Origin of the sequence: Criblamydia sequanensis CRIB-18 (assembly GCF_000750955.1) — a bacterium.
GTDB lineage: Bacteria > Chlamydiota > Chlamydiia > Chlamydiales > Criblamydiaceae > Criblamydia > Criblamydia sequanensis.
This window is the reverse complement of the sequence record NZ_CCEJ010000005.1, coordinates 173,015-230,685: the sequence shown is the minus strand read 5'-3', so window position 1 is coordinate 230,685 and position 57,671 is coordinate 173,015. Positions and strand designations below refer to the sequence as shown.

42 protein-coding genes (2 of these 42 running past the window's edge) are annotated in these 57,671 nt (G+C 39.7%); 22 read left to right on the top strand and 20 right to left on the bottom strand.

Annotated features, from left to right (window positions below):
- Window positions 1-309, bottom strand: the 5' portion of a protein-coding gene (locus CSEC_RS06895; RefSeq protein ID WP_041017703.1) for a hypothetical protein. 72 nt of this gene lie to the left of the window's left edge; 309 of the gene's 381 nt are visible here — the first part of the coding sequence; it begins with the start codon at window positions 307-309; its stop codon lies beyond the left edge, outside the window.
- 275 nt (window positions 310-584) lie between these two features.
- On the opposite strand from CSEC_RS06895, the gene CSEC_RS06890 reads away from it, so the two are divergent.
- From CSEC_RS06890 to CSEC_RS06885, 3 genes are read left to right on the top strand one after another with little or no spacing between them, the layout of a single operon-like run.
- Window positions 585-1,091, top strand: a complete 507-nt coding sequence (locus tag CSEC_RS06890) for a YceD family protein (RefSeq protein ID WP_053331866.1) — start codon at window positions 585-587, stop codon at window positions 1,089-1,091.
- 5 nt (window positions 1,092-1,096) lie between these two features.
- Window positions 1,097-1,282 (top strand): 50S ribosomal protein L32, encoded by a 186-nt coding sequence (gene rpmF, locus CSEC_RS13010; RefSeq protein WP_079978002.1) that lies wholly within the window; start codon window positions 1,097-1,099, stop codon window positions 1,280-1,282.
- 10 nt (window positions 1,283-1,292) lie between these two features.
- Window positions 1,293-2,318 (top strand): hypothetical protein, encoded by a 1,026-nt coding sequence (locus tag CSEC_RS06885; protein WP_041017702.1) that lies wholly within the window; start codon window positions 1,293-1,295, stop codon window positions 2,316-2,318.
- On the opposite strand, the gene CSEC_RS06880 is transcribed toward CSEC_RS06885, so the two are convergent.
- Genes CSEC_RS06880 through pcnB form a run of 6 tightly spaced genes read right to left on the bottom strand, consistent with a single transcriptional unit; the run spans window position 2,302 to window position 7,597 of the window.
- The gene (locus CSEC_RS06880) at window positions 2,302-2,958 is read right to left on the bottom strand and encodes a lysophospholipid acyltransferase family protein (RefSeq protein ID WP_053331865.1); all 657 of its coding nucleotides are present in this window, start codon (window positions 2,956-2,958) and stop codon (window positions 2,302-2,304) included. The genes CSEC_RS06885 and CSEC_RS06880 overlap by 17 nt on opposite strands.
- On the bottom strand, window positions 2,959-4,122 hold the full coding sequence (gene lpxB, locus CSEC_RS06875) for a lipid-A-disaccharide synthase (protein ID WP_079978001.1): 1,164 nt from the start codon (window positions 4,120-4,122) through the stop codon (window positions 2,959-2,961). It abuts the gene before it with no gap.
- 1 nt (window position 4,123) lies between these two features.
- On the bottom strand, window positions 4,124-4,798 hold the full coding sequence (locus CSEC_RS06870; protein WP_041017701.1) for a lipid-A-disaccharide synthase N-terminal domain-containing protein: 675 nt from the start codon (window positions 4,796-4,798) through the stop codon (window positions 4,124-4,126).
- Window position 4,799: 1 nt separating this feature from the next.
- Window positions 4,800-5,519: a glycosyltransferase family 2 protein gene (locus CSEC_RS06865; RefSeq protein ID WP_041017700.1), complete on the bottom strand. Its 720-nt coding sequence runs from the start codon at window positions 5,517-5,519 to the stop codon at window positions 4,800-4,802.
- A gap of 52 nt (window positions 5,520-5,571) precedes the next feature.
- On the bottom strand, window positions 5,572-6,408 hold the full coding sequence (locus CSEC_RS06860) for an alpha/beta hydrolase (RefSeq protein ID WP_053331863.1): 837 nt from the start codon (window positions 6,406-6,408) through the stop codon (window positions 5,572-5,574).
- Window positions 6,302-7,597, bottom strand: coding sequence for a polynucleotide adenylyltransferase PcnB (gene pcnB, locus CSEC_RS06855; protein ID WP_053331862.1), 1,296 nt, complete (start codon window positions 7,595-7,597; stop codon window positions 6,302-6,304). The genes CSEC_RS06860 and pcnB overlap by 107 nt, the downstream gene beginning before the upstream one ends.
- A gap of 304 nt (window positions 7,598-7,901) precedes the next feature.
- Here pcnB and glmM point away from each other — a divergent pair, with 304 nt between their 5' ends.
- The 3 genes from glmM to CSEC_RS06840 all read left to right on the top strand — a co-directional run bounded on the left by glmM (window position 7,902) and on the right by CSEC_RS06840 (window position 12,659).
- Window positions 7,902-9,263 (top strand): phosphoglucosamine mutase, encoded by a 1,362-nt coding sequence (gene glmM / locus CSEC_RS06850; protein ID WP_041017699.1) that lies wholly within the window; start codon window positions 7,902-7,904, stop codon window positions 9,261-9,263.
- A 53-nt stretch (window positions 9,264-9,316) separates the two neighbouring features.
- Window positions 9,317-11,143: a glutamine--fructose-6-phosphate transaminase (isomerizing) gene (glmS, locus tag CSEC_RS06845; protein WP_041017698.1), complete on the top strand. Its 1,827-nt coding sequence runs from the start codon at window positions 9,317-9,319 to the stop codon at window positions 11,141-11,143.
- A gap of 304 nt (window positions 11,144-11,447) precedes the next feature.
- A complete protein-coding gene (locus tag CSEC_RS06840) occupies window positions 11,448-12,659 on the top strand; it encodes an amino acid permease (protein WP_041017697.1) in 1,212 nt (403 codons plus the stop codon).
- A 56-nt stretch (window positions 12,660-12,715) separates the two neighbouring features.
- On the opposite strand, the gene CSEC_RS06835 is transcribed toward CSEC_RS06840, so the two are convergent.
- Both CSEC_RS06835 and ftsY read right to left on the bottom strand, forming a co-directional pair.
- Window positions 12,716-13,138 (bottom strand): hypothetical protein, encoded by a 423-nt coding sequence (locus CSEC_RS06835; RefSeq protein ID WP_041017696.1) that lies wholly within the window; start codon window positions 13,136-13,138, stop codon window positions 12,716-12,718.
- A 416-nt stretch (window positions 13,139-13,554) separates the two neighbouring features.
- Window positions 13,555-14,481 (bottom strand): signal recognition particle-docking protein FtsY, encoded by a 927-nt coding sequence (ftsY, locus tag CSEC_RS06830; protein ID WP_041017695.1) that lies wholly within the window; start codon window positions 14,479-14,481, stop codon window positions 13,555-13,557.
- Between the two features lie 132 nt (window positions 14,482-14,613).
- On the opposite strand from ftsY, the gene sucC reads away from it, so the two are divergent.
- From sucC to CSEC_RS06815, 3 genes are read left to right on the top strand one after another with little or no spacing between them, the layout of a single operon-like run.
- The gene (gene sucC, locus CSEC_RS06825; protein ID WP_041017694.1) at window positions 14,614-15,777 is read left to right on the top strand and encodes an ADP-forming succinate--CoA ligase subunit beta; all 1,164 of its coding nucleotides are present in this window, start codon (window positions 14,614-14,616) and stop codon (window positions 15,775-15,777) included.
- Window positions 15,778-15,795: 18 nt separating this feature from the next.
- The gene (gene sucD, locus CSEC_RS06820; protein WP_041017693.1) at window positions 15,796-16,710 is read left to right on the top strand and encodes a succinate--CoA ligase subunit alpha; all 915 of its coding nucleotides are present in this window, start codon (window positions 15,796-15,798) and stop codon (window positions 16,708-16,710) included.
- Window positions 16,711-16,714: 4 nt separating this feature from the next.
- The gene (locus tag CSEC_RS06815; protein ID WP_053331861.1) at window positions 16,715-17,845 is read left to right on the top strand and encodes a site-2 protease family protein; all 1,131 of its coding nucleotides are present in this window, start codon (window positions 16,715-16,717) and stop codon (window positions 17,843-17,845) included.
- A 5-nt stretch (window positions 17,846-17,850) separates the two neighbouring features.
- Here the strand turns inward: CSEC_RS06815 and CSEC_RS06810 are convergent, their stop codons facing one another.
- The 6 genes from CSEC_RS06810 to CSEC_RS06785 all read right to left on the bottom strand — a co-directional run bounded on the left by CSEC_RS06810 (window position 17,851) and on the right by CSEC_RS06785 (window position 26,925).
- Window positions 17,851-18,585 (bottom strand): SAM-dependent methyltransferase, encoded by a 735-nt coding sequence (locus CSEC_RS06810; RefSeq protein WP_041017692.1) that lies wholly within the window; start codon window positions 18,583-18,585, stop codon window positions 17,851-17,853.
- A gap of 2 nt (window positions 18,586-18,587) precedes the next feature.
- Window positions 18,588-19,598 carry a DNA polymerase III subunit delta gene (holA, locus tag CSEC_RS06805; RefSeq protein ID WP_041017691.1) on the bottom strand — a complete coding sequence of 337 codons (1,011 nt, stop codon included), beginning with the start codon at window positions 19,596-19,598 and terminating at the stop codon, window positions 18,588-18,590.
- Window positions 19,599-19,741: 143 nt separating this feature from the next.
- Window positions 19,742-21,196: a Do family serine endopeptidase gene (locus CSEC_RS06800; protein ID WP_041017690.1), complete on the bottom strand. Its 1,455-nt coding sequence runs from the start codon at window positions 21,194-21,196 to the stop codon at window positions 19,742-19,744.
- A 240-nt stretch (window positions 21,197-21,436) separates the two neighbouring features.
- A complete protein-coding gene (locus CSEC_RS06795) occupies window positions 21,437-24,184 on the bottom strand; it encodes a hypothetical protein (protein WP_041017689.1) in 2,748 nt (915 codons plus the stop codon).
- A gap of 116 nt (window positions 24,185-24,300) precedes the next feature.
- Window positions 24,301-25,680, bottom strand: a complete 1,380-nt coding sequence (locus CSEC_RS06790; RefSeq protein WP_041017688.1) for a dipeptidase — start codon at window positions 25,678-25,680, stop codon at window positions 24,301-24,303.
- A 72-nt stretch (window positions 25,681-25,752) separates the two neighbouring features.
- Window positions 25,753-26,925: a M48 family metallopeptidase gene (locus CSEC_RS06785; RefSeq protein ID WP_161780972.1), complete on the bottom strand. Its 1,173-nt coding sequence runs from the start codon at window positions 26,923-26,925 to the stop codon at window positions 25,753-25,755.
- 277 nt (window positions 26,926-27,202) lie between these two features.
- Here CSEC_RS06785 and CSEC_RS06780 point away from each other — a divergent pair, with 277 nt between their 5' ends.
- From CSEC_RS06780 to CSEC_RS06755, 6 genes are all read left to right on the top strand, one after another.
- Window positions 27,203-28,207: a dipeptidase gene (locus CSEC_RS06780; RefSeq protein ID WP_041017686.1), complete on the top strand. Its 1,005-nt coding sequence runs from the start codon at window positions 27,203-27,205 to the stop codon at window positions 28,205-28,207.
- A gap of 3 nt (window positions 28,208-28,210) precedes the next feature.
- A complete protein-coding gene (locus CSEC_RS06775) occupies window positions 28,211-29,647 on the top strand; it encodes an FAD-binding protein (RefSeq protein ID WP_041017685.1) in 1,437 nt (478 codons plus the stop codon).
- Between the two features lie 122 nt (window positions 29,648-29,769).
- Complete coding sequence (locus tag CSEC_RS06770; protein ID WP_041017684.1) at window positions 29,770-31,029, top strand: dicarboxylate/amino acid:cation symporter; 1,260 nt, start codon at window positions 29,770-29,772, stop codon at window positions 31,027-31,029.
- Window positions 31,010-32,161, top strand: a complete 1,152-nt coding sequence (gene mnmA / locus CSEC_RS06765; RefSeq protein ID WP_041017683.1) for a tRNA 2-thiouridine(34) synthase MnmA — start codon at window positions 31,010-31,012, stop codon at window positions 32,159-32,161. The genes CSEC_RS06770 and mnmA overlap by 20 nt, the downstream gene beginning before the upstream one ends.
- Before the next feature lie 140 nt (window positions 32,162-32,301).
- Complete coding sequence (ald, locus tag CSEC_RS06760) at window positions 32,302-33,420, top strand: alanine dehydrogenase (protein WP_041017682.1); 1,119 nt, start codon at window positions 32,302-32,304, stop codon at window positions 33,418-33,420.
- Entirely contained in the window at window positions 33,417-36,077 is a 2,661-nt protein-coding gene (locus tag CSEC_RS06755; protein ID WP_041017681.1) for a hsp70 family protein, read from the top strand. Before ald ends, CSEC_RS06755 begins: the two co-directional genes overlap by 4 nt.
- A 189-nt stretch (window positions 36,078-36,266) precedes the next feature.
- Here CSEC_RS06755 and CSEC_RS06750 read toward each other — a convergent pair whose 3' ends face one another.
- The gene (locus CSEC_RS06750) at window positions 36,267-36,614 is read right to left on the bottom strand and encodes a hypothetical protein (protein ID WP_041017680.1); all 348 of its coding nucleotides are present in this window, start codon (window positions 36,612-36,614) and stop codon (window positions 36,267-36,269) included.
- 386 nt (window positions 36,615-37,000) lie between these two features.
- On the opposite strand from CSEC_RS06750, the gene CSEC_RS06745 reads away from it, so the two are divergent.
- Window positions 37,001-40,702 (top strand): DEAD/DEAH box helicase, encoded by a 3,702-nt coding sequence (locus CSEC_RS06745; RefSeq protein WP_053331860.1) that lies wholly within the window; start codon window positions 37,001-37,003, stop codon window positions 40,700-40,702.
- Here the strand turns inward: CSEC_RS06745 and CSEC_RS06740 are convergent.
- Together CSEC_RS06740 and der are read right to left on the bottom strand one after the other, a co-directional pair.
- The gene (locus CSEC_RS06740) at window positions 40,699-42,087 is read right to left on the bottom strand and encodes an MATE family efflux transporter (protein WP_041017678.1); all 1,389 of its coding nucleotides are present in this window, start codon (window positions 42,085-42,087) and stop codon (window positions 40,699-40,701) included. The genes CSEC_RS06745 and CSEC_RS06740 overlap by 4 nt on opposite strands.
- A gap of 535 nt (window positions 42,088-42,622) precedes the next feature.
- Window positions 42,623-44,074, bottom strand: coding sequence for a ribosome biogenesis GTPase Der (der, locus tag CSEC_RS06735; RefSeq protein ID WP_041017677.1), 1,452 nt, complete (start codon window positions 44,072-44,074; stop codon window positions 42,623-42,625).
- A gap of 320 nt (window positions 44,075-44,394) precedes the next feature.
- Here der and CSEC_RS06730 point away from each other — a divergent pair, with 320 nt between their 5' ends.
- Both CSEC_RS06730 and CSEC_RS06725 read left to right on the top strand, forming a co-directional pair.
- On the top strand, window positions 44,395-46,320 hold the full coding sequence (locus CSEC_RS06730) for a SulP family inorganic anion transporter (protein ID WP_053331859.1): 1,926 nt from the start codon (window positions 44,395-44,397) through the stop codon (window positions 46,318-46,320).
- Window positions 46,321-46,471: 151 nt separating this feature from the next.
- The gene (locus CSEC_RS06725) at window positions 46,472-46,756 is read left to right on the top strand and encodes a hypothetical protein (RefSeq protein WP_041017676.1); all 285 of its coding nucleotides are present in this window, start codon (window positions 46,472-46,474) and stop codon (window positions 46,754-46,756) included.
- 46 nt (window positions 46,757-46,802) lie between these two features.
- Here the strand turns inward: CSEC_RS06725 and CSEC_RS06720 are convergent, their stop codons facing one another.
- Window positions 46,803-48,038 carry an SH3 domain-containing protein gene (locus CSEC_RS06720; protein ID WP_053331858.1) on the bottom strand — a complete coding sequence of 412 codons (1,236 nt, stop codon included), beginning with the start codon at window positions 48,036-48,038 and terminating at the stop codon, window positions 46,803-46,805.
- A gap of 370 nt (window positions 48,039-48,408) precedes the next feature.
- Here CSEC_RS06720 and CSEC_RS06715 point away from each other — a divergent pair, with 370 nt between their 5' ends.
- From CSEC_RS06715 to CSEC_RS06705, 3 genes are all read left to right on the top strand, one after another.
- Window positions 48,409-50,484 carry a tetratricopeptide repeat protein gene (locus CSEC_RS06715; protein WP_041017675.1) on the top strand — a complete coding sequence of 692 codons (2,076 nt, stop codon included), beginning with the start codon at window positions 48,409-48,411 and terminating at the stop codon, window positions 50,482-50,484.
- A gap of 18 nt (window positions 50,485-50,502) precedes the next feature.
- Window positions 50,503-51,639, top strand: coding sequence for a glycosyltransferase (locus CSEC_RS06710; RefSeq protein WP_041017674.1), 1,137 nt, complete (start codon window positions 50,503-50,505; stop codon window positions 51,637-51,639).
- A gap of 61 nt (window positions 51,640-51,700) precedes the next feature.
- Window positions 51,701-52,747 carry a glycosyltransferase gene (locus CSEC_RS06705; RefSeq protein WP_041017673.1) on the top strand — a complete coding sequence of 349 codons (1,047 nt, stop codon included), beginning with the start codon at window positions 51,701-51,703 and terminating at the stop codon, window positions 52,745-52,747.
- Window positions 52,748-52,775: 28 nt separating this feature from the next.
- Here the strand turns inward: CSEC_RS06705 and typA are convergent, their stop codons facing one another.
- Entirely contained in the window at window positions 52,776-54,596 is a 1,821-nt protein-coding gene (gene typA / locus CSEC_RS06700; RefSeq protein WP_041017672.1) for a translational GTPase TypA, read from the bottom strand.
- Window positions 54,597-54,962: 366 nt separating this feature from the next.
- Between typA and CSEC_RS06695 the strand changes: the two genes are divergently transcribed.
- Window positions 54,963-57,671, top strand: partial view of a hypothetical protein gene (locus CSEC_RS06695; RefSeq protein ID WP_041017671.1) — the 5' portion only. It continues 1,305 nt past the right edge of the window; the window shows 2,709 of its 4,014 coding nt (coding positions 1-2,709); its start codon is at window positions 54,963-54,965; its stop codon lies beyond the right edge, outside the window.

Sequence of the window (57,671 nt, the reverse complement as noted above, 5' to 3'; positions counted from 1 at the left end):
ACTAAGACTTTCAGCCTGATCTTTGATGTCTTGGGAATAATCGCCTTCCTGAATGCTTTTTTTACAGGCCTCATCCAAGGAATTGCAAAGGTCGTTAATGACCCCTAAAAATTTATTGAATTTATTTTCGAAATTTTTAAGATCGCTTGTATCGAGCCACATATTATCCCTATTTTCGGGAGTATTGGGCGGGTAGGGAATTAAAAAATGCACCTTCGGCTTTTGTTCCGAAGAGGAGGGGGGCTCAAGAAATTCGATAATCCACTTTGTTTTGGCACCCGCAACATGATCGTTATAGCGGTGTTCCATAGAACCAAATCCTAGTATAATTCTATTTTTTTATTATAAAATTAATTGTTGATATTTAACAATCTTAAACATGTTTTAGATCTATTTTTTAATTAATTCTTAAAAATCGATCCGAAATTGTTTTTTAACATAAAAGGTTTGACCTCTTCTTTTGAAAAATTTCCGCGTCCTTCTACGAAAAATCCTTCAAATAAAACCCAATTTTTTGTAAATTAAAAGCTTGTTTAGTTGTTTTTTGCAATTCGACGTAAGTTTTTGATTTGAGCAGCGGATATATGGAAGAAGAGTTCAAAATTTTTGTGGATCGATTGAAGCATGGGGAAGTCGAGGAAATCGATGAATCCTACGATCCTTCCTTTCTTTCCATCCAGGAAAAAGAACTTGTTTTTCCGGAACCTATTAATGTTCAAGGAGAAGCTTATATTGCCGAAGAGGATCTTGTCTTAAGGCTTGATATTGATACTAAAGCTATCCTCCCCTGTAGAATTTGCAATAACCCGGTAAACGTAGACATTGTACTAGAAGGTCATTACCATATTGTTCCGCTTAGTGAAATCAAAAGCGGGGTATATTCGGTAAAAGATCATATTAGAGAAACTTTGCTTCTTGAAACTCCTCAATTTGCGGAATGCGACGATATGTGTCCCGAAAGAGAAAAGCTTAAGCATTTTTTCTCAAACTCAAAAAATGAAGATATAAACCACCCTACTTATCAGCCTTTTCAAAACTTGAAGTTGGGTGAAATTAACCAAATAGATGAAAAACCTCTTGAGGAGAAGTAAAGATCATGGCCGTACCACGCAACCGTCTTTCGACGTCTAGGAAGAATTCCAGAAGATCTCATCACGCTAAGAAACCAAAACAAACCCGTACTTGTTCAAACTGTGGAACACTAAAAATACCCCATACTGTTTGCAATTCATGCGGAGCTTATGGCAATGGCTTGATGATGGGATCAAAACAAGAAGAGTAATTAAGAATCAATGACCCCCATCAGCGCTTCTTTAAGCACTCCTTATTGGCGAATTGGTCTTGATTTAATGGGAAGTGACACTTCTCCAGATAGTCTTCTTAATGCTGTTCTTGATGGGAAAACAGCTTTTCTTCCTTTTCAAATTACATGCTTTGTTCAAAAAAAATTTTACCCTGCATGCCGTGCTCTTTTAAAAAAGAGCGCCTCTAAAAATATTTTTCTTAAGTCCTGTTCCCATTACATTTCTCAGGAAGACGACCCTTTAAAAGCGCTTGTTGAAAAAGAGGATTCTACGACAAGAGTTGGGGTTTTCATGCTGAAAAATCAAGAGCTGGATGCCTTTATATCGCTTGGCAGCACAGGAGCCTTAATTGGCGCTTCAACCCTATTTCTAAAAAAAATTCCCTTAATTAAAAGACCGATGCTCGTGGCCAAGCTTCCTAGTAAAAAAGGCTCTATTTACATTTCCGATGTTGGGGGTAACGCAAGCCCGCGAACTTCAAATATTGTCCAGTCGGCTTTTCTTGCAGCCGCTTACGCCTCCTACGATAACCCGGAAAAAAAGATACGCCTTGGGCTTCTAAATATCGGAAGCGAAGGGCATAAAGGGTCTCCTTTCCATCGTGATGCCTTTATAGAAATCAAGGCAATTTTTAAAGATAATGAAAAGGTGGAGTTTGTTGGGAATGTGGAACCGAACGTTGCCTTTTCCGGCAAGGTAGATGCCTTAGCCTCTGATGGGGTGACCGGCAATATCTTTTTGAAAACAGCGGAAGGGATGTCAGACTTTATTTTTGATGTGATAAGTGCTACAAAAGACGGAAAATCTAGATGCGTTTCATCTGAGTTGACCTCCATGTTTGACTATTCAGAGTACCCTGGGGCTATTGTCGGCGGAGTGGAAGAGCTTGTAATTAAGTGCCATGGCTATTCTACCTCTAAAAGTATTGGGCATACCCTATTTAAAGCAAAAGAGCTTCTTCAAGGCCAATTCATAAACAAATACAAAAAAATGATCCTTAACTGGAAAGTCTAGAAAGTTCATCTGCTAAAAGCAAACCTTCTTCAACTTTGAGATTATTTTCTTCAACGTCCGGAAAAATCGGATTCCCGAATACGACTTTTATTCTAGAGAAAGGCTTTGGAATTTGCATTCTATCCCAGGTGGAAAGAGTAAAGCAAGAACTTGCGCTCCAGCTTAAGGGGATGACAAGAGCCTCAGCCATCACTTGAGCTTTAGATAGGCCAAGTTTGACTTTTTTTGGAGGGCCTCTCGGTCCATCAGGGGTGATGACTAAAATACGCCCTTCTTTTTTTATTTCACATATTGCTTCTTTAAGCCCGGCAAATCGAGCGTTATGAGAAACCCGTACCGAGATGGCTTGAGGGTAGCTTTCAACCACGGTCGAAATAATTTCCCCATCCCGGCTTCGACTGATAAGCGCCGCATAACGAAACTCCTTCGCAAATTTTTTTAAAAGTTCGGGAGCTATCGCTAACCGGCTATGCCAGAGAGCTAAAATGCAAGCCTTATCTTTTTGACTCTTTTTAAAGGTTTCAAGCCCGGCCACTTCGACCCGGCAGGTTTTGATTAAAAGGTGAAGGACGGCTTTAAATAAGGAAGCAAAAAATTGGGGGAGTGTTTTTTGAATAATAAAATAATAAAGCTTTTTCATTTACGTGATAAAGGGGGTAATCGCTTTTAAAAGTCTTTCTTTTCCATTTTCTATCTTAAGCATTTCCTTGACTTTTTGACACTCTATCAAAATTTTTTGCCTTTCTAAAGTTTGCGTGAGATAAGGCCTAAGTGTGTTCGCGTAACAGACCGGGTTTTCCGGGTTTCTTATAAACTCAGGAAAAATAGTTTTTTCTGCGAGGATATTAGCAATTGAAAAATGGGGCAGTTTCAACCGAAAGAGGTATTTAGCTAAGAAGCGATTCAGAAAAGAGGTTTCGTACGTGACAAGAGTTGGACAGCCATGGAGAGCAAGCTCCAAGGTCACGGTCCCGCATTTGGCGATAGCAGCAGTTGTAGATCGCATAAGCTCATAGCTTAGTTCCTGAGGAATAAAAGCTATTTTTCTTCTTTTCTTGGATAATGGGCTTTTCTTTAAGATTTGCTTCATCTTCGTCAATAAATTGGGCCTTGCCACAGAAATTGCCAACTGAAGATCGGGAAAAGAATCTAAAAGAAGTTTTGCACTTTCAAGCTGTTTAATAAAATTTCTTTCGATTTCTTTAGTGCGGCTTCCCGGAAAAAGAGAGAGGAGCGGCTGGTTTAAATTAAGCTCGAAATTCAAATTCCAATGAGTGAGATAAGGGTGGTTGGCTATTTTTTCAGCGACGGGATTGCCAATGTACTCAACTTTTAAAGAGCTATTTTTAAATAGCTCTTTCTCAAAGGGGTAGATGGTTAAAAGAAGATCGAAGCATTTTTCTAATGTTTTGATCCTCGATTTTCGCCAGGCCCAGACAGTTGGGCAGATCATTTGAACGATTTTCCCCTTGAATCCTTTTTTTCTAAGGGATTTTGCGAGCAATAAATTAAATTCCGGGTAATCGATTAAAATTACAGCTTTTGGCGATTTCTTTAAGATGGCATTTCTTATTTTATAAAATTTTTTTATAAGGGAGGGCAGATTAAAAAGAACATCTTGGAAACCCATCACCATAAAACTTTCTGTCGGAAAAAGCGCTTTCAACCCGGCTTTTCTCATCCTTTTTCCGCCGACACCCCAAAGTTCATCGTCTTTGTTTTGAGAAGCTAAAAGGGAAACTAGAACTTCGCCATGAATATCGCCGCTATCTTCTCCGGCAAAAAGGAACACGTTCGGATTCACTTTAAGAGACCCTCTCTTCTTTTTTTATTAACATTAAGTTTCTTAGGATGGGAATTAAATTGCCGACCGGGCCGATGGCATTCACCACATCCAGCTGAGTTAAAAAATAAAAGAGACAAAAAAAACTCCCTATAAAACTAATTTGCCAAAACGTTTTATCAAGGGTGCTTATCCGATTTTTTTCTGAACGCCACCATTGATACCAAAATCGGCTGTTGAAGAGAAATAAACCTAAAACTCCAAATCCATGCCAGATATAAAATAAAAAACCATCATTAAAGTTAAGGGGTGAAAATGGGCTTCTAAACCATTTGGGGTCGCCTTCAAACCATAGAGTTTGAAAATTGAAATAGAGTGAAACTAATAGAAGATTTGCAAAACCTAAAAAAAGAGTGCTTTTTAACGATAGCCTTTGATGCGTCCCTTTTAAAAGATCAAGATTGCGGATTGAAATAATCGCATTAATGGCTTGAACGATAGAGACATGGTATTGCAATTGTATCAAGCTATGCAATAAAAGCGAAAGATTGCCGGCAAGCGAAAAATGCCAGAAAATTTTAGGAACAGAGCTTCTTTTTTTGACTTCGCTAACCCCCCATTGGCTTAAGGTGCGAAGACCAAAAAAAAAGGTGGAGATAAAACCCAAAGGATAGAGTAATTCTTGAAAAGAAGCCATCTTAGGGAAGCTCTTTTTCAATTTTGTAAACAAGCGTTCGCTTTAGCATCCAGCGGACTGCAAGCATATCATAAACTGTGTTGAGCGAGCGGTTAAAAAAGTGGTACTTGGTTTTTCCGGACGCTCTTTCCCTATGCGAAACTTTAATTTCTTTAATCTTTAAGCCTTCCATAAGAAATAAAGCGGGTAAAAAACGGTGCATTCCGTGAAAAAGCTTAATTTTATTTAAAGCTTCTTTTCGATAGGCTTTTAAAGAGCAGCCCGTATCGCTTACCCCATCTTTACAGACAAAGCTTCGGACCTTGTTCGCAATTTTTGAAATCCAACGTTTTGAAAAAGTATCTTTTCTTTTTTGCCTTACGCCTAAAACAAGATCAAAGCCTGAATTTATAGCTTCGATTAGCTTTGGAATATCTTTTGGGTCATTTTGCCTATCGCCATCAAGTGTGATCACGATCTGGCCTTGCGCTGCTTTAAAACCGGCATCAAAGGCGCTTGATTGGCCAAAGTTATTCGAAAAAACCAACACTTTTAAAAATTTTTTAGAAAGCACGAGATTTTTTAAAATCTGAAGGGTAGAATCAGTTGAGCCGTCATCAATGCAAATGACTTCGAAAGGCTCGTTAAGAGCCGGCATAACAGCTTCGATTTCTTCAATAAGTTTTTCTATGTTTCCTTCTTCATTTTTTAAAGGAATGACAAGCGAGTATTTAATTTTCATAAGTGCTTTCTTCAAGGTTTCTTAATTGTTTTTCGATTATATCAATAGGTTTTTATGACAACAAGGAAGAACCTGTTTCTGTTAAAATCATTCCCATCCAATGAGCGCCTGCATCAAAGACAAAAGGCGGTGTACCATGACCTTTATGCCCGATCGAAGGGCTTAAAATTAATTCAACTTTCGGAGATCGAATGGAGTCTTTATATTGCTCTTCAACAATCGATTCAATCCAATCAAAACAATTTCTTGTACCGACTCTTTGATCTCGGTTGCCAATGTAAGCTCGAACCTCTATTTCGCCAAGATCTTTGGAATAATTTTTTAAATGGGTTTTATTTTGGATTTCTTTTAGTTCCGATAAAAAAGTAAGTTCAGTCAAAGGGGCATAGACTAAAAGCGCTTTTGCTTTTATAAGGCTTGCAAGTCTGCCTGCTATGTAGCCGCCTCTTGAAAGGCCGCCAAAACCTAACCTTTCTTTTGATACAATCCCTTTAGCTATGAGAAATAGGACCGCTTCTTTTAAGTTTTCAATGAAGTGATTTAAGAAATCGGGGTCATCTTTAAAAGCTTGGCTCCATGAAGACATCGCATCCTCAATCGGGTATTTAGGGTTATGAAAGGGGAGCGAAACCGAGGCTAGACGAACGGTCTTATAGTTTTCTTTTAAAGTTGTAATCGGCCTGTTAAAAGGAGGTTCTTTCAGGCTCGCCTCTTTGGATAGAGCAAAGTATAAAAAAAGAGGTTTTATTCCAGCCTCAAGAGATGGGCCATCAAAAAGAAACTCAATGCCGTTCGGCGCTTGGAGCGTTTCTTTGTCGTCCTTCTGTATGTTTCCTTCTGGAAATATAGGGTCTTTCCTTATGGGAGTGGGATCCGTGCTGCTTTCCATGATGCATTTCTTGAAGATAAACTTTTTTCCATGATTCGAAAAGAGGCGATAATTCATTGTCCAGAATGGATCGAATTTTAAAAAATTGCAAGGCTAAAGGAAATTCTTTGTGATGCAAAATTTTAGGCTTATGATGCCTTTTTCCGGAAAAAGGAGTAAAACGATACTGGGTCGATAAAATGTAGCTTGCGAGAGCGTTCAATCTTCTTGGAAAATGTGAAAATGAATGAGTGACAAAAGCTTTAATAATGTTTGAGATGGTGATGATAATCTCGCCAAGATGGGGTTTTAACTCTTTTGAGAGAAATTCGTTTTTTAGCTCTTCTTCCAAGATCGGAAAGAGAAGACAAGCGGTTAAAACCGATCGATCAAAGGTTTTATCCGACTGCTGGTGAATCGCATCGACAGCTTTTAAAAACCTAAAAGTCTCAGATCCTTTAGCGCTTCTTAAAAATTGATTAAGGGAAGGAAAAAGCATATCCAGCATGCCGTACGAAATCATCAGTTTAAAGAAAGGGGCGGCAGCGCCGGATTCAAGCATTCTGAAGAACTCTTCCAAAATCCTTGACGGAGAGCTTTTTAAAATATCATTTTTACAGCTTTGAAGGGCAGCTTCGGCGTCAGGGTTAATTTTAAATTTTAATCTGGCGGCAAACTTTACTAAACGAATCATCCGCACGGGGTCTTGCTTAAAGCGAATAGCCGGATCGCCGATCGTTTTTAATACCCCTTCATGAATATCCTTCCAGCCGCCGACATAGTCGATGACAGAATGGCTCGAGGGGTCGTAAAATAGGCCGTTGATTGTGAAATCCCGCCTTAAAACATCTTCTTGCGGTGTGCCCCAGATGTTGTCATGAAGAATCAGGCTTTCAGAGTCATTGTCTCCGGCGCGGAAGGTAGAGACTTCAAAGACCTTGTGGCCAAAACGAATATGGGCGAGTCGAAATCTTCTTCCAATTAAAATACAGCGTCTTTGAAAAATGGCTTTGATTTCTTCCGGTTTGGCTGACGTTGAAATATCAAAATCTTTAGGTTTTTTTTTGGTTAGGAGATCGCGAACGCTACCGCCTACAAGATAAGCGTCATATCCGGAACTCTTAAGCTTTTCGATCACATAGATGGCATCCGGATCGATTAACTTAGAATTGATTTCATGTTCAGGTGCGAAATAAATTTTTTGCTGCAAGGAACGCCGAAATAATAATTTTTTGTTTTATAATAAAGAGGAAGACCTCACCTCTTCTCTCTTAATAGGATAAGATTCGTTTCTTTTGCCGTCAAGAAAGTATTAATGAATCTTTTCTAATGATTTTATCAAAATTTGACAATTTCGGAAGGATTTTAAGTGGATTTTTTAAGAAATTCCCTTATTTTACTTATTTTTCAAGGAGTCTTCTCTCGAGACGAAAGATAATGTCTTTAGCAAATGAGAAAAAAGAACTCCGGATAATTTATTTTTAAAATCATTATTTATAAGGCGCCCTTAAAAGATGAAGAATAAGATTTTTGGAACCGATGGCGTAAGAGGCCGGGCTAACCAATACCCTATGACTGTTGAAGTTGCATTAGCGTTAGGCCGGGCAGCGGGATTGTTTTTTAGAGAAAAAAATAAAAAAAGCCGAGTGGTGATTGGCAAAGATACGAGGCTTTCATGCTATATGTTTGAAAACGCTCTAATTTCAGGACTATGTTCTATGGGGGTGGATACTTTGATGGTGGGACCCTTGCCAACTCCGGGTGTCGCTTTTATCACGCGTGCTTATCGAGCGGACGCGGGTATTGTTATTTCTGCATCGCATAATCCCTTTTATGACAACGGTATAAAATTTTTCTCCTCAGAAGGGATTAAATTTTCCGATGAATGGGAAACCCAAATTGAAAACCTTGTGGCTAACAATGTTTTTAGTGAAGATTTGCCAAAAGATAATGAGATCGGTAAAAACGCTAAGGTAAACGACGCCGATGGAAGGTACATTGAATACGCGAAAGCCACCTTCCCGCGAAAAATGAATTTAAATGGTTTAAAGATAGCTCTTGATTGCGCTCATGGCGCAGCTCATAGAGTAGCTCCTTTTATTTTTAGAGAGTTGGATGCGGAAGTTTATTCCTACGGGGTGCAGCCAAATGGCCTTAACATTAATGATCATTGCGGAGCTCTTCATCCAGGATATGTTCAAGAAGCGGTTAAACGTCATCATGCCAATATAGGCATCGCGCTTGACGGAGATGCTGATAGGATTATGTTGGTTGATGAAAAGGGAACGATTCATGACGGAGATGTTATTTTAGGCATCTGCGCTAAAAACTATCTTGAAAAAAATAAGCTTAAGAATAAGAAAATTGTTTCCACAGTCATGGCAAACTACGGTTTTATCAAGGCCATGGAAGATCTTGGTTTAGAAGTTATTCAAGCGCCGGTTGGAGATCGTTATGTCATCCAAGAAATGCTTAGACATGATTTAAATCTTGGAGGCGAGCAAAGCGGCCATCTTATTTTTTCAGATTACAACACGACAGGCGACGGTCTTGTCTCTGCGCTGCAAGTTTTAAGCATCATGAAAGAAAAAAATGAACCCTTAAGTTCACTTGCTTCGTTTATAGAAAAGTACCCTCAGGTTTGCATAAACATCCCTGTGAAGGATAAACCTGACTTAAATAAGATTGAGCCTATACAAAAAAGCATTCATCAGGCTGAGGAAAAACTGAATAAATCAGGAAGGGTGCTCGTACGCTATTCTGGCACTGAAAAAATATGCCGCGTGATGGTCGAAGGAAAAAGTAAAGAAGCTGTCCAGGAACTTGCAGATAGCATTGCTTCGAGTGTAAAAAATGAAATTGGTTCGAATAAGTAGAAACTTATTAATCCTTAGGCTAAAAAAAGTTAAAATATTGTTTTAGGTAGAGTATGTGTGGTATTTATGGTTATGTAGGCTCTAATAATCCTGTTAAGAAAGCCATTGAAGGGTTAAAGAAATTAGAGTATCGCGGGTATGATTCAGCAGGCATAGCCGGTGTAAAAGATGGCAAAATTTTAAGTTGCAAGGAAGTTGGCAAAGTATCTCGGCTTGAAGAAGAGATTGAAAAGTCTCATTTAAGCTTGGATGTCGCCATTTCCCATACAAGATGGGCAACCCACGGAGAGCCTTCTCAAATCAACGCCCACCCTCATTTCGATGATAAAAAATCTCTTGCTGTCGTCCATAATGGCATTATTGAAAATTATCAAGGGCTGAAAGACGAGCTTAAGAAAAAGGGGGTCGAGTTTCTTTCAGACACAGATACCGAAGTTGTAGCTCACCTAATTTCTCATTTCTATAAAGGAGATCTTGTCCAAGCGGTTAAAGAAACAGTACAGCTTTTAAAAGGGGCTTTTGCACTTGCGATTGTTCATAAAGACCATCCTGATTCAATTGTAGCTGTGGCCCATGAATCTCCTATGGTGATCGGCATTGGAAATGAAGAGGCTTTCATTGCATCAGACCCTAATTCTTTTGCTCCGCATACAAGAAAAGTCGTCTTCCTCTCCAACTCTGAAATTGCGCTTGTGAAAAAAGATAAGTTAGAAGTCTTTAGTTCTGATATGGAACGGCTTGAGAAAAAACAAGAAGAGCTTAAAGTTGGGGTTTATGACTCTTCCAAAGGTCAATTTGAACACTATACTTTAAAAGAAATTTTTGAGCAGCCTCAGACGATTAGAAATGCGCTTTCTGGAAAAATAAATGAAGAGCTTGGCACAGCTGTTTTTACAGGTTTGCAGCAGGAGCTTCCTCGTCTTGGTAGTGTAAGCCGTATTCTTATTTTAGCATGCGGCACTTCTTGGCATGCCGGTTATGTGGCCTCATACCTTTTTGAAGAATTCTCAAGAATTCCTGTCCAAGTTGAAATATCTTCTGAGTTTCGCTACAAAAATCCTATTCTCAATGAGAATGCTCTTGTTATTGCCATCAGTCAATCGGGTGAAACAGCAGATACTTTAGCGGCGGTACGTGAATTAAAAGCAAAAGGGGCTAAGGTCTTAGCGCTTTGCAATGTTCAAGGTTCTTCTCTTGCAAGAGAGTCGGACTATACCATTTTCCTAAATGCGGGTCCGGAAGTTGGGGTTTGCTCAACAAAAGCCTTCACAAGCCAATTAACTATTTTAAGTTTATTAGCTCTCCTTCTTGCAAGAATGCGTCATTTAAGCCGGGATGAAGGAGTTCGATTCCTAAATCACTTGAATAAGCTTCCGGATTTAGTCAAATCAATTCTTGAAGAGCGGGAAATTATCAGGGGGATCGCAAAAAAATACAGCTCTTTCGACAACTTCTTTTTCCTCGGCCGTCAATACATGTACCCGACGGCTTTAGAAGGCGCCCTTAAATTAAAAGAAATTTCTTATATTAATGCGAATGGGTATCCGGCGGGTGAAATGAAACATGGCCCTATTGCTTTGATCAACCCTGACTGTCCGACGGTTGCTTTAACTACAAACAAGAAGACATACGCTAAAATGTTAAGCAATATAATGGAGGTTAAAGCAAGAAAAGGACCCGTGATTGCGATTGCTTCAAAAGATGAAAAGGATGTCGATCGCATAGCCGATGATGTCATTTTTATCCCTGAGACGATTGACTCTTTGTCTCCGATTTTAGCAACCATTGCAACACAACTTCTCGCCTATTACATTGCTTATGAAAGAGGGGAGTCTATTGATCAGCCAAGAAATCTTGCTAAATCAGTGACTGTAGAATAATTTTTATAATATTAGAGAGTTAGGATTTAGAGAAAAGGCATTAGACTTCTTTCGAAATTCCATTCGATTGTTAAATGGGTTCTTTTTGGCATCTTTTCCGCTAAATTTCTCGACCATATGTATGCATATGGCCTCAAAATTTATCAAAAGATTTGTCCAAAAACAACTCCCTTTTCCAATCAAAGCGAATTTCGAAAGAAGTCTATTATTGCTTACCTATACAAAAATTTATTTTTTATTTTTAGTTTAGAAAGTTGTTATGCTATTATCCTTTCCGTCTTAAACTAAGGATTAGCATTATATTATGACACAAACAGACCGCATGTTAAAAGGGGCCCTTCTTGTAGCCGGCACCTCAATTGGCGGGGGGATGCTCGCTCTTCCTGTAGAAACTTTTTGGGGGGGCTTTCTCCCATCCATTGTTATTTATTTCATATGTTGGGCTCTTATGGCTTCAACCGGGCTTTTAATCTTAGAAACATCGCTTTGGATGCATGAAGAATCTAACTTAGTTAGCATGGCTGAAAAAACGACAGGGTCTTATGGAAAAATTTTTGCATGGGTTTTGTATCTTTTTCTTTTTTACATGCTGACCTTAGCTTATGTCACAGGATGCGGAGGCCTTTTAAGAGAGCTTTTTCACAATCAAATCTCTGAAAAAGCAGCCCCTTGGATATTTGCCGGGCTTTTTGCTCCTTTCATTTTTTCAGGGCCGAGAGTGGTCTCAAAACTAAACGTCTTTTTAATGGCGGGATTATTTATTTTCTATTTTGCCTTTGTCTATTTCGGGATAAGCCATATTAAAATCGATTTATTAAAGCGTATTGATATTTCAAAGAGTCTAATCGGTTTGCCTGTTGCTTTTACAGCTTTTGCGTATCAAGGTATCGTTCCGACTCTTTTTGGTTATTTAAAACATGATGCGAAAGCCACAAGAAAAGCCATTTTAATTGGCAGCTCGCTTCCTTTCTTTGCCTATGTCCTCTGGCAAGGTTTGATTATGGGGATTGTTCCACCTTTTGGAGAAGGAAGCTTAAGCGAGGCTCATCAACTAGGGCAAAATGCCGTTTACCCTCTAAAAGGGTACCTACAGGATCCAAGGATTTATGTCGTCGGTCAGTTTTTTTCTTTTTTTGCGCTGATCACCTCTTTTTTTGGAGTGACGCTTGGACTTTTGGATTTCTTAGCTGACGGCTTAAAAGTCAGGAAGACGCCTAAAGGCCGGTTCTTACTTTGTCTTGCGACTTTAATGCCTCCTTTGCTCATCACGCTTTATAACCCAAATCTATTCTTATCTTCATTAAGTCTAGCAGGCGGGTTTGGGTGCGCGCTTTTACTTGGATTGCTTCCTGTTGTAATGGTCTATAAGGGGCGTTATGAAAAAAAATTTGAAGAGAAAAGCTATCGATTTCCCGGAGGGAAAGGGGTGCTAATTTTTATAGCGGCTTTTATTTTGTTTGAAGTTTTAATAGAGATTTTGATTTTGATAGGGGTCTATCAGCCAAATTTTCAATAAAACTTAATCGAAGTTGTACCAATGAGCTAAATTGAGAGATCAATAGGTAAAAAAAATCAGGAGCTTTTCGATAGCTCCTGCGTTTCATTATCCTGTGATAATGTTATAACATGTCCTAATCTATCCGCCAAATTGGAAGTAGACGCCGGAACCGGAACTTGGATAATAGTAACTGCTGCCATAGGGGTAATAGTAATAGTTAGAATAAGGGTAGGAGTCGTAATAGTAGTAGCTATAGGGATAGTAGTAAGATGAGCTACCGCCCCATGGGCTATAATAATTTCTATAGCCGTAATTCCAATTGCCGCCACGCCAGTAATTGCCGCTACCACCATGCCAATGACGACCACCGCCGCCTCCCCAATGACCACCACCACCGTGACGACCTCCGCCGCCATGGTGTCCGCCTCCGCCGTGATGTCCACCACCGCTTCTAGCAATCTGAGTATTTGAATCACCAACTGAGGAAGTTGTTGCATTCAATGTCTTTGGCAAGATTAGGACTGTTGCGAGGATAGAACTAACTATAAAGATTTTCTTCAACGTATTCATAAACCTCCAACAGGTTAACTTCTCGCTAAAGAATAATTGGCGAGGCAACAACCCTCCTTTTGTCTTGAGTCCTTTTGGACTTTAATTTGTGGAAACCTAATGGTTTCACGCCTTAAATATAAGACTTTGGTTCTTTAAAGAACCTAAAAGTAAAGGGTTTGCCTCGTCAAAGAGAGGTGTCGAACTTTAAGTCCAACTATTGAGGGGTGCTAAGCAACAGCCGCAATCCTCTAACCTTATTTTGATTTTTTTTAATTTCTATTTCAAGATTTTTTAGGAATAATTAATTAAAAAGACGATTACCTGGGATGATTATTAAGAAATAATAAATTATTTATTAAACTTACTTTGCTAGGAGGGAATCTATAAATTCTTCTGGCTCAAAGGGTTTCAAATCATCTACACCCTCACCTACTCCAATAAACTTTACGGGGATATTAAGATTGCGTCTAATGCTGACGACGACGCCGCCTTTACTCGAACCATCCAATTTGGTTAAGACAAGGCCTGAAACTTTGACATATTTTAAAAATAGCTTAGCTTGCTCAACTCCGTTTTGTCCTGTATTGGCGTCAATGACAAGAAGGGTTTCATGGGGTGCTTCAGGGATTTTTTTTCGGATCGTTTTTTCAATTTTTTCAAGCTCTTGCATCAGGTGGGTTTTATTCTGCAACCTTCCTGCCGTATCTATAAAAACAAGATCTTTTTTTCTTGCAATAGCTGCATCTATCGAGTCAAAAGCTACTGCCGCAGGATCGCTAAAAGGGGAGGCCTTTACAATATCGCAACCGATTTTTTCAGCCCAATGGGAGAGTTGGTCAACCGCAGCCGCTCGAAAAGTATCGCCTGCGCCGATAAGAATATTTTTGTTCTGGTTTTTCAAATGCTGGGCTAATTTTGCAATTAAAGTGGTTTTCCCGCTTCCATTTACACCCACAACAAGAAGAACAGTTGGGCCGCTTTCCGCCTCTTTTAGAGAGCTGTTGTCATTTTGAAAAATGGAAATTAGTGTTTTACGGATGAGATTAAAATAGTCTTCTTCTTTAGCCCCCGGATTTTTTTTATAGTATTCGCCAAGAGAATTTACCAATTCTTGAACCGTTTGGACACCGAGGTCAGCTTCATAGAGAACACGTTCAATTTCTTCAAGAGTGTCCTCATCTAGGCCTCTGCCAAAAAGCGTCTTAAGCCTTCCGCCAAGAAAAGAGCTTGTTTTTGAAAGAGCTTCTTTTACTTTTTCGTAACCGGACTTTATAAAATTTAGTACCATGATTCCAGAAGATACGCTATTGTAATTTTTAAAAGAGAAGATCCATGGTAGCAGGAGTTCTTTAAAAAGAAAACTCGAAATTGTTTGCTGCTCCTAATGACTAAAAAGTTAAAGTTTAAGGAAAATTCGTCCATGAATGTTCACGAGTTCCAAGCAAAAATAATTTTAGAGCGGTTTGGGGTTTCTGTGCCTCGATATAGAGTGGTTTCTTCTCTTGAAGAAGCTAAAAATGCTCTTGATGAGCTTGAGTTAAATGAATCGGTCATTAAGGTTCAAATTCATGCCGGAGGAAGAGGAAAAGCCGGCGGCGTTAAGCTTTGCAAGACAAAAGATGAAGCCTTAAAGGCCGTTCAAAAGATGCTTGGAATGAGAATCATCAATAATCAAACGGGGGATGCCGGCATTATCGCTAATCTCCTTATGATTTCTGAGCTTACTGATATTGAAAAAGAATATTACGCAGCCGTTGTCATCGATCGAAAAAAAGCGGTCGCCAATTTGATACTTTCGCTTGAAGGCGGAATGGATATTGAAGAGGTCGCTTTAAAGTTTCCGGATAAAATTAAAACCTTTCCTATCGGTTTAGACGGCACTTTAAGAAATTACCAGCATGTCCAAATCGCAAAATTCATGGGATGGGAGGGGAAAGCTGCCAAAGAAGGAAAAAAAGCGATTGCGGGCTTGGCTAAAGCTTTTGTTCAATCGGATGCTTCCCTATTTGAAATCAACCCGCTTGTAAAAACAAAAGATAATGAAATTATAGCTTTAGATGCTAAGCTTTCTGTTGATGACAATGCTCTTTTTAGACAAAGCGAAATTGCCTCTTTTTATGACCCTACGCAAGATTCTGCAAGTGAAGCAAGAGCTAAGCAATTTGACTTAGCCTATGTCGCCTTAAAAGGCAATATCGGCTGCATGGTGAATGGGGCCGGACTTGCGATGGCTACCATGGATTTAATCCATCTGCATGGAGGGAAGCCGGCAAACTTTTTAGATGTTGGAGGAAGCGCTTCTAAAGAAAAAGTGGCAGAAGGTTTTAAAATCATTTTGGCTGATAAAGATGTGAAAGCCATTTTAATCAATATCTTTGGCGGGATTATGAACTGCGAGACCTTAGCTTTAGGTGTTGTTATGGCGGTTAAAGAAATTGGAATGTCGATTCCCTTAGTGGTTCGTATGGAAGGGACCAATGTGGCTAAAGGGAAAGAAGTCTTTGCAAAATCAAACTTAAATATCACGGTTGCTGAAGATTTATCTGACGCTGCTGAAAAAGCAGTAGCACTTACAAAAAAATAATTTAAGGTTGTTTTAATCATGGCAATTTTAGTAGGCAAGCATACAAAAGTAATCACACAAGGCATTACGGGGAAAGCCGGACAGTTCCACACAGAACAATGCATGGAGTATGGAACTCAATTTTGCGGAGGTGTAACCCCGGGCCGGGGCGGTGAAGAGGTGCTTGGCTTAAAAGTCTTTGGTACGGTTGAAGAAGCCAAAAAAGAAACCGATTGCGACGCCACTTTAATTTTCGTGCCGGCTCCTTTTGCGGCAGATGCCATTTTGGAAGCTGAGGCTTCGGAGATCCCTCTAATTGTTTGCATTACAGAAGGCATCCCGGTCAGGGATATGTTGGAGGTTGCAAACGTGATGCGGAACAGTAAAAAAAGCCGTTTGATTGGACCTAATTGCCCGGGTGTTATCGTTCCGGATGCTTGTAAAATAGGTATTATGCCGGGCTATATTCATAAAAAAGGCAATATTGGCATTGTTTCAAGATCGGGAACGCTCACCTATGAAGCCGTCTTTCAAACCACGCAATTGGGACTTGGACAATCCACTTGTGTCGGAATAGGAGGCGATCCTTTAAACGGCACGCACTTTATTGATGTTTTAGAGCTATTTAACAAAGACCCTGAAACTCATGCCATTTTGCTTATCGGCGAAATTGGCGGTGAAGATGAGGAGCTTGCTGCCGACTGGATTAAAATGCATGCAAAAAAACCTGTAGCCGCCTTTATTGCCGGACAGACAGCGCCTCCGGGAAGAAGAATGGGCCATGCCGGGGCTATTGTTTCTCAAGGCAAGGGGACAGCTGAAGGCAAAATTCAAGCTTTAAAAAAAGCTTCTGTGACAGTTGCTAAAAGTCCTGCCGATATGGGGCTAAAAGCCCTGCCGATATGGGATTGGCGGTTAAGTCAGCTCTTGGAAAATAAATTAAATTTTAAGTGATGCTATGCCGGGAATCCCTATTAGAATTCAGCCCTTATTTATTCTTATGTCAGCTATCATCGGCTGGCTTTCTTCTCAAAGATTGGAGCTTACGCTTCTATGGATGATCGTTATTTTTGTATCCGTTTTAGTTCATGAGCTTGGACATGCGCTCTCGGCTAAATATTTTGGACAGCATGTGATGATCACACTAACCGGTTGGGGAGGCGTTACAAGACGGACAGGAAAACCGATTTCACGAGTTCGCGATTTTATTGTAGTCCTTTTAGGACCTATCTTCGGCTTGATGCTTGGACTTTTTGCCTATTTTTTAATGGAGAAGATAAATCCAAGCGGAATGCTCCTATACACTTTAAAAATTACCTATCTTGCCAATTTATTTTGGACAGTGGTTAATTTGATTCCCGTTCAGCCTTTAGATGGAGGCAGGCTTCTTGCCATTATCTTAGAAAGCCTTTTTGGATTTAAGGGAGTTCGTTTTACCTATTTTTTAAGCATTATTCTTTGTCTGATAGCCGGCCTTTATTTTTTCTATCGTCAAAATATGCTAGGCGGCATTCTTTTCTTTCTCCTCCTTTTTGAAAACTTTAGGAACTTCACAACTTCTCTTAATATGAGCGATGAAGATCAAAATGCAGCCCTTTGGAAAGAGCTTAGGCAAGGCGAAAACCTGCTTAATAGCAGGCATTATGAAGAAGCTTCATCGACTTTAAAAAATGTGATTAAAAAAAGCGGAAGCGGCTTAATCTATATGACGGCCATGGAATTTTTAGCAGAGACTTTAAAGAGGCAGGGCAAAATAAATGAGGCTTATGATCTTTTATTGCCTGTTAAAGATCGACTGAACACCCATTCGTTAAAGCAGTTCCAAGAGATCGCATTTTTAACAAAACACTTTCAAGAAGCCGTAGAGATAGGTAAAAAGACTTATAGTGAAGATCCCAACTTTAAAACGGCCCTTTTAAATTCGCTATCTTTTGGAGAATTAAAAAAGGGAAATGAAGCGTTAAGCTGGCTTAAAAGCGCTTTAACTTATGACATTTCCCTTGAAAACCTAATGAAGGAAAGCTCTTTTCAAACCCTTCTTGACTTGCCCGAGATCCAAGATTTTTTAAGTAAAAAAAGAGCCCCTTAAACCCCTTACCAAGGCTTTCCTACTAAAAATATAGCAAAACGCTTGTGGAGATTGGGAAGAGGGCTTGCTTTCCACTCTGCTACGGTGTAAGTTCCGCCCCCTTGATTTGGCAAACTGATGTCCCACATAATAGATAGCAAGGTGGTCTCGGAAAGGGTCGCTATCAAGTCTTGCAGAAGATCATTATTTCTGAAACCCGTTTCTATAAAAATCTGAGTCTCTGAATTATCTAAAGCCTTTTTCTCAAGGTTTTTTATCGCTTGAATTTTGAAGTTTTTTTCAAAAGGCAAATAACCATGGAAGCAAAATTTTTGGCCTTGCAATCCGGAAAGCATGAGGCTTAAGTAAATGGAAGAGGGTCCGACAAAGGCTTGAATCGGGATGCCAAGACGTCTCGCCCGGTAGACCAATTTTCCGCCCGGATCCGCAATGCAAGGAAGCCCTGCATCCGAGATTAAACCCCATCTCTCATTATTTTTTGAAATGGGTTCTAGTAGAAAGTCAATGTCTTTATCGGGCGTGTCCTTATTATAAACAGAAATTGGAATGAGACGGACATCTTTTTCAAGCTCAAATCTTCCTAAAAAACGTCTTCCGGCGGTTTCGCTTTCCGCAATAAGACCATCCAAGCTTTTAACGGCTTTATCTATGCTTTTTGGAAGAAAAGGTTCATGGTGAGGCAGATCACCTAAAAGGTTTGGCAAAAGAAGAAGAGCTCTTTTCTTTTCAAGTTGGGTCATAATTACCTTATACACAAGTTTAATACTAATTTTTCTATTGAAAACTCCGGATCTATCGATGAATTACGAAGCTCAAGATCGGAAGCGTCTATAGCTAAAAAGCCTTTTTTAAAGGATTCTAAGCCATAATAGGACGCTTTTATATGCTGATCGAGAATAAAGCCTTTCATATAGGGAAACTCCAAGGAAATATCCTCTTTTCTCTTTCCTTGAGAGAGTAAGGAAGCTACTTGGAAATCGGTTTGGAATTGGCTTCTGATTTGTTTTAAGATTTGCAGGGGCGGGGTGCCATTTTTTAAGAGGTTAGAGACTATTTGATGAGCTTCCGATGCTTTTCTTTGAAAGATTGCCTCCCCAAGCTGCCAGGCGGTGTCGCTTGGTATTTCAAAAGAGACCTCTAAAACATCTTTTAATTGGATTTCTTTTTTTTCACCGACATAGGAAACAAGTTTTTCAAGCTCGGAGTGCAAAAGCTCTTTATCTAAACCTAGGGAAGCTGTAATTTTTTTCGCACCATCAAATGAAAGCTTCTTTTGATAGCCTTCCGCCATTTCAATGAGCCATCCTGTAATATTTTTTTCTTTCTGCCAGGGTTTTTCTTCGGGCAGATCTAAAATAACCCCATATTTTTCGACGACTTTATAAAGGCGATTGTCTTTTCTAATAGAGTTTGCAAAAAAGACAAGAGAGAGGTTAGTTTCCCTTTTTTCCAGGAAGGGTATAACGAGGTCGATATCTGGCTTTGGTATTTTTTCCGCCTCATCGACAACAATTGTTTTTCTTTTAGAAAATAGATTTTGAGAGAGAAGCTCTTCTCTTAAAAATCCCGGCTTTAGCTCGCCACCTTTTAGAAACACCTGTAGAGAGTTTTGAGAAAGTGAGGAAAGAATCATTTTTCTAACAAGCCGGCGATCAAAAGCATCTTCAACAATTGCAAAATAGCAATTGGCAAAGTGGCTGTTTTTGCAAGCCAGCAGATGTTTTTCAAGGCCTCGAACGGTATCGTATTTCATAGGATTAAATCCATACATTAAGAAAAGACGGTAGATTTAAGCGAATTAAAGCTTAAAACTTGGGTTTAAAGAATAGCAGAAAAAGAATTTTAGAGAAAAAGAAATGGCCCCGGAACTTTAAAAGCCCGGGGCGCTTTAAGAAATTAACCGACTTTAATCGAGATATATCGGGTCAGCTCTCCCTGTTTTATAAGGAAAAGCACCGGTTTACCGGGAGGCGTCTCTTTGATATATTGTTTAAATTCTTCAGGGGTTGTTACACTTCTTTGATTCACAGAAAGAATTAGCGCACCTTTCTTAATGCCGGCAAAGGATGCGGCGCTACCAGAATCCACAGAGCTTACTACGACTCCTTTTTCACTCAAGAGTCCAAGATTACTCGCTATTTCCTTAGTTAAGGGTTCAACTGTAATCCCCAAAGATTCTGCAGCTTTTTGATTGCCTTTTTCAACAGCATCGCCGGCTAATAGACCAAGCTCAACCGTTGTTTCCTGTAATTTCCCGTCTCGTAAATAAGAGAGCAAAACTTTGGTTTTTGGAGGCATCATGGCAATGGCATTTCTAAGCCCGGCAAGATTCGTCACCTTGTTATTATTATATTTTAAAATAATATCTCCTTGCTTAAGACCTGCATTTTCAGCAGCCGATCCTTTTTGAACTTCGGCTAAAAGAGCCCCTTCAGCACGGTCTAATCCAAAAGCTTGAGCCAAGCCTTTGTCTACCTCTTGTAAAATAACACCTAAATAGCCTCTCGATACAGAGCCATTTTTCATAAGCTGCTCTAAAACGTTAGTTGCCATATTGCTTGGAATAGCAAATCCGATTCCAATATAACCGCCTGAACTTAAGTTGCTCGCAATAGCTGTGTTCACTCCGATGACATCGCCCTCCAAATTAAGAAGAGGTCCCCCCGAATTGCCGCGATTAATTGTCGCATCGGTTTGAATAAAGTCTTCTATACGCACAAGGTCTAAGTTATTTCTACCCTTGGCACTAACCACGCCTACTGTTAATGAAGCTTGTAATCCGAGAGGATTTCCTATGGCCACGACCCATTGGCCGACCTCTAAATTATCGGAATTTCCAAGTTCCAAATAAGGAAAGTTATCACCCTCAATTTTTATGACTGCAAGGTCGGTATTTGGATCTTTTCCGATAACTTTGGCGTCAAATTCACGTCCATCATTTAAAATTACGAGTATCTCTGAGGCTTCACTGACTACATGGTTGTTTGTAATAATAGTGCCATCTTTTGAAACGATAAACCCTGAAGCTTGGCCGATAAAAACTTGCTGTTCTCTTGGTTTTACAGCTGTTTGTTTTCTTCTGCCAAAAAAATGTTCAAAAAAATCATCTTGGAAAAAATCCTGGAGTGGATCTGAACTAGTAGGGTTTCCACTAATTCTAGAGGAATCTTTTTCTTTAGCTTTTATTTGTATTGAAACAACCGCCGGAATGGCTTTTTTAGCAACCGCTGTGAAATCTTTTGAAACTTGCTCCGAGACGCTGACTTTAGCAATTAGTGTAGCTTTACCAAAAAAGAGCGAGCTTATAACGAAAGTTGATAAACAAATTTTTTTTGCTAATCCTTTTATCATGATCAATCTCCTTAAATATTTCAGTCCCGCAAGGTTTGAGTTTAATTAACTCTTCCTTGCCTTAAAATTTGGATTAGATGTTATCGCCAATTCCTTAATGGGTGAAGGAATGAAGAAAGTGATAATAAACGGAAACGAAATATCTCTGCAAGAGGGGGAAACTCGAGGGATTTGCCTTTCTAAAACTTAAGCTTAAAGCTTAAGTTTTAGAAAGAAGAGAATTTATTAACCTTTATAAAGCTATTTTTTCTTATTATAAGGGTTATATTTCAAAAGCCCGGCTTCCTTGGCTTTTTCAACGAAAAATGAATTTTTCCAGTACACTTTATTAGGTTTAGTAAGAAGGATTTCTTCAGTTAAAGGCACACCCATTTTAAGCATGTGAAGAGCAATCTTTCTAATGTCCGTATGCTTTTTTTGGCTTGCCGGCTGTGTAAAGACATAATTAATGAGAGCCATATTGACATAAGTTAAGTTGACTTTGGTGGTAAAAACCACCGGTAAATGCTCTTTTGGTATAAGAGCAATCGCTGCTTTATAATCCCTAAAACTTACATGGTCTATAGCACGGAAGATAGGTTCTACATCATAACCTGCCACAAGCTTTTTAGAAGTTGCATATTGGCTTGTGCTGGTAGGTGGAGGCGGTCCTATAAATATCCCTGGAATTGTGGAAGCTTCGTCCATAGCCACTAAATCCAATGAAGACACGTTTCCTGAGGCCACTTCTTCTTCTTCTTCATCGTCTAAAAAGAGGGTAGTAGAAGGAGGAGCTGCTTGATCTTGCCTTCTTCTTTTAGGAACAAGGCTTTCTTCGTCTTTTTCATCGGAAGCGGTCTCGGTTTCTTTCTCGGAGGATGCCAGATCAATTACTTCTGACTCGCGATTTGAATCATCATGCTTACGTTTTCTCTCACCGCCGCTTATGGTTTCTGTAGCTAACGCATCCACAGCGCTTGTTAAGTTTGCTAAGTCCTCATACATTTTTAAAATTAATTTCTGGTTAGGGGTCTGGCTTGCTTGCGGGGTAGACGAAGTAGATGTGGTGGATGTGGTGGATGTGGTGGATGAGGCAGGTGTATCCTCGTTTGGATTTATGAAATCGGAGAAAAAGCTATCCGGATCAATATCATCATCATTTTCTTTTTCTTCAGGCTCTTCCCCGGCATATAGATCCTCCCTCGCGGCTTGTCTGCTGGACGGAACCGGAGGATTGTCTGATGTAAGCATAGCCCTAATTAAAGGTGAGTGGATAGAACGTAGCTCGTCTGTTGCATAGGGAGAAGAGGAGAAGCTTCCATTCTCTAAAGCTGGAACGCTTCTGAGGAAAGGTACATTCTGTAATGAACTCGTTGTTTCTTGAGTATTTGAAGTAATAACGTGTTGGTGATTTTGATATTGCATTGATTGCGAAGGAAGAGGCCTCCCGTGAGTTGGTGTGGACGTAGGTCTATATCCTTGTGGAAGGGTTTGCGCATTTCCCGATCCTTGTTGTCTTGGAGGTTGTGGAAGAGGGGGCATATCCGGATATTGGGGCATCACGGGGTATTGTTGAGGTTGAGTAGTAAAAAAAGGTTGAGGCACGCCTGTATATTGTTGATCCCGAGGGGTTTGAGTCACAGGCACCCTTCCGCGTTGTTGAGGCCTAGGTTGAGGAACAGGCATTCCGGGATATTGTTGCGGCCTAGGGGTTTGAGGAGGCATTCCGGGATATTGTTGGGGCCGAGGAGTTTGAGTAACAGCCATTCCTTGGTATTGACGGCCTGAGGGAATCGGATGAGTCAAAGGGGAGGGTGAAGGTCTTATAGTTGGCTGTTGGGGCCGGGATGGTTGAGTTCTTTGGGCTTGCGCAAAACGCTGCGGCCCTTGACCTAAAGGCTGCTGAGATTGTATTTGTCTCTGAAGAGATAACGTTTGCGTTGGATCTAATCGGCTAATCCTTAACATATTCGTTTGCGGTGAGACGTTTGTTGAAAGGGATTGGCTTATAAGTATGCCAATTGTTTGGATAAAACCTAGAGGAACTGTATTCGTGCTTGTGTAACAATAATTTAAAGAAGCCTCTAAGACAAGGGTCAAAGATTGCCCTATCGGGGAGGAGTTGATTTTTTCGGCAGAGACTCTTAAAAGATCGTTTATGAAGTTTGTGGCTCTCTGAGTTGATATTCTAACGCAGGGAGTTGGGTCCTCGGAGTAGCTTTTATAAATTTCTTCTATGCCTTGAAAAATTCCTTCTTTTCCGCTTCCGAGCCTGATAGTAAAGATGGTAGCCTGCGGGGTTTGTGCTTGAGATTGTCTTCTAGAGAGATGATCAGCTTCGCTTTTATGCTCGTTATCAAAGAGTTTAGTCAGATCATGTCTAAAAGTCTCTAACGCTTTGACGCAAATCTTGTCTTCAAATTCAAGCAGCAAACCGAATAAGGTATCTTTTTCAGTCTTATAGCGATTGCGGAGGGTTTCGAGAATACTATCTTTAATATCGATCAATTTAGGGTTGTCTTCATAAGTTTCCCAGCAATTGTAGCAAAATTCTAAAGCGGCTACCGGGTTTTCAAGCATTTTGACGGCAATTTGATCAATTAATATCTCAACAGGGTCTTTTGGGGCTTGATCGGTTTCTTGATTGTTCTTTGCCTTTTCTTTGGCTTTAGCGGCATCGATCACATTTTGCATATCACGGTTTGGAACAAGATTATACTCTTTATTTCTGCAAAAAATACAAACTTTGCCTTTTTTGTCTTGCTCATATCTTTTTATGACTTCCAAGTCTTCTGTACGTCCACAGCAAGTGTAAATCATGGCTTGGTTGAAAAGAGAAGCATTTACAATACTTGAGCCCCCATTGTCTTCTATATCGTTAGCCGATAGTTCGGTGACTACTCTGCCGAGGTAAGAGTTAAGCTGAGGGCTTGTGGTTTGTTGATTCCTTCTCTCCGAGTTGTTACTTGATGAAGAAGGAGGAAGATGTGAATTATCAGGTACTTGCATAGACTTGCCTTTCTTATTAAATTAAAATAATAAAAGAGGAGTATAAGAAGTTTATCTTATAAATTCAATATTATATTAAAGTCGCATATAAACTAATATTTATATAAAACAATAAATTATTGTTTATTTACTGAAGCTAGGTTAAATAGTGCTCCCGCAATAATGCAAAAACCTTTTTTGAATCTATCAAGTGAAAAGTTCTCGTTTGGGGCATGGATTAGATCTTCGGGAAGTCCAAGACCTACCAGAAGAAGATCGCCGCCTGAGGCGTTCTTTAGTTCAGCGGCAATCGGGATAGAGGCGCCTTCCAAAATATATCGGCATTTCTTCTTAAAAATGGATTCATAGGATTCAGCAAAAGCTTTTGCAAGAGGAGAGTCCTTAGTTAACCTGACAGGCATCCCTTTTCCTTCGTGAAAATCAACTTCAACCTCAATGCCTTTCGGTACGATTTTTTGGATATGATTTTTGACAAGAAGCCCTATTTTTTCAGGGTCTTGATTAGGAACAAGCCGGCAAGAGATTTTAGCATGCGCCTCTTTGGGGATGACAGTTTTAAAGCCATCGCCTGAATAGCCCCCATTGATTCCATTAATTTCAAGAGTGGGCCTTGTCGCTCGCCTCTCACCAGGTGAAAAAATTTCCTCCCCCCCTGTTGGCGGAAATCCGGTCTGGCTAAGATAACTCTTCTCATCAAACTCCAAATCATATTCTTCTCTTTCAAGAGCGGTTAAGTCCTCAACCTCATCATAAAAATTCGGAATGGCAATTTTCCCATTTTCATCCCTTAGAGAGGCCAACACCTTTACAAGCGCATGATTGGGGTTATAAGCCAAACCGCCGTACATCCCGGAGTGGAGATCGTTTTTGGACCCTTTGAGGTTGATGTCGAAGGTAATAATGCCTCTAAGGCCAAGAGTGATGGCAGGTTCATCTTTTGCCGGGATGCCAACATCTACCACCACTACATAGTCCGCTTTTATAGAATCCTTGATGGAGGGCAAGATTTTGGAAAGGCCTAGGCTGCCCGTCTCTTCCTCGCCTTCAATTAAAAATTTTATGTTTAAGGGAAGCGTCCCTTCCTCTTCTAGAAGATATTTAACTGCCTGAATGCAATAAAAAATTTGACCTTTATTATCCTGTGCCCCTCTTGCGAATACAGATCCGTCTATAATGGTTGGCGAGAAAGGAGGGGAGTGCCATAGTTCGATCGGATCAACGGGTTGAACATCATAATGACCATATAAAAGAAGCGTAGGTTTATTAGGATCTACTTCATAGCTGGCTAAAAGAGTCGGGTGGCCAGCTGTCTCTATCAACTCTGTTTTTAGCCCCATTGTTTTCATATAATTTTTAAGCCAATCAACGCAGTTTTTTACATCGCTTTCATGCTTTTTTTCTGAACTAACTGAGGGATAGCTAAGAAAGTGAAGATAATCCTCAATAGCTTTTTTTGAGGCTTTTTCCCATAGTGAAAGAATGCTTTTTTCGTTCATGTTTGTTCTTTTTCGGTGGTTGGTGGTTCCTCGATTTTATTTCGAATCTCTATTATTTGGGAAGAGGGTTGATTATAAAAAATTCGTGAGCTTGATGCCCGCGAATCCCAAAGTTAAAAGAAGGAAAAATGAGAAGACATAGACGAGGTTCCATTTTTTTACTTTCTTTGAATGATTAAATCCAAGATTCGGGTCGACAATTGATTGTTCCAAAATTTGATTTCTTATTTCTATGCTATAGTGATGCCAACTTGGTTTCGAGTGAATGTTTCCGCCTAAAATACCAATCGTGTTAAGAGCGTTAATAAGGTGTCTTGGAGATACTGAAATCGATTGTCCATAAAGATCGGCTTCCCTTTCATAAAGCCTGATGTAAAAGCCAAAGATAAAACGAAAATATAGGGCAAAAAGAAGAAGATAGATTAAGACAATGGCAAGGTCTGAAGCGCTTTCGGCAAGAGAGCCAAGAAGGGGATTAAAAAATTGTAAAAAGTAATTATAAAGCGAGGGATGTATAAACAAAGAGAAAAGAAAACCTAATAGAAACATGCCTGAAAAAACAAAGGGTATGAAGAAAAGGTGTCCTTTTTTGCAATGCCCGATTTCATGGGCAAGGACAGCCCCCAGGGCATTATCAGAAAGGCTGTTAAGAAGTTTTTTTGTGAAGAGAATATATCTAAATTTATGATAGGTGCCGATAATGGCAGCGGTTGGGGCTCTATCTAAAGCTGTCCACACTTTTAAACCCCCGTGTTTAAAAGAAGCCCTTTCACAGATCTGATTCAAATGTTCAACAAGTGAAGGCTCTCCATAGCTTTCAAGAGAATAAGCGCACCAGGCTTTTTGTACAAACCAGGGAAAGCAAATAATGAAAATTGGGAGGATGGCAAGTAAAGCCAAAAGAGCTTTTGAATCGGTTAAATCATCCTCTAGGAGAAAACTCAGCAGATGAAAGAAAAAAAGTAAGAAGAAAAAAGGTAAAATTAAGGGTAGAAATAATAGAATTTGATGAAGGCCATGAGCATAGGCTTTTTTATCCAACGCTTCATTATTTTCTTGAGAACCTGATTTTAAACGAAAATCCAAATAATGAATAAAAAATAGGCCCAGAAAATAGAGAAAAATAAAAAAAGTGCTAAACAAAACGACGGCCGGAAATAAAGAAAAATTAGTAAAGAAGATTCTTTGGCTCCCTAAAAGGAATAAATTTATTAGAAAGCAAGCCAAAAGCAAAAGCTCAGACACAAATACAAACCCTTTTTTTAAACTCATGTTAAATTTTAGGGAAAGAGCATAAATCAAGGAGTAACTAAGAAAAAAAGAAAGAAGTCCGAGGAAGAATGAAGGTTTAATTCCAAAAAAAAAGCTGCCGTCTAGCTTGCTTGGTGCAATAGCAATTAAAAAAAGAACATAAATTAAAAATATGAATCTTGAAAAAAGCAAATTTTTTTCATCCTTGCATTTTTTTTTAGAAATTTAACTTACTATAACAAAGCCATAATTCTTATTGAGATATTTAATCATGACGAGTCCTATTTTTGATTTACATTGCGATTTACTTCTATTTTTATCCGGCTCAGCCGATCGAACTTTTTTAGACCCAAGGTCCCGCGCGTCCTTACCTCTCTTAAGAGAAGGTGGAGTAGTTTTTCAAACCTTGGCTCTTTTTGCTGAAGACGAAAATAAAGGGGTGCTCGATGGTAAAAAGCAATTGGAAGCCTTTAAAAGGTTAATGAAGGATTATCCTCAAGACATAACAAAAATCTCAAGAGATAATTTTGAACAAAATGAGGGTCTAAGGTTTGCCTTGGCGGTTGAAAACGCATCGATTTTGGTAGATGAAAAAGAATCTTTGGAAAAGGGCCTTGAAAGGCTCACGGAAATAGAAAAGGAAGCCCCAATTATTTATGTTAGTTTAACATGGAATAAAGAGAATCGATTCGGGGGAGGGGCTTTAACAGAGGTTGGTTTAAAGCCTGACGGAAAAGAGATGCTAAGGATTCTCTATGAGAAGAATATGGCTCTTGATTTGTCTCATGCCTCCGATAAATTAGCAAGGGATTCTCTTGAATTTCTTTCTAAAAAAGGGTGGGAGCTTCCGATTATAGCAAGCCATTCCAATGCTCGCGCAATTCAAGATGTTCCACGAAATTTACCTAAAGATCTTATCTTGGAAATTATTAAAAGAAAGGGGTTAATCGGTTTAAATTTTGTTCGTTTTTTTATAGATGAGGCTTCTTTTGAGAAAATAGCCGATCATCTAGAATATATTTTTGACGCTAAAGGAGAAGATTCCATTTGTTTTGGAGCAGATTTCTTTTTTGATGAAGATCTGCCGCAAGATAGAAGATCCCTTCATAAGGAATGGTATTTTCAGAGGTTTGAAAATGCCTCTTGCTACCCAAGAGTTCTTACGCTTTTTAAGAGTAAATTAAAGCTGTCAAATCAACAAATTGAAAAAATTGCTTACCTGAATATCAGGCGTTTCCTTATAGAGAAGATTTTTAATTTTGCGCTAAAGGGCTAAACTATGAACCGTGAATTAGACAAAATCCGATCTGATTTTTTAAAAGCCAAGAAAGACCATCTTCCTATTTCCATAACCCGCTCGTCAAGCGCATCCAATACCCTAAGAAGAGGGTTATATAAAAATGGAACAGCGACTTTAGATTTATCCCCCTTAAATAGACTTTTAAACCTAAATCGAGAAGACAGTACGGCTTTAATCGAGCCCGGACTTACCATGGTCTCTTTCTTTAAGAAACTGGAAAGCCAAGGATTTATGCCGAAAGTTTTACCTGAGTTCAAGGGGATAACGGTAGGGGGTGCGATTAATGGAGCGGCGATTGAAAGCTCCTCTCATAGGTTTGGGCAATTTAATAACACGTGCCAATCCTATAGGGTTTTAACAGGGGATGGAGAAATACAAAACCTTTCTAAAATAAATAAGGAAGACCTTTTTTATGCCATTTCAGGCTCTTATGGTTCTTTAGGATTAGTTTTAAATGCGACCATAGAAGTTGAAAAAATAAAACCCTTTGTTGAACTATCCTACCATCGTTTCAACTCGCTTGATAAAGCGCTTGATTTTTTTAAAAAAGCATCTCTTGATGGCGAAGTTGATTATCTGGAAGGTCTTGTCTTTTCTTTGGATAATACACTCATTGCTACTGCAAAACTTAAAGTTAAGCGAAACTCAAACTTGCCCCTTCTCTCTTTAAAGCCCTATCACTCTCCTTGGTTTTACCAGCATTTACATGAGAGATCCCAAGATCAAGTGGAGAGGGAAGAAATGCGTTTAGAGGACTACCTTTTTAGACATGATAGGGCAGCTTTTTGGATGGGGGGATATGCCCTAAATTCTAAAATTTTAAGCCGGTATATTTTAGAGTTAGTAAAGTTAAAGGCGGAGAGAACAAGCTTGTCGAAAGTTGAAAAGGGGTTTGACCCAATGACAAAAGCTCCTTTTTGGTTTCGGGCCCTTTTTGGTTGGATGATGGGCTCTTCCAGGCTGTACCGATTTTTACATCAAGATACTGAAGAATGGTTTGCCAATTACTTTTGCATCCAGGATTATTATTTGCCTTTTTCTAAAACAGAAGAGTTTATTGCCCATATTTTAAAAGAGCATAAGATCATTCCCCTCTGGCTTTGCCCAGTGAAGAAAGCGGAAAGAAAAGAGCTTTTCTCTCCTCATTATCAGCCCGGCCATGAGGAAAAACTGCTTGTGGATGTCGGCGTTTATGGGATGGCTAAAGGGACTTTAACCGGGAGGGAAATTGTTAAGGACTTAGACCGTCTTTGCATTATGAAAGGAGGAAAGAAGATGCTTTATAGTTATTCTTTTCTTACAGAAGATGAGTTTTGGTCAATTTATTCAAAAAAAGATTATAACTCCCTTCGAGAAAAGTATCAGGCAAAGGAGTCTTTTGTTGATATTCAAAAAAAAGTTTTAGAGCGCGGATAGGGAAAACACTTCTTTGAAACAGAAATTTCGTCTATAATCTTTCTTTATATTCAACCGATTAAAGTAATTTTTGTAGGAAACTTTAATTCACGGAAAAAAGATATCATGAAAGGTCTTAGATTATGAAGCAACACATGCTTTTCAAAGTGTTTATTGCAATGACGTTAGCTGCCCTGGCGGGAGCTTTTGCCGGAACCGAAAAAACTCTTTTTTCAGTCCCCCTTGTCGATATTTTCGGATTGATTGGTCAATTGTTTCTTAATGCACTTACCCTGGTTGTGGTCCCGCTCGTTGCAGCTTCCATAATAACCGGAACTGCAAGAATGAGCAGTGAACATTCATTCGGCTCGCTTGGGATAAAAACCTTTTCGCTTTTTATTGGCACCGTCATTTTGGCCGTTCTTATCGGCTGGTTTTTTGTAACCCTTTTAGCGCCCGGCGAGGGGCATACGATGGTTTTAAAAGAAGCTTTCCAAAACCCGGCTGTTTCTTTAAATTTAGAAAAACAGGATGCCTTTACAAAAATTTCACAGATCTTTCTAAAATTAATCCCGTCAAACATTCTGGCGGTGGCCTCCCAAGGCCAAATGCTCGGGCTTATTTTCTTCAGCCTCCTTTTCGGCTTTTTTATCCCGAAAATTGAAAAAGGTCCAAGCGATGTGCTCTTAGGTTTTTGGAAAGGCTTATTTCAAGTAATGATGTGCATGACCCATCTTGTCATGCAAGCCTTGCCAATCGGGGTTTTCGGTTTATTTGCTAAAGTTGTAGCTACAACAGGTTTGGACTCTATTAAGCCGATCGGCTTTTTCTTTTTAACCGTCCTAATTTCTCTTGCGATCTATGCGCTTATTGCACTTCCCCTCCTGCTTAAGTTTTTAGGCGGCGTCAACCCGATTCGTCATTTTAAAGCGATGGGTCCGGCGCTTTTGACAGCTTTTTCGACAAGCTCGTCAGCCGCTTCCTTGCCGATCTCGATTGAATGCGTGGAAAGAAGGGCCGGTGTTTCAAATAGGATAACGAGCTTCACCCTGCCACTTGCAACGACCCTGAACTTATCCGGCACAGCGCTTTACGTTTGCGTCGCAACTTTTTTTATCTGCCAGGCCTACGGTATCGAATTAAGCGTCAGTCTCCAAGCTATTATCATCCTGATGTCTATTCTAACCTCCTTTGGCATGGCCGGGATTCCTTCTGCAAGTATCGTTGCGATCGTTATGATCCTGCATACAGCCGGCTTGCCGGGCGATGGCGTCGCTTTAATCTTAGCTGTTGAAAGGATATTAGACATGTTTAGAACCGTTGTAAACGTTCTTGGAAATACTTGCTGCGCTGTGATTATTGCTAAAACCGAAGGAGAGGGCCATGTCCTCGCCCACGGATAAGTCAATAAGGACAGTTGTAGTTGGCATGTCGGGGGGGGTGGACTCGGCGGTTTCCGCACTCCTTCTAAAAGAGCAGGGCTATCATGTGATAGGCCTTTATATGCGCAATTGGGAAGAGTCTGATGAAAACGGGGTTTGCAAGTCTAAGGAAGACTATGACGATGTCGTTCGTGTCTCAGAGACTATTGGCATCCCTTACTATAGTGTGAATTTCACAAAAGAGTATCAGGACAATGTTTTTGCTCAATTTTTAAAAGACTATGAATCGGGATTAACGCCTAACCCCGATATCCTTTGCAACCGCGAAATCAAATTCAAGGTGCTTTTTGAAAAAGCTTTAAGTCTCGGAGCCGATTTCTTAGCGACCGGCCACTACTGCGACATAAGTGAAAGCAATGGCGAGTTTTTCCTTCTTAAAGGGGAAGACTCAAGTAAAGATCAGAGCTATTTTCTCCATGCCATTGATGGGAAAGTTCTTTCCAAGGTTCTTTTTCCTCTCGGTAAGATGTCAAAAAAAGAGGTCCGCCGGATCGCAGAAGAAAAGGGTCTTGCCAATGCCAAAAAGAAAGACTCCACCGGGATCTGTTTTATCGGAAAGAGAAAATTTAGAGAGTTTTTGAGCCAGTATCTAGCGATTAAAAAAGGAAATGTTGAAACCTTATCCGGTAAGGTTTTAGGACAGCATCAAGGCATTGCTTATTATACCTTGGGCCAAAGACAGGGCCTTGGAATTGGCGGAGAAGGCGATGCTTGGTTTGTTGTCGGAAAAGATGTAACAAGGAATGTCCTTATTGTCGATCAGGGGAATGACTCAAGAGCTCTTTATGCAGACGAGCTTTTTGCAAAAGAAGCCACTTGGATTAAAGGTGAAGAGCCGGAATTTCCCTTAAAGGCATCAAGCAAAATCCGCTATCGCCAAAGTGATGAAGCTTGTGAAGTCGTAAAGTTGATGGATGGAACCTTGCACATAAAGTTTTCAAGGCCTCAAAGAGCTATAACACCCGGCCAATCCATCGTATTTTATGAGGGCAATAAATGCCTTGGAGGAGCTCAAATTATCGGTTCTTCCCCAAATTATTACGAGATGGGAAAATCCCTTCCTGATACTATCTCCTTTAAAAAAGCGGTTTAGTGAAGTCTTAAGATAAAAGCGTTAAAGATGTGGAAATCGAAGACTTCCTTTACTTAAATTTTTTCATAAAGCTTCTTTAAGAATCTTAAAAACTGAAAGGCTATAAAGAAAACTCATCACATCAACCGGAGTCTTTTTAAATGAAAATAGGAATACCCAAAGAAATCAAACAAGGCGAAGCAAGAGTCGGAGCTACCCCTTCGATGGTGCGGGAATTGACGGATATGGGAGCGCAAGTATTTGTTGAGAATAATGCCGGACAGCTTATCGGTTTTACAAATCAACTCTATGAAGAAATGGGAGCTAAGATTCTTTTTTCGGCAGAAGCGATATATAAAGAAGCCGATATGATCATCAAAGTTAAAGAACCTCAAAGCCAAGAAATCTCCCTTTTAAGAGAAGGGCAAATTCTTTTTTGCTACCTTCATTTAGCTCCGGATAGAGAATTAACAGAAGCTCTTTTGAAAAAGAAGATCATTGGCATTGCCTATGAAACTGTAACCGACGCCCAAGGAAGACTTCCTCTTTTAGAACCGATGAGCGCGATAGCCGGAAGAATCTCTATACAGATGGGCGGAACTGCTCTGCAGGTAAATAATGGAGGAAAAGGGATCCTTCTTGGCGGTGTTCCAGGCGTGCCCGGCGCAAACGTTGTCATTTTAGGAGGTGGGACAGCCGGGTTTGAAGCAGCCCGAATGGCAAAAGGGGTGGGCGCTTCTGTCTCTATTATCGAAAAGCAGCCTGAAAGATTAAAATGGCTCGATGCTTTTTTTAAAGGTGAGGTTAAAACTATTTTTTCAACCGCCTCTTCCATTGAGGATAGCTTAAAAGATGCCGATCTTGTCATAGGAGCTGTCTTGATTCAAGGAAAAAAAGCACCAAAACTTGTGACTCGAAAGATGCTGCAGTTAATGGAAAAAGGATCTTGCATTGTTGATATTTCAATTGATCAAGGGGGGTGTTTTGAAACTTCAAGGCCTACAACGCATGAAAAACCAACTTACATCGAAGAGGGTATTATTCATTATTGTGTGACAAACATGCCGGGTGCTGCTGCAAAAACCGCTACTTATGCGCTCACAATGGTAACCATCCCTTTTGTTAAAACAATTGTCAATCTCGGACTTAATGATGCTTTTAAAAACCCTCATTTGTTAAATGGCTTAAATGTTTGCTATGGAGACGTATGTTATGAGGGGGTAGCTCATGATTTAGGCTACCCTTACACGCCCGCTGAAAAATTTATCGGAAAATTATGAGACTGATTGTCGGTATAGATTTAGGCACAACAAACACTACCTTGTCTCTTGTCGATAGTGAATCGGCAAAGAAAGAGATTAAACCTTTTTTAATTCCCCAGCTTTCAAAAACCGGGGAATTAAAAAAGCTTACTGCCCTTCCTTCTTGCTGCTATCTTGCAAGTTCTTTTGAGATGGCCCCTAAAGAAATTGACCTCGACAGACCTATGTCTTACTGCATTGGGGAAAAAGCTGTTGCCCTTGGCAGTGAAAGACCCGACAGGCTGATTGCCTCTTCTAAAAGCTGGCTTTGCTATGGCGGAGCTCATCGGGAAGAAGCTTTTTTACCTCTTGGGCTAAATGACGGTTCTTTAAAAATAAGCCCGCTTGTTGCCACAACAAGGATTCTAGAACATATTGTGTGGGCTTGGAAAAAAGAAGTCTCTAAGGGAAACATTTCTTTAGAATTGCCTGAGCTTGAAACGATCATCACGATCCCTGCCTCTTTTGGAGAGGAGGCAAGAAGGCTTACCGAACAAGCAGCTACCCTTGCCGGCTTAAAAAATATCACTCTTTTAGAGGAGCCGCAGGCCGCTTTTTATTCCTGGCTGCAAGACAATAAAAAAAATTGGAAAGAGATTTTAGGGGAAAATTCCTTAAACCTTATCGTTGACTGTGGAGGGGGAACTACCGACTTCAGTTTGATTGAATGCGGAGAAGAAGGTCTTACTAGGATTGCAGTTGGAGAACATTTACTTCTTGGCGGCGATAACATGGACCTTTGCTTGGCAACCTTTCTTGAAGAAAATGGGAATTTTCTAAAAGCAATAGATAGCTTTCTCTTTCAAAAATTAGTTCGAAAAGTGAAAGAGATAAAAGAAGAATTTATGGGATTAGACCCCAAAGAAGAATATTCGCTATTGCTTCAGGGAAGCTCATCTTCAGTCATTGCCAATACGATAAAAATTACATTAAACACCAAAGAAGCTCTCTTATTATTACAAAATGGCTTTTTTAAATATGTCCCTTTGGAATCTATTGATGTAAAATCAAAAAGCCGGCAAGGATTAAAAACTTTTGGTTTACCTTATGAAGAAAATCCAAACCTTTTATTTCATTTAGGGAGTTTTCTAAAAACCAAGCTGCCATCCGATAAATTCCCCGCAAACATCCTATTTAACGGCGGCGTTTTTAAAAGCGCTTTGACAAGGAATTGGGTCATGGAAGCTATAAGAGCATGGTACCCTGACCAATCGATAAAAATGCTTGAAAATAGAAATTATGATCAAGCGTGCTCCAAAGGGGCTTGCTCTTTTTCTCTTTCCAAAAAAGGAGAAGGTGTCCAAATAAGGGCCGGCTTGCCGAAATCCTACTATTTGGTATTGCAACAAGGGAAGGAAAAAAAAGCATTAACCCTATTTAGCCGGGGATGCTCTTTAAATGAGAGATTTTCTTTTAGCGAACCCTTCAAAGTAAAGCCTAATGAACCCGTAAGTTTTACTTTATTATCTTCTTCTATAAGGCCTATTGATACTCAGGGGACTTTTGTAGACATTGATGAAGAAAGTTTTACGAAAGTATCGGATGTCAGGACTTTTATCCGGTACGGTAAAGGAGCAGTTTTGTCTCAACCTATCTCTGTTAAATTATCAGCGCATCTAACCGCTCTTCAAACTTTAGATCTTTGTCTAGATTCCGAAAAAACCCCGCATTCCTGGAAACTGGAATTTTTTTTAGACGCCCCAACAAAAATTCAATCGCACTACGGTCGCTCTGAAACCGAAGGGACTTTTGAAGAAAAAGAAATCGAGGAGGCGGCTCAAAAATTAAGAAAAGGCTTTATTGAAAAACCTTTTAAAGAAAACGTTTTAGAAGATATTGAGACCCTTTTACAAAAAAAGAAAGGGGAGTTTCCAACAGCCCTCTTCAGGAATTTTGCAGGCGAGCTTCTAGCCCTTTATGAAGAGAAATCCGTTGTTTCGGAGAGTAAATGGTGGAACTTATTCGGCTACTTCATGCGCCCCGGCATCGGCTACCCGATGGATGATCAAAAAATAAATTCTTTTTGGAAAATTTATTTAAAGAGGTTTAAAGAGAAGAAAAGCGATGACGTTTTCTTGCAAGAGCTAATCGCTTTAAGAAGGCTTTCTCTTGGCTTGAATAAAGGCCAGCAACATCAAATATCCATTCCGCTTCTTGCCAGGCTTTTGGATAAAGAGGGTGCCATTGTCACCAAAAATCAAAATAGCTATGTGATTGCAGAACTTGCAAGAACCCTTTCTTCTTTTGAACTTTTAGAGCCGAAGGTGAAAATTAAGTTAGGGAGAGCTCTTTTTAAATATATGGATGAAAATAAGAAAAGAGACAGCGCTTCTCTTTACGCCATTGGACGTCTTGGATCAAGAAAACTTTTAAGTCTTTCCATTGAAAATCTCATTCCCAAAGAAGAAGCTTCAGAATGGGTCAAAAAATTATTAACTTTAGAGTCCGATAGAACGGAATATTATTCGGCGCTAATGCAAATTTCTCAAAGAGGCATTCGGGAATTTGATATTGATAATGACCTATATCAAAAGACATCGGAATACTTAAAAACAAAAGCTCCAAAAGAGCTTCTACCCGTCTCTTTAGACCTCGAACTTCTTGGGGATTCCATTCCTTATGGGTTGGCGCTTTAAGCCTTGAGGGACCAAATCTCTTCTTTGGAGCTGAAAAGAAGATTTCGTATTTTCTTCGCGAAATCCAAACCCGTGGGAGTTTAGTTTTGGAGAGTAAAGCTTGGTTGATGCCGCTCGAAAAAGGGGTTTGTCTCAATAGATCGAGATAAAAACCCGAATTGCATAATGCAAATCGGGTTAGTAGATTTATTATCTGAATTTAAAAGTCAGTCCGAAATTAGTGCTATGGGAATGTGTTCTATAGTGCATAGGCGGATGATAAACGACTCTTTGCGGCGGGTAATAAACATTATAAACAGGTGCCGGGACAAGAACCGGAACTCTTTGAGGTGGATAAGGGTGTGTATAATAAACTTCCTGAACCATAACAGGTTGAACGGGTTGTACCACTACCGGCTCTTCTCTTACGTGTCCGTAAGATTGGAAAAAAGAAAGGCTTGGTTGAACTTTGATTTTTAGAGCTTCCGCTTGCCAAGGAGCAAAAAAAGCAAGGGCTCCAAAACCAGTAAGAAAAGTTTTTAAAATGAGTTGTTTCATAGTTTTGCCTTGGATTAGTTTTTGTCTTATATTTTAATTTAGTAATATTAATATCAGATTAATTGGTTTAAATAATTAACTATGCTAGTTTATTAGTTTATATGTTTTTATGAAATTTCAACAACAGATTTGACTCAGTTTAATAGAAATAGTAGGATTAAAAAAGATTCACTGTTATACCGAAGGTATCTCAAAAGTTGGAATTTTAACAAAGCCGATGACTCGAATTTAAATCAGGTTTGCCGGCGGCGAAGCAGCGCCTGCCTAAAGGCCAAGTGCGATGCAGCCCGATTTAAAGGCCAGGATACCGGCAAAGCTAAAAACCAACTTTTGAAATGCCTTCGGTATACCTTCAAAATAGCCAATTATAAAAATTTTTATATATCATGAGTCTGCCTGAGATCTTAAAACCCTTTAAGGAAGAAGCCAAAAAATTATTGGCTCTAAGTCCGCCAAAAGATGCGGAATTTGCGCAAGGGGCTTATCAAGTCGAAATTTTAGATCCGCCTACAGGGCAGCTCATTTGGACGTTTTTGCAAGTAGACGACCTTGGCTTTCTTCACGATAGCTTTTGTCCGATATGCGATAGTGAGGAGGAAAAATGCGTCCATATCGCAGCCTCTTATCTATGGATTATAGGTAGAAGCGGAGAGCCTTTGCACATGCTCTACCTCCATAGTTTTTGGAGAGCTCTTTTTCAGCTTGCCGAAGATTGCTTTCACGAAGACCCCGATCTTTTTATAATCTCTCCAAAAAATGAACTTAAAGCAAAGAACGAATCTTCGAGTTGTCGATTTTACTTTCAACCTCTATCGGATGAAGGGAAAAAACTCATTGAAGAGGTTTTTAAAAATAGGGCTTCTCTCCAAGAAGGATCTTTAAGCTATTTGTCGCTTACAGAAGAGGAGAGACTCTTATGGCAAGAAGGAAAAATTAATGAAAAGCAGCGGTTTGAGTTTTCTTTTTGGAATGATTTTGGAAAGCGTTGTTTTCTTGAGCAAATAGAAAATAATAAATATGAAGTTTTATTTGTAGAAAGACAAAATGAGCTTCCCCACCAGATCGAGGCAATTTTTCAGAGTTTTCGTTTCCGTTTTGAATTCCCGATGGAAAAGCTATCTTCTATCATTCCCTCATTAAAAACAGTGAGCGCTTCGCTACAAGTTTTTATTGAGGAAGAAGAGGAGCGTCTTATCCATGCGTGGTATGACGAAAAAGAAGGGGTTCTTCATTTGCCCTATAAGGCAAAAGAAGAAAATAAAATCGGCAAAAATGAATCCTTTGTTATAGGCGATTTTGCCTACATCCCAAATGTTGGTTTTTTCCCAAGGTCTTTTAAGTCTGAAAACAAAGACAAGAGAATTCATGGAGAATCTATCGGTCAATTTCTAGATGAATATCTTTTTAAACTGGGTAAGGAATTTGGCGGTTTTCCCCTAGATAAGAAGCCTGTTCATCTAAAATATGATCTTAAATTTGATGATAAGTGGAACTTAGATTTAGAGCCTTATCTTTTTGAAATGAAAGATTTATTGCTTCCTTTTTCACAATTATTTGGGGATTGGGCTTTTATTCAAACAAAAGGCTTTTTTAAGCTGGATAAAAAAAGTTTAGAAAAGCTTCCTAAAAAGGTCCCTGAAGAGGAAATAAGCGCTTTTATCACAAAATATAAATCCTTCTTGAATGAGATGCCGGGTTTTCATATTTTTGTGAGCTCACTTGAGGAGATGCTGGCATATTCTGTGGATAAAAGCGGCAGGCTTACTTTCGGAGCAAAACTTCATTTTCATGCCGGGACTTTGAAAACAAAAGAATTTGGCAATTACCTTTACATTGAAGGTCAAGGGTTTTATCAGAAAAAACCGCAGACAGCGCCTCTTTCTATTAGGCCGGGTCTTTCCTTAGCAAAAGAGCAAGTGCCTTTATTTATTAAAGAAAGACGGGAAGAATTAAAGTTGATACCCCATTTCTTCACACAATTTCCGCCCATAATTAAATCGTGGATGGAATTAAAAATTGAAACCCCGGAGACCCTTGAGCTAAAACCCCATTTTGAACTTGCAAAAGATCTCACCTGGCAACAGGTGATTCTGTATGATGATGTAGTCTATGTTAGGGACAAAGGGTTTTATGAACTTCCACCCCACCTACGGCTTCCGGAAAGCTATAAGCAAGACCTCAAAATCCCAAAAGAAAAGGTGCTCTCTTTTCTTCAAAACGAACTGGCGGGATTAAAAAGAGTCATTCCCTATTACGATGATAGAATAAAAAAACCAAGTCTCATTAAAGCTTTCATAAAACAAATCACTAAAGAGGGCAGTCAATACGGTCTTTCAATCTATTATCAAACCGAATATGGAGAAGTTGCCTTAAGAGAAATTCTAGAAGCTCTTTTTCAAAAAAAGGACTTTATTTTTTCAAATGCCGGTTTAATTAATTTAAAGGAAATCAATTACAGGTGGCTTAAATCACTTAAGAAAAAGCAAATCGATCCTAAAAAGAATCGAATTTTACTATCTCCTCTCGACTTCTATAAAGTGGATGCATTTCTTGATTTAGAGCTTAAAGTCGATCCTAAAGATTTAAAAAAATCGCAAGAAATTTTAGATGAGTTAAGAAGCTTCAGGCCTCATCTTATGCCCAACCTGTCAGAGCTGAAAAGCCAGCTTAGACCTTATCAGGAAACAGGTGTCTTTTGGCTTTTCTTTCTTTATCTCCATGGACTCTCAGGGCTTCTTTGCGATGATATGGGCCTTGGAAAAACGCACCAATCGATGGGCTTGATTTCAGCTATTTTTAGTTTAAATAATGAAAATTCGAAGCCAAAGCCCAAAATTCTAATTGTATGCCCAACTTCTGTAATGTATCACTGGCGTGAAAAATTAAATGAATTCATGCCGTTAATAAAAGTCTTTTCCTATCATGGCCAGAAAAGGGCTTTAAAAGATTTTGAAGGCCATGACATTTTTTTAACAACCTACGGGATATTAAGGAGCGATGCTAAGGAAATTTCCAAGATAGCCTTCGATCTTTTAATTTGCGATGAGATTCAAATTGCCAAAAATTCGATTTCACGGGTCCACCAAGCTCTCATTTCTATTAATGCGTTTATGCGGGTTGGGTTAACCGGCACTCCTATTGAAAATAATCTATCTGAGCTAAGGGCGCTTTTTGAAATTGTGCTCCCAGGCTATATGCCGCCTGAAAAAGAGTATAAGGAATATTTCCAGAAAGCCATCGAGAAAGAGAATGATGACAATCGAAAAAAAACCTTAAGACGCCTTATCCATCCGTTTGTTTTAAGAAGAATCAAGAAAGAAGTTTTAGAGGATCTGCCTGAGAAAACAGAAGAAGTATCCCATTGTGATTTAACAGACAAGCAGCTTGTCTTATATAACGAAGTTTTAAGTAAATCAAGAGAGAAAATTCTCCATGAAATCGATAATTACTCAAAGCCTGTTCCTTTGGTTCATATTTTTGCCCTTTTGACTCATCTTAAGCAAATTTGCGACCACCCGGCTGTTTTTCTAAAGAAGCCGTTTCTTTACAATGAATTTGAATCGGGTAAATGGAATCTGTTTATTGAGCTTTTATCCGAGGCTTTAGAAAGCGGTCAGAAAGTGGTCGTCTTTTCGCAGTACCTAGCCATGCTTGATATTATGGAGCTTTATTTGCAGGAAAAAGGCATTGGGTTTGCTTCTCTTCGAGGCGCGACTTTACAAAGAGGAAGAGAAGTCAGCCGATTTAATAAGGATCCTGAGTGCAAAGTTTTCTTAGCTTCGCTTCTTGCAGGAGGGCTTGGAATTGATCTAACAGCCGGTTCCATTGTAATTCACTATGACAGATGGTGGAACGCTGCTAAAGAAAATCAAGCGACAGACAGGGTGCATCGTTATGGTCAAACAAGGGGGGTTCAAGTTTTTAAGCTTGTTACTAAAAACACCTTCGAAGAAAGGATCGATGCGATCATAAAGAAAAAAGCGGCACTTCTTAGCGAAGTCATCATTCAAGAAGACTTCAGGTTTATGAAAGAATTCGACCGATCCGATCTTAAAGCTCTCCTTGAGTTCGCTTCTATCGACCCTTAGGCCTCTTCTGCTTTTATGGCATCCTTTTCGCCAATGGCCCATTTCGAGGATAGGTATCGTCTTCCAAAAATAAGAAAACTAAAAAAGCTATGGAAGAAAAAAATAGCCCAAGCTTCTTTCACGCCCCCATCGGAAACCATAAGGGCATAGTATAGGGGTAAAAGGTAGGCAACTAAAATGAGTAAACTTTCCACTTTTAAAATAAAGCGGGTGTCTTTTGCGGCGGTTAGATGTCCTGTTAAAATTTTACTAAAGCCATTCACCAAAAAGAAAAGAAGAAAATAGAGAAATGAGCTGCTTGCTTTCTCAATAAATTGAGGGTTTTTCATAAAGGCAAGATCTGCAATAAAAAAGGTTTCCAACACGCTTGAAAAAAAGAAAAAGAGGAAGGAAGCAAGAAAAGTAAAAAAGATTGTATGTAATATAAAAGCAGACTTAAGCATTTTAAAAATGGGCTTACTTTCTTGTCCTCCGATTAGATTGGAAGATATAGCAGTCACAGCTTTTGAAAGGCCTTCCGGCAGAAACATCACTAAAAAATATAGGCTTTGAAGCAAGGAGGCGATGGATAGTTCTATTTCGCCTGTATAACTAATCATTTTCATAAAAAGGAAATGAGCATTCACTTCAATAGCTACGCCAAGACCTGCCGGCAACCCGACTTTGAATGATTCTTTAAATAACCTGAAATCCCAAGAGGGTTTTAAAGTATGATAAAGCCTTCTATTTTTGTTGGATAAAAAAATAGCGAAGAGAAGAAAAGTGGCTAAAGATTCCGCAATTCCTGTTGCTAAAACAGCGCCTTTAATTCCAAGTTCCGGAAAATAAAATTTGCCGTAGATTAAAATTAAATCGAGAAAGATGTTTAAGGCATTGGCAAGGACAATGCAGATAGTTACAATTTTTACCTTTCCGGTTCCTGTGAAAAATCCGCATAGCGCGGCATTCAAACAGAAAATCGGCGAGAAAAAAAGAAGCCAGCTAAAGTAAAGTGTTTCTTCTGACTTAATCCTAGAGTCTTTGAAATACACTTCAGGAAAGATGCTCCCCAAAAGTACAAAGATCGGGATTGTCATTAGAGAAAAGAAAATCATTTGCCAGACGGGTTTGCCGCACTCTCTCAACTTATTTTTGCCATGGAATCTTCCTACAAATACTTGAGAGATGCCAGCCAAGGACAGGGGAAGTATAAGAAGGCTATAGGCAGCAGTCCCAGAGGTAGTTGCGGCATTTAAAGTATCAATAGAATAATGGGATAATAGAATCCTATCGGAAAAATGCATTAAGCTTGCAGAAAATAGGCTTAATATCAGGGGCCAGGAAAGGGCCCAAATTTCACGCAGGCTGCCCAAGGGATAGCGGGTTAATTGATAACTATGCGGCATAGTCTTATAAACGATCCTTTTTTATTATCGCATACTGCCACAAGTCTCGTTTTAAGAAAATTTTTAACCCGTTTTGCAAACAAAATAATAATTATTTTTTCAATCGGGGTATCAATCTTTTTAGTTCATTACCAACCCCCGCGCTTTAATAAGGTCAGGATCCTGAAAACAGCATCCTTTGCTTCTTCTGCCGTTCTTTATGCAAGCTTGCTTTATCTTAAGGTTTAAGATTGGGTTGGTAGTTCTTTGATATTTTCTAAAAAGAGGAACCGTTAAAGAAATCAATAAATTTTAATTTAAATTTCTGAAAAATTCACACTAATATCTTTTTTGTTTATAAAAATAAGAATTTAAAAAATTCTTATTAGAAGATAAGTAAATTCAAAAAAAATATATAAAAAATGAAAGATTGTAATTACAAACAACTTTCCGTCGAGCTTTATTTATAAAAAAATATGAAATCTAAGGTCAGGCCCTGGCCTTGACAGTCATGGGTTTGCAGATTAAACTGATTAACCTATTTTGTGGTTAATGGCTAATCAAGGCCATCTTCATCTTCGAAAGCTTGAAGTTGTTCAAGCCTGTCTTCCTGTTCATCGAGCGTCTCTGCCATCTTTTCTCTTTGATAGACGCTTTCCGGTAAAGGGGTTAATCGATTTTCAGCTTTTTTCTTTCGGCTCTCTTTAGCCTTATCCTTAGTATGGATACGGATTGGAAGGCCTGTAAACGCAAAAGACTTTCTAAACTGATTATAAAGATACTTTCTATAAGTATCCGAGAGAAGGGAGGCATAATTTACAAACAAGATGAACTTAGGCGGATTGACATCGACTTGGGTCATATAGTAAATGCGAAGCCTTTTTCCTTGGATCATAGGAGGGTGGTTAAGCTGCATGGCTCGAACAAGGAAAGCATTGAGTTGGTGGGTTGTGATCCTTTTTTTGCCCTCTTCCACAATAAGATCGATAAGAGGGAAAATTTCATCCACATTTCTTCCGGTTTTTGCAGAAGTGAAAACCTTGGGGCAATGTTTTAAGAAGGGGACTTCCTCTTCAATGCCTTGAAGGCAATGTTCCATTCTAAAGCCTTTAATTAAGTCCCATTTATTAATTAAAAGAATACAGCCTTTGCCGGCATCCTCTATAGATTTGGAAATTTTTTTATCATGAAGGGTAATCCCTTCAACGGCGTCAATCATTAAGATGCAAATATCGGAGCGTTCAATGGCTTCTTGAGTTCTAATGGCCGCAAATTTATCAACGACATCATGTTCTGCTTTTTTTCTTCGAATACCAGCGGTGTCGATAAAGATATAAGGTTTTTCGTTATGAATTAGAGTAACATCGATGCTGTCTCTTGTAGTTCCGGGAATCGGACTTACAATGCAGCGGTCATCTTGAAGCAAGTAGTTAACAAGGGAGGATTTTCCAACGTTCGGCCTTCCTACGACAGCGACTTTGGGATAATTATTTTCCTCTCCTTTTTTCTCATCAAGCCCGGAAAGCGCGGCTTCAAGAAGCTCTGCAATATTCCAGTTTTGTGTGGCCGAGACGGGGATGATCTTAGTTAAACCCAAAGAATGGAATTGGTGAATAAGATGGCTCTTCGAGATATCATCAATTTTGTTGACGGCTAAGACTACTTTTTTTTGTTTTTTAAGAAGCAGCCTGGCAAGCTCCTCATCAAGTAGGGTAACCCCGGCTTTCCCATCGACTACAAGAATCAAAGTGTCTGCTTCTTCAATAGCAAGTTCCGCTTGCTTTTTGACCTCTTCATTAAAGGGGGCTTTTGATCTAGGATCAATTCCTCCCGTATCGACGGCGATAAAGGATTTTCCGAAAAAATCGCAAAGAGTATAGATACGATCTCTTGTCACCCCTTCTGCTTCATCAACAATAGCGACTCGTTTTTTAGCGATAGCATTAAAAAGGGCGGATTTTCCAACGTTCGGTCTGCCGACTAGGGCAAGTTTTAAATATGAGGTCATGGATGGCTTTAAATTTAAACTAAATGATACCTAAGAATAGTACCAAATAACGTCTTTTTGAAGGAGATTAATTTTAAAAAACAAAAAGGAATAATTTTAAAACAATTTTTATATTTGTTATTAAAACTTAAGTAGCGGTAGCGAATGCAACAAGGGATAGTTTGAGAAAGGCCCCTCAAAAGATAGATTTATATTTCTGTATTGTGGTAAGCTTTAAAATCTATTCTGCCTTAATGTTACAATAGATTTCTTTCGAAAGAAGTCTCATAAAAATCCTACACATACCGAGAATATTTGTTCTATCGAGAGCAAGGTTGACTATGCATATCAATCATTATTTCGATCATTACTTTGATGATTTAGCTTTTAGCGGGTTAAGAGAAGATCTGACAAGTTTGAGTTTAAAGACGCTAAAGAAAGATTTTCAAGCAGGCTTAACTGTAGCTTTTCTAACGGTTCCGCAGACAATGGCTTTTGCTTTTGTGACCGGTTTGCCGCTTTCATCAGGTCTTTTCGCAGCGATTTTTTCAGCTTTTATTGCCTCCCTTTTCGGCTCTTCAAGACATTTAGTCGTTGGCCCAAGCAACGCCATCGCTATGCTTATTCAGTCAGGTTTATCTGCAGTCCTTTATACCCATTATAGAGAACTTACAGGGATTGATAAGGAGATAATGGCCTTAAATATCCTCACCCAATTAACCCTTCTTGTAGCGTTTATTCAAGCAACTTTTGCTTTTTGCAAGCTCGGCCGGCTTACGCATTTTGTAAGCCACTCTGTTATTGTCGGGTATCTTCTTGGTGTGGCCGTGGCCATTGTTGTAACCCAGCTTTATGTTTTTTTAGGGATATCGCCTTCCATCCATGCTTATGCGGTTTATGAAAAGTTATTGGATGTCATCGCAAATTTAGGAAAGACAGAAGTCCCTGCCATAACGACGAGCTGCTTAAGTCTTTTTATTCTTATTTTTATAAAGAAATGGGATAAGCGGCTTCCGGCCGGGGCTCTCATGCTTGCCCTTGTCAGCTTTATTTTGTGGAGCGAAAAGAAAATGGCTTTTACGGGTTTTTTCGGGATCATAGATCCCTTAACCGAAGAAGAAGCCGCCTTAGTGCCCCTTGTCGGAGATAACGGCATGATTCTTTCGGCAAGCCCTGTTTTGGCATTTCCTTACTTTCATATTAAAATTCTTAACGAGCTTCTCCCATTCGCTTTTGCAGTTGCCCTTCTTAGTATCTTAGAGTCGACAGCTGTTGCAAAAGCTATTGCTGCAAGCTCAGGGCAGAAGTTATCTGTAAACCAAGAAGTGCTCGGGGTTTCTTTGGGAAATCTTGTTTCCTGCAGTTTAGCGGCCCTTCCGGTGTCCGGCAGCCCTTCAAGAAGCGTTCTAAATTATGAGGCCGGAGCTGTCACAAGATTTGCAGCTTTATTCGGGGCACTGCAGGCAGGGGCCATCGTATTTATTTTTGATAAGTTCATTTCAGAAATTCCTTTGCCGGCGTTAGCGGCTTTACTTGTTGTTACCGCGTTTAAAATTGTTGACATCAAGCAGTTAAAGTTATGCTTAAAAGCGACAAGTTCGGATGCTTTTGTTTTATGGGTAACTTTTATTTCATGTCTTTTGTTTAGTCTGGATGTGGCTTTTTATATTGGTGTGATTATTTCAATTACCCTTTATTTAAAAAAAGCGGCGATGCCGCAGTTAAGCGAATTCTCTGTGGATGAAAAAGGCGTTTTACAATCTATTGACGCAAGAGATGCCCTCGAACAAAAATCTATCCGTTTAATCAAAGTGGAAGGGGAGTTATTTTTTGGCGCCGCAGAGCTTTTTCAAACGACCCTTAGAGCGTTTGCCCATAAAGGCAAGGGCCCTTGCGTTCTTATTTTGCAGCTTAAAAATGCCCGGGATATGGATGCAACCGCGTGTCTTGCTTTAAAGCAATTAAATGACTACCTAATCAGCAAAGGTCACCATCTTGTCGCTTGCGGAATGATGCCGGGCGTCCTCGAGGTGTTTGTAGATTCCGGCATCGGCTATGAAATGGGCGAGGAAAATCTTTTTCCTTTTGACCCAAGGTACCCCAATCGCCATACTCAGCTCGCTTGGCAAAGGGCTAATAAACTTGTTGAGGAAGATCAGGCTTTAAACCAAGAAAAAGGTCAAAATATCGTCCCTATAGAATCGATTGCATCTCCGGTTAAGGAAGGTGAAAAAGAATCTTTAACGCCCGATCTTTTAAACCTTTAGTAAAAAATCTTCTTGTCGTTACAAACCTTTTTTTTAACAATCGAAATGGCTAACGCTTGAGTTAAAAATCCAAATAAGGTTAATTAAAATTAGGGGTGGAAAACGCCCTTTTGTATGAACAAGTTATTTATTTTCTTGATAAAGGTCAAACATGCGAAAACAAATTCGGAAAATTCCAATTCATGCGGCGAGCAAAGTAACTGCCCTTGTAGCTTTTGTGATCTCAGCCCTTTTTTGCATTCCTATCGCTCTTTTTGGTCTTTTCTTCGGGGAGGGGGATACGAGCTTCTTTTTCGGTATTCCTATCTTTTATCTCATTTTCTCGTATCTTTGCACTGCGATATATTGCTGGATCTATAATCTAATCGCCCCGCATGTCGGGGGAATAGAGCTTGTCCTTGATGATGCGCCGGTCTCTAAAAAAGAATTGGAATAGATAGACATAAAGAAATTCCCGGTTTGCCGGGAATTTCTTAAAAGTGTTATTGAGCTCCCAACACAAAATAGGCAGGGAAGGCGAAATCGAAATTCGGTCTTGAAGCGGCTTTTATAGAAACTTCCGTCCCTACATAATCTTGCAAATTCACAAGCGTACTATAGAGGAACGCTATGGGTCTGCCGTTTGAGCTCACAAGAAGATAATCCCCAGGCTTATTTTTTACATTACGGGTATAAGGCTCAATCGTTCCTTTAAGTTCGATGGCGCGATCCAACTCTTCTCTATAAAAAGAAGACATAGGCCCGTGTCCATTTCTTTCAGCCCATGCGGCATAATACCCTTGTTCTACAGGAACCCATAAAGGAATGGTGCTGCTGCTGTTATTAGAGAAAGCGTCATAAGTGACTTTTTGTTGAAGTTCCTGAAGCCTCTTTTCTTGCTCTTTAAGCTTTACTTCGAGGTGGCTTTTTTCTTTTTTCAGGTCTTCTGCATGTCGTATAGAATCAGAGTGGGACTCAAGATATTCTATCTTCTTTTTCAAATATTCGTCCTTAAATCCTGCAAAAAGTTCTTTCGCTCTAGCCTTTTGCTCTTCAAATTCCGGAAAATCGCGGATGATAGAGTCATATTGGTTGGAGATTAAGCTGTAGCTGATATCCGGAAAAGGCCCTTTTAAAGCTTCTTTGCCATCAAGGTAGGCTTTCTCAAGGCGGGAGTTGACTTCCACTTGCTTTCTTTGCAAAGTCGCCATTAAATTAGCATCGCCAACTTTTTGAATGTAATCGCGGCTTACAAAAAATTGCGCTGTCTCAGGAAGCTTAATTTCGTACCATTTATTATTCAAAGGGCTGACCTTGCCAGTTACTTTATCGCCTGAAGTCAATTGGGCAATAACCGGACTTTCAGTGCTCGGGTCAAGTCTGACGTTCACACGGTTCCCTTCAATTACGCCATCCAAAACAAAAGTCCTAAAGATGTAGCCTTTGGTATTTTCAGGAGGTTTAATGGCGTAAAAATCTTCCTCTTCCCCGTTTACCAAGACGAGGTCTCCCTGAGATAGTTCTTTAACGATAGAACTGTCAAGCTGCGGGGAGAGACGAATGCGGACTTTATTTTTGGTTACCTTACCTGTAAAAGGAGAAAAAGGTAGTTTCGCCTGTTTTTGCATTTGCAAATTTGATTGGGTGTTAGTTTGCGTATCCAAAGCACCCTGAAGCGAGCTGGTTAGTGGTAGATAAAAAGCGAGAGAGGCTAAGATTCGAAGAGACCGGTTTCTCATGATCGACTCCATTTCATGTCATTGATTGCGAGAGCTTTTAAATAAATTAGTTACCTCGAAATTTGGATTCATTAAAGAACGTCTTCTCGGGTAAACCAAAACAATAAGGGGTCATATTAAGATTTTTGACGTTTTAAAACAAGCACTCTTGCCTTAGTGTGCTTGGAACAATTAAACAACACAAAAATAGTAATGTTCTTGAAATGGTTAGGCCATAGGCTTTTCCTTTCAAAATCAGAATCTGCAAGCTTAAAAAACTAAAAGCTTTTTAGAAACGTTATGGCTTTCCTTTAATTTAAATAAACTTTTCTTTATGATAAGTAATAATTCATAAGACGCTAATACTAATCAACCTTGCACTGATTGGCTCATGGAAAAAACTCCTTATTTAAACCTTTTTGAAAAAATCTTAAGCGAAAAGCAATTTAGCAGCCTGGACTCTTTCCGCGAACCTGAAAGCTGGAAGGGGATGAGCTTCAATGAAAAGGAGCTTTTAGCGATCCTTTTTGTTTTGCAAGGAAATGACTTAGCGGCAAAAGGCGATCAGACTGCCGCTTCAAAAAATTTCAAATTAGCTGCAAAAGCTGCCCCGAATAGTGCGAAAATTTTCTTTAAACTTGGCAATTCCTATATAGAAATGGGGAAAAGTCTTAGAAATTTAAAGTCAGCTTGCCGCTATTATCAAAAAGCATTGACACTCGACCCTAATTTTTATGAAGCCTGGGTCTTTTCGGCTTTTGCCGAAACGATTTTTTCAGAACTTTGCCAAGATCCAAAACTTTTTCATGAAGCTCAAAAGAAATTTGAAACCGCTTTAAAAATGTGTCGTGATCTCAAATTCGATGAGGATAAAGAGACTGCCCTTTTCTATAAATGGGGGCTATCCCTTTACCGGAAAGCTAAATTAAGCGGGGAGCCTTGCGACTATAATCAAGCGTTATTAAAGTTAAGAGCAGCCTCCTGTTTTAAAGGGAACTCATCCGATTTCTGGAATGACTATGGCAATATTTTAGCTGAGCAAGGCACCCTTATCGGGCAATTAGATTATTTTAAAGAAGCCAAATATTCCTATAGGCAATCCCTCAAGTTAAAGCCGAATCAGATGGCTTGCTGGCTAAACTTAGCATGCTCTAGCATGAAGCTATATGAAAATTCCTTTTCGGATGAGGACTATGACGAAGCCGAAAAAGCCTTTCAAAAAGCATCCGAGCTTGATTCCAATAATTTAACCTTATGGCTTTTTTGGGGCAGCCTAGAGCTTCTCTCTGCCAAAGTGACAAGAGATGCCGACAAATTACATAGCGCCATTGAAAAGTTTGAGCTTGCAGATGTCTGCGAGCCTAATAACCCTGAAACATTGCTAAGGCTTGGCGAAGCTTTGATGAATCTTGGAGCGCAAGAAGAGCAATTTGAGATATTAAAAGAAGCTGAAGAGAAGATCCAAAGAAGTTTAAGCTTAGATAGTGAAAGAGCGGAAACATGGTACTTTTACGGACGCTGCTTTACAGAGCAAGGGCGCTACTTTCACGACATTAACTTTTTTGTTAAAGCCATTGAAAAATACCACCATGGGTTAAGAGTCGATCCCTCATTCCATGTCTTCCATTATGGAATAGCTCTTTGCTACATGGAAATGGCAGATCATAAAATAGAAAGCGAATACCTTGAGTGCAGCATTAGGCATTTTGCAAGGTTATGCGAATACCCTTTAACTTTGCCGGCTCAATTTTGGCTCGATTATGGGATAGCCCTTTTAAGGCATGCAGAACTAAAACGCGATAAGGTATCAGCTGAGCTTGCAGTTGGAAAAATTGAAAAATCGCTTATCTTGCAAGAACATACTTTCTTATCGCCCCTGTTTATGGACACCCTTTTCAATTATGCTTCCGCCATACAAATTCTCGGCGATTTAATTGAAGATCCGATGCAGCTTGAGAAGGCAGTAAAATTCTTCAGCCACATCATCAAAGAAGAGCCCTCATACACGCCTGCTCGAATAGGCCTTGCCCATTCTTTATTTCATTTAGGGGAGATGCTCTCGGATGCCGATTGCTTAAAAGAAGCCTGGGATGTATTTGAGCAGATTCTTTTGGAAGATCCAGAGGATGAAATGGCTTGGGGGGATCTTGGAGCCCTTATCGTAGCATACGCAGAGCTCACGAAAGATCCGATTAAGCTTGAGGAAAATCAATGGCTCATGAATATTGCAGAGCAAAAATTACAAACCTCCGCCTATCTTGGCAATGAAGGAGCTTACTATACGCTAGCTTGCGTTCATTCCATTAAAGGGAATCTGCTTGAATCCCTTCATTATATTGAAAAAGCCATTCAAGCAAGGGCTTTGCCCCCTATTGAAGATATTATGCATGATGATTGGCTTTGCAACTTAAGATCTTCACAAGAATTTAGATTTTTACTTTCCCGATTTTTTAAAGATTCAGCTTAAAAATTTTGAGGGCTTAAGATGGAAAATGAAAAAGCTTTGCCAAGAGGGCTTTTTTACAATACATCCCCGCTTGGACTTGGCCATTTGCAAAGAAGCCTCTATCTTTCAAAATGGCTTCTAAGCTCCTTTAAAATTGATTATCTTCTAGGCAGTTTGCCTCTTCTGCCAATGCCTGAATCTCCCAATTTCACATTGCTCGAACTTCCTCCCTTAACTATGCCTTGCGATGGAGCCCCTTTGCAAGATCCAAGAAATGAAAAAAGCGAGCAGGAAATCCGATTATTAAGGAAAGAATACATAAAAAAAAACATCACTAAAAAATATGACTTTTTCATATGCGAACACTTTCCCTTTGGAAGGATTGGGCTTCAGAGCGAAATTCTCTTTCTTATCCACACAATTAAAAGTAAAAATCCCTCTTGTTTAATCACTTGTTCTTTTAGGGGAGAGAAGAAAATCCCGCAGGGGCTAATACAAAATACAGAAGCTTTGCTTCAAAACGTTTTTGACTTTATTTTTGTTCACATAGACCCTGAAGCCACCCCTCCTTTTGATCTTCTTGATCTTTTTTTAAAATTCAGAAAAAAAATCTATTTTACAGGTGTTGTTGTAGACCCCTTGGAAGCTAAAAGAGAGAGAAAAAATAGTAATCAAATTATCGTTAGCATGGGGACCGGCACTTATGGAGATGAATTTATCCGCCTTCTCTTAAAAACGGCGCCGCTTTTAAAAGATTACGACTTTCATTTTGTAATAGGTCCAAAAATTCAAGATTCTCTTAAAAAAGAAATTGAAGAAAGGGCTATAAAAGAAAAAAATGTGATTTTATCACCCTTTACATCCAGATTTATTGATAAATTAAAAGAAAGCGCCCTATCGATTAGTTTCGGGGGAGCTGGAACCATAAGCGATGTTCTCCAAACAAGAGTCAAAGCCCTTGTTTATCCGCATCCAAGTCAAGATGACCAGATTGAAAGAGTGAGAAAATTAAAAGCAAAAGGCCTTGTTTCAGAAGTTCTTGCAAATGACTTAAGTGAAGAGAGATTAAAAAGTTTAATACTCGAAGCCTTAAATAAGCCTTCTTCAACTAGCTCAATACAGTTGACAGGGGGTCTAAATACGCTCAAAAAGCTACAAGAGTTACTAAGCTCCTGATTGCCACCCCCGTTGACAAATTATCCGGCTTTTGATTTTTTCTTAAGAAAAAGGATTCGGCATGGAACCTTCTAAAAAAGACGAAAAGCTGCGCGTGCTTTATCTGATTCAGGAATACCCCCAGTTATCGCAAACTTATGTCCATGAAGAGGTTGAAAGTCTTAAAAACGACTATGACATCAAGATTTTAACTTGGAAGAGGCCAAACCTTTTAAGAAAAGACCCTCACCCTTACGAGTTTATCGAACGTCCCGACCAGTTTCTGGCAAAAGCTTTAGCTTTTAAGCCTCATATCATGCATTCGCATTATTTTCATCAAATTGAAGTTCTTGAAGGCATGGCAAGACAGCTTAGAGTTCCCTATACTTTAAGAACCCACTCTTTCGATATCTTAAAGCCCAAGCAAGAAAAACTAGCCTATCTAGCTAAGATCACACATTCTCCTTATTGTCTTCGCGTCCTTTGCTTTCCTGACTTTAAAGAGCGCCTTTTAAATCTTGGCATCCCGGAAGACAAGCTTTTTTCTTCTTGGCCTGTAGTTAACTGCAAAATTTTTTATAATCCCGAGAAACCTGCAACCAAGCATAAAATCATGAATGTCGGGGCCGCCCTGGATAAAAAAAATTATAAGGGTTTTATAGATTTGGCAAGCCTTATGCAAGGGAGCGGCAATGAATTCAATTTGTATGTCATGGGTTATGAAAAAGACAAACTTGTAGCATATAACGAGTCCAAAGGCCGTCCTGTAAAAACGATCACTTCTGTTGAATATCGGGAAATGCCGGCTGTTTATAGAGCCCACGACTGGCTAGTATATACAGGGGATCCCTCCTTAAATACGATCGGTCTTCCCATGGCGGTTGCTGAAGCGCAAAGCTCGGGGATTGGAGTTTGCTTGCAGGAAATGCCCGGGCGAAAGGAAGCTCTTTTAGACTATCTTGGAGGAGCAGGCTTCTTATTTAAAACAGTGGAGGAGCTGCCTGAAATTTTATCAAAGCCCTATCCTGATGAGATGCGCTTAAAAGGACTTGAGAACGCAAAAAAAAGCGATATTAATGTCCATAAAATTCTTCTAACAGAAGTCTGGGATCGTTTAAATAAGCCTTAACCCTCAAGGGTTAAGGCTTAAAGAAGTATTATAGACCGCGCTCTTTTCGCTTTCTATCCGTTTCATTTAAGACTCGTTTTCTTAAACGGATTTCAGAGGGGGTGACCTCAACTAATTCATCATCTTCAATGTAGTTGATGGCTTGCTCTAAAGTCATTTGAAGAGGCGGGGTTAAAATAATGTTTTCATCAGAACCTGAAGCTCGAACGTTAGTAAGCTGCTTTGCTTTTGTCACGTTGACAATTAGGTCATTATCCCGGCTATTTTCACCGACTATCATGCCTTCATAGACTTCATCGCCAGGTTTTACAAAGAGGGTGCCTCTCTCTTGCAAGTTAAAGCAGGCGAAGCCGTTTGTTTTGCCGGCGCAGCCTGAAATCATAACTCCTCTAAGACGTCCCTTTAGCGGGCCTTTCCAAGGAGCATAACCTTCGAAAATTGAAGTTAAGATGCCAAGACCTCTTGTTACCGTTAAAAAGTCATTCCGGTAGCCCATCAAACCTCTTGTCGGAATTAGAAACTCCATTTTTGTGATGCCATGCTCGGTTGTGCTAAGATGCTGCATCTCTCCTTTTTTACGGGAGAGCTCCTCGATGACTTGGCCTGAATAAACTTCAGGCACTTCTACGTAAACCTTTTCAATCGGCTCATGCTTAACCCCGTCAATTTCTTGTGTAATCACGCGAGGTTTTGAGACGCTAAATTCAAAACTTTCACGTCTCATGGCTTCAATTAAAACAGCAAGGTGTAATTCGCCTCTGCCTGAGACAGTTATGCGATCGTTGTCATTCGCGTCCGTTTCAATTTTCAAGGAGATATTAGCCTTCTTTTCTTTTTCTAAACGGTCACGAATCTTATTCATGGTCACGTTCTTTCCGCTTTTTCCGACAAAGGGGCTATTATTAACTGATATTTCAACAGATAAAGTAGGCTCTCCGATATTGATCGGGGGGAGCTGAACCACCTCTTTTGCATCGGATAGAGTGTCGCCGATTGTTACATCCGGCATTCCGGAGATAATCACAATATCGCCGGCTGAAGCTTCATCAAGTTCTACCTTATTAAGGCCAAGATGGCTCTGTATGCGGGTCACTGAAAAGAAAATAGGTTTTCCGGAAACATTTGTCAAAGCAAGATTCTGCCCTTTTTTTACAGTTCCATCAAGAATTCTACCGCAGGCTTGTCTTCCAACGAAATCATCATAACTGATGGTTAAAGCTTGCATTAAAAAGGGATGTGAGGGGTCACCTTGAGGCGCCGGAACTGCTTCTACAATCAGTTCAAAAAGAGGCCTCATATCTATTGACGCATCTTCCAGGTGCTTTTTAGCAAAGCCGGTAAGGCCCGAGGCATAACAGAATTTAAAGTCTAGTTGCTCATCGGTTGCGCCAAGCTCTGTAAAAAGATCAAAAGTTTCATTTAATACCCTATCCGGGTCTGCGTGAGGCCTGTCTACTTTGTTAACAACAACAATCGGCCTTAATCCCATTTGCAAGGCTTTTGACAAGACAAATCGGGTCTGCGGCATGGGGCCTTCTTGCGCATCAACAAGTAAAAGGACGGAATTGACCATCCCTAAAATCCTCTCGACTTCACCGGAAAAGTCCGCGTGTCCAGGGGTATCGATGATATTGATTTTATAATCATCGAAGGGAAGAGAGGTGTGTTTTGCGAAGATGGTGATGCCTCGCTCTTTTTCTTGGTCGTAGGAATCCATCATTCTCTCACCCATGTCTTGGTTATCACGGAAGAGTTTGGACTGATTAAGAAGGCTGTCTAATAATGTCGTTTTGCCGTGGTCAATGTGAGCAATAATGGCAACATTACGTATTTTTTGAGGTAGAGGCATGTTTCACCTAGAAATAATTAATTTTTGACAATGGAAATGTTTTTTGTCTTTTTTGAAAAAAAATCGTGAAAGATAAAAAGATTTTATAAATTTTTTAAAATTTATTCAATCAAAAAGGGGGTGTTATCACAGAAATTAGGCGTTAATTGGATGAATTTTAACAATAAAGTCTGTATAATAAAAATAGAGGATTTTCTCTCATCTCGAGATATTTTTTTCTTTTAAAAGAGGAAATCTTAACGCTTTTTGAAAAAAAGGAATAATTCACAAGCCTTTTTATTTAAGCCCAAGTGAAAAGTGATGACTTTAAGTGAATAAAAAGGCTGATTGAACGAATCTTCGATAGTGAAATAAGGAGCGTTCAGAATGCTTAATTTTAATCAGGGATCGCCTTTTCAATTCGGTAAAGAAAGCGGTCCATCTCCGACTAATATACCGATCTCCGGGCAGCCGAGCGACACACCGCCAGTGACACAAGTGACTCCCTCGATAACAAGTGATACGATAAGCCCCTGGCAAGCCGGAAGCATAGCGACAAGTTCGGCAGGTTTTAATGACGGCCCTATCTCGATTGCCGAGTTTTCAAAGATTGTTCAGACTATTCTTGATAAGGCTAAAGAGACTCAAGAAGAAAGCGAAATTAAGGATACTATCTTTAATAAAGGCGTCTCTTTCAGGATTTCCTACGAACTGCAACTTCTGAAAATGCTTGGTTCAAGAATTTTTGATATTGGCCAAAGCATGAAGGATATTTCCAGCACATTAAACAGCCAAATCGACGCAATCAATCAGTTAAGCCAAGTCGTTTATCAAGGGCAAGCTGCCGCAAAACAGGCTGCTAAAGATTATAATCAAGCCGTCGCTAATTTTAATAATCCTGATAGTCCTGATTATCAGAATGCCGCAAAACTTGAACTTGCAAAAAATAACTATGATCAGTTTCGACAGGCAAGGCAAGGCGAAGTGGACGCCTATAATAATGCAGTGGCTCTCTTTAATGCGGAAATAGACTCTAATAATGCTAGAATTCAGGACCTGAATTCTAGTCGGTCAACAGCCGGGATGCCCTCTCTCCCTCTTCTCGAGAAAGCAAAACCCTATCAAGGAGGGGTTCTTCAAGAAGCGGTTCTTGGCCAATCGGTGGCTTTGCCTCAGCTGCTAGCAAAACCTCCGGATTTAATTAAAATGCCGAGTACATCAACTGCTGACTTGATGAGACAATTCTACTGGCCGGTTCATGACTCGGTCATAGGTTTTATCCGCGAGTATACAAGAACTCTAGATGTGAGTCTTTCCTTAAATGGGTTTGAGCGCTTTACTCTTCGTAAACTCCTTCAAAGCTTGCCAAGCATCATGTTAATGCAGCTTGCAACGGGGGCGCTTGGAGCGGATCTTAGCGGCAAATCTCAATTTCCAATGGGTTCTCCTTTTGTTGAATCCATTATGAGACGGGTTCTCTCTTCCGCTTTATTAAACTCCATTTCTCTTGGTCTTGGACAAAATATTTCCAAGGGCTTTGAAGCAGCTCTTCAACTTTCATCTATAGCGCTTCTTGCAAGATCGGCTTTATTCGCCTCGACTCTTCCCGCTTTATCCCTACTAGGAGATCGGCTTTCAAGACTTGGGTTAAATGCGGCAGGAATGAATATGGCACTGACTGCAGCTTTCCTTGGAAGGATCCGATTTTCAACTTCAAGAAGCGGCATTCGTAGGTCCATCTTGAATTCCATTAATAGCGATCCCGCTTTAAAGAACCTCTCTTTCGGCCAAAAAAGAAGACTTGCAAAGGAGCTTACAAAAGCCCTTCAATCCTCTATCTTAAGCAGCGCCTTTTTGAGCGCAGGGATTGCCCTTGGATTGCCTGGACTTGCTTCTCAATTAACCGGCCTTGCGCTTCAATTTGCAGGACTAAGCGGCCTTCTTCCCAAGTCCACCTTTAATTCTCTTTTAAATAACCGGGTGGCGGGGGCTTTAGGCCAGGCGTTTATTGCAAGCGCACTCATCGGAAAAGGGTTGCAAGAAGGTTCAGCTCTTCGATTAACAGGAAAAGCAATCGCGAGCACTCTTGCTTTAGGGCCTTTTCCAAGCGCGCGCGAGTTCACAACCACGTTAGCAAACCAGTTAAAGTTACTCGGGATTGGCAATTCCGCTTTTGCTAAAAGTTTAGCCATCGATTTTACAGCTTCGTTACTTGCTGCAAATCCGAAGACTTCACTTTCCGGATCTTTCCTGGATGCATCTCTTTTTCTTGGGCTGATAAGCCGGGAACTTTTCTTAACAAACGCGGCTGTAAATCAGGTATTGACAGGACTTGAGCCAGCGCTTGCCGGAAATTATTCAAAGACAGTTGATGCTCTTCTCTCAAATAAAAGTCTTGCTTCTTCATCAACTTTAAGAGAAGTCAGAAGCGCTATGGTTTCAGATTTAGTTTCCCAAGGGGTTTCTCATTCTAAAGCCTGGAGGATGGCTAACAATTTTGTTAAGATGATTAAAAATGGCGAAGCGTTTTCATTAGCTTTGAGCTTAAATAATCCGGTTTTAAATACAATAAGAGGACTTATCGCTTTAAGCCTAGTTTCAGGCGGCTTTAATCAATCGGTTGCAAACAAACTTATCGAGGGTATTATACAAGCTGCTTTAACAAATCCTGCAGCATTAAGCGGGGCTAATTTCTCAAGCAATGCAGCGCTTGGCTTGATTCTGGCAGGCGCTGGCAGACAGGGGCTTGTTGAAAAAGCTGTAGCTCAAGCTCTTGTTGCGAAAGGCTATTCTTTAGAGGATAGTTTAAAATCTGCCGGCGCCATTGCAGGTGCCCTTTTTATCAATCCTGCGGTCCTCTCTTCTACCGAGTTGATTAGAGGCTCTTTAACCAATGCTTTAGTTTCTTCAGGATTAAATCTCTCGCCAAGGGAAGCATTGAATATCGCAAAAGAATTGGCCAAAGACGTACATGGAATAACATCTAATGCTGAGAATTTACTGACAAGAGCCCTTGTCAATAACGGAATACCAAGAGAGCTTGCCAAAGAGATTGCTTCGACTATAAAAGACGATTTTTCAAGCGGGGAATTAGGC

What these genes read in the sequence shown, in the direction of transcription:
- CSEC_RS06890 (WP_053331866.1), top strand. Translation starts at nt 585, where the DNA reads ATGGAAGAAGAGTTCAAAATTTTTGTGGATCGATTGAAGCATGGGGAA.
- rpmF (WP_079978002.1), top strand. Translation starts at nt 1,097, where the DNA reads ATGGCCGTACCACGCAACCGTCTTTCGACGTCTAGGAAGAATTCCAGA.
- CSEC_RS06885 (WP_041017702.1), top strand. Translation starts at nt 1,293, where the DNA reads ATGACCCCCATCAGCGCTTCTTTAAGCACTCCTTATTGGCGAATTGGT.
- CSEC_RS06880 (WP_053331865.1), bottom strand. Translation starts at nt 2,958, where the DNA reads ATGAAAAAGCTTTATTATTTTATTATTCAAAAAACACTCCCCCAATTT.
- CSEC_RS06870 (WP_041017701.1), bottom strand. Translation starts at nt 4,798, where the DNA reads ATGGCTTCTTTTCAAGAATTACTCTATCCTTTGGGTTTTATCTCCACC.
- CSEC_RS06865 (WP_041017700.1), bottom strand. Translation starts at nt 5,519, where the DNA reads ATGAAAATTAAATACTCGCTTGTCATTCCTTTAAAAAATGAAGAAGGA.
- CSEC_RS06860 (WP_053331863.1), bottom strand. Translation starts at nt 6,408, where the DNA reads ATGGAAAGCAGCACGGATCCCACTCCCATAAGGAAAGACCCTATATTT.
- glmM (WP_041017699.1), top strand. Translation starts at nt 7,902, where the DNA reads ATGAAGAATAAGATTTTTGGAACCGATGGCGTAAGAGGCCGGGCTAAC.
- glmS (WP_041017698.1), top strand. Translation starts at nt 9,317, where the DNA reads ATGTGTGGTATTTATGGTTATGTAGGCTCTAATAATCCTGTTAAGAAA.
- CSEC_RS06840 (WP_041017697.1), top strand. Translation starts at nt 11,448, where the DNA reads ATGACACAAACAGACCGCATGTTAAAAGGGGCCCTTCTTGTAGCCGGC.
- CSEC_RS06835 (WP_041017696.1), bottom strand. Translation starts at nt 13,138, where the DNA reads ATGCAACAACTTCCTCAGTTGGTGATTCAAATACTCAGATTGCTAGAA.
- ftsY (WP_041017695.1), bottom strand. Translation starts at nt 14,481, where the DNA reads ATGGTACTAAATTTTATAAAGTCCGGTTACGAAAAAGTAAAAGAAGCT.
- sucC (WP_041017694.1), top strand. Translation starts at nt 14,614, where the DNA reads ATGAATGTTCACGAGTTCCAAGCAAAAATAATTTTAGAGCGGTTTGGG.
- sucD (WP_041017693.1), top strand. Translation starts at nt 15,796, where the DNA reads ATGGCAATTTTAGTAGGCAAGCATACAAAAGTAATCACACAAGGCATT.
- CSEC_RS06815 (WP_053331861.1), top strand. Translation starts at nt 16,715, where the DNA reads ATGCCGGGAATCCCTATTAGAATTCAGCCCTTATTTATTCTTATGTCA.
- CSEC_RS06810 (WP_041017692.1), bottom strand. Translation starts at nt 18,585, where the DNA reads ATGACCCAACTTGAAAAGAAAAGAGCTCTTCTTCTTTTGCCAAACCTT.
- holA (WP_041017691.1), bottom strand. Translation starts at nt 19,598, where the DNA reads ATGAAATACGATACCGTTCGAGGCCTTGAAAAACATCTGCTGGCTTGC.
- CSEC_RS06800 (WP_041017690.1), bottom strand. Translation starts at nt 21,196, where the DNA reads ATGATAAAAGGATTAGCAAAAAAAATTTGTTTATCAACTTTCGTTATA.
- CSEC_RS06795 (WP_041017689.1), bottom strand. Translation starts at nt 24,184, where the DNA reads ATGCAAGTACCTGATAATTCACATCTTCCTCCTTCTTCATCAAGTAAC.
- CSEC_RS06790 (WP_041017688.1), bottom strand. Translation starts at nt 25,680, where the DNA reads ATGAACGAAAAAAGCATTCTTTCACTATGGGAAAAAGCCTCAAAAAAA.
- CSEC_RS06780 (WP_041017686.1), top strand. Translation starts at nt 27,203, where the DNA reads ATGACGAGTCCTATTTTTGATTTACATTGCGATTTACTTCTATTTTTA.
- CSEC_RS06775 (WP_041017685.1), top strand. Translation starts at nt 28,211, where the DNA reads ATGAACCGTGAATTAGACAAAATCCGATCTGATTTTTTAAAAGCCAAG.
- CSEC_RS06770 (WP_041017684.1), top strand. Translation starts at nt 29,770, where the DNA reads ATGAAGCAACACATGCTTTTCAAAGTGTTTATTGCAATGACGTTAGCT.
- mnmA (WP_041017683.1), top strand. Translation starts at nt 31,010, where the DNA reads ATGTCCTCGCCCACGGATAAGTCAATAAGGACAGTTGTAGTTGGCATG.
- ald (WP_041017682.1), top strand. Translation starts at nt 32,302, where the DNA reads ATGAAAATAGGAATACCCAAAGAAATCAAACAAGGCGAAGCAAGAGTC.
- CSEC_RS06755 (WP_041017681.1), top strand. Translation starts at nt 33,417, where the DNA reads ATGAGACTGATTGTCGGTATAGATTTAGGCACAACAAACACTACCTTG.
- CSEC_RS06750 (WP_041017680.1), bottom strand. Translation starts at nt 36,614, where the DNA reads ATGAAACAACTCATTTTAAAAACTTTTCTTACTGGTTTTGGAGCCCTT.
- CSEC_RS06745 (WP_053331860.1), top strand. Translation starts at nt 37,001, where the DNA reads ATGAGTCTGCCTGAGATCTTAAAACCCTTTAAGGAAGAAGCCAAAAAA.
- CSEC_RS06740 (WP_041017678.1), bottom strand. Translation starts at nt 42,087, where the DNA reads ATGCCGCATAGTTATCAATTAACCCGCTATCCCTTGGGCAGCCTGCGT.
- der (WP_041017677.1), bottom strand. Translation starts at nt 44,074, where the DNA reads ATGACCTCATATTTAAAACTTGCCCTAGTCGGCAGACCGAACGTTGGA.
- CSEC_RS06730 (WP_053331859.1), top strand. Translation starts at nt 44,395, where the DNA reads ATGCATATCAATCATTATTTCGATCATTACTTTGATGATTTAGCTTTT.
- CSEC_RS06725 (WP_041017676.1), top strand. Translation starts at nt 46,472, where the DNA reads ATGCGAAAACAAATTCGGAAAATTCCAATTCATGCGGCGAGCAAAGTA.
- CSEC_RS06720 (WP_053331858.1), bottom strand. Translation starts at nt 48,038, where the DNA reads ATGAGAAACCGGTCTCTTCGAATCTTAGCCTCTCTCGCTTTTTATCTA.
- CSEC_RS06715 (WP_041017675.1), top strand. Translation starts at nt 48,409, where the DNA reads ATGGAAAAAACTCCTTATTTAAACCTTTTTGAAAAAATCTTAAGCGAA.
- CSEC_RS06710 (WP_041017674.1), top strand. Translation starts at nt 50,503, where the DNA reads ATGGAAAATGAAAAAGCTTTGCCAAGAGGGCTTTTTTACAATACATCC.
- CSEC_RS06705 (WP_041017673.1), top strand. Translation starts at nt 51,701, where the DNA reads ATGGAACCTTCTAAAAAAGACGAAAAGCTGCGCGTGCTTTATCTGATT.
- typA (WP_041017672.1), bottom strand. Translation starts at nt 54,596, where the DNA reads ATGCCTCTACCTCAAAAAATACGTAATGTTGCCATTATTGCTCACATT.